This is a genomic window from Allorhizobium paknamense (assembly GCF_030815125.1).
In the GTDB taxonomy this organism is placed as follows: Bacteria; Pseudomonadota; Alphaproteobacteria; order Rhizobiales; family Rhizobiaceae; genus Allorhizobium; species Allorhizobium paknamense.
In genome coordinates this window covers 56,922-114,592 of the sequence record NZ_JAUSWH010000002.1, presented here as the reverse complement: position 1 = coordinate 114,592, position 57,671 = coordinate 56,922, and the positions used below count along the sequence as shown (strand labels likewise).

The 57,671-nt window shown below is 60.4% G+C and carries 48 protein-coding genes (1 of these 48 only partly in view); 28 read left to right on the top strand and 20 right to left on the bottom strand.

Annotated elements, in window-relative coordinates:
- The 3 genes from QO005_RS04005 to QO005_RS03995 form a co-directional block, all read left to right on the top strand.
- Window positions 1-2,791 carry the 3' portion of a DUF4159 domain-containing protein gene (locus QO005_RS04005; protein WP_307156697.1) on the top strand. Its footprint begins 11 nt before the window's first position, so the window shows 2,791 of its 2,802 coding nt (coding positions 12-2,802); the start codon falls outside the window, past its left edge; its stop codon occupies window positions 2,789-2,791.
- A complete protein-coding gene (locus QO005_RS04000) occupies window positions 2,788-4,863 on the top strand; it encodes a hypothetical protein (protein ID WP_307156696.1) in 2,076 nt (691 codons plus the stop codon). The genes QO005_RS04005 and QO005_RS04000 overlap by 4 nt, the downstream gene beginning before the upstream one ends.
- Before the next feature lie 86 nt (window positions 4,864-4,949).
- The gene (locus QO005_RS03995; protein WP_307156695.1) at window positions 4,950-5,816 is read left to right on the top strand and encodes an MBL fold metallo-hydrolase; all 867 of its coding nucleotides are present in this window, start codon (window positions 4,950-4,952) and stop codon (window positions 5,814-5,816) included.
- Window positions 5,817-5,855: 39 nt separating this feature from the next.
- Here QO005_RS03995 and QO005_RS03990 read toward each other — a convergent pair whose 3' ends face one another.
- Complete coding sequence (locus QO005_RS03990) at window positions 5,856-6,431, bottom strand: GNAT family N-acetyltransferase (protein ID WP_307156694.1); 576 nt, start codon at window positions 6,429-6,431, stop codon at window positions 5,856-5,858.
- Between the two features lie 392 nt (window positions 6,432-6,823).
- Here QO005_RS03990 and QO005_RS03985 point away from each other — a divergent pair, with 392 nt between their 5' ends.
- Window positions 6,824-7,801, top strand: a complete 978-nt coding sequence (locus QO005_RS03985) for a glutathione S-transferase family protein (RefSeq protein WP_307156693.1) — start codon at window positions 6,824-6,826, stop codon at window positions 7,799-7,801.
- On the opposite strand, the gene QO005_RS03980 is transcribed toward QO005_RS03985, so the two are convergent.
- The gene (locus QO005_RS03980) at window positions 7,802-8,290 is read right to left on the bottom strand and encodes an NUDIX domain-containing protein (protein WP_307156692.1); all 489 of its coding nucleotides are present in this window, start codon (window positions 8,288-8,290) and stop codon (window positions 7,802-7,804) included.
- Between the two features lie 273 nt (window positions 8,291-8,563).
- Here QO005_RS03980 and QO005_RS03975 point away from each other — a divergent pair, with 273 nt between their 5' ends.
- Entirely contained in the window at window positions 8,564-9,472 is a 909-nt protein-coding gene (locus tag QO005_RS03975; RefSeq protein WP_307156691.1) for a metallophosphoesterase family protein, read from the top strand.
- Window positions 9,473-9,478: 6 nt separating this feature from the next.
- Here the strand turns inward: QO005_RS03975 and QO005_RS03970 are convergent, their stop codons facing one another.
- Both QO005_RS03970 and leuA read right to left on the bottom strand, forming a co-directional pair.
- Window positions 9,479-9,934: a hypothetical protein gene (locus QO005_RS03970; RefSeq protein ID WP_307156690.1), complete on the bottom strand. Its 456-nt coding sequence runs from the start codon at window positions 9,932-9,934 to the stop codon at window positions 9,479-9,481.
- Window positions 9,935-10,002: 68 nt separating this feature from the next.
- The gene (leuA, locus tag QO005_RS03965) at window positions 10,003-11,742 is read right to left on the bottom strand and encodes a 2-isopropylmalate synthase (RefSeq protein WP_307156689.1); all 1,740 of its coding nucleotides are present in this window, start codon (window positions 11,740-11,742) and stop codon (window positions 10,003-10,005) included.
- 464 nt (window positions 11,743-12,206) lie between these two features.
- Here leuA and QO005_RS03960 point away from each other — a divergent pair, with 464 nt between their 5' ends.
- Window positions 12,207-13,124, top strand: coding sequence for a DMT family transporter (locus QO005_RS03960; RefSeq protein WP_307156688.1), 918 nt, complete (start codon window positions 12,207-12,209; stop codon window positions 13,122-13,124).
- Between the two features lie 67 nt (window positions 13,125-13,191).
- On the opposite strand, the gene QO005_RS03955 is transcribed toward QO005_RS03960, so the two are convergent.
- Window positions 13,192-13,773: an ATP-dependent Clp protease proteolytic subunit gene (locus QO005_RS03955; RefSeq protein ID WP_307156687.1), complete on the bottom strand. Its 582-nt coding sequence runs from the start codon at window positions 13,771-13,773 to the stop codon at window positions 13,192-13,194.
- 424 nt (window positions 13,774-14,197) lie between these two features.
- Between QO005_RS03955 and QO005_RS03950 the strand changes: the two genes are divergently transcribed.
- Window positions 14,198-15,562 (top strand): HD-GYP domain-containing protein, encoded by a 1,365-nt coding sequence (locus QO005_RS03950; RefSeq protein WP_307156686.1) that lies wholly within the window; start codon window positions 14,198-14,200, stop codon window positions 15,560-15,562.
- Here the strand turns inward: QO005_RS03950 and QO005_RS03945 are convergent.
- Window positions 15,529-18,090 (bottom strand): GcvT family protein, encoded by a 2,562-nt coding sequence (locus QO005_RS03945; protein WP_307156685.1) that lies wholly within the window; start codon window positions 18,088-18,090, stop codon window positions 15,529-15,531. The two genes, QO005_RS03950 and QO005_RS03945, sit on opposite strands and share 34 nt — an antisense overlap.
- Window positions 18,091-18,211: 121 nt before the next feature.
- Window positions 18,212-19,699, bottom strand: coding sequence for a protein adenylyltransferase SelO (locus QO005_RS03940; RefSeq protein WP_370878005.1), 1,488 nt, complete (start codon window positions 19,697-19,699; stop codon window positions 18,212-18,214).
- 154 nt (window positions 19,700-19,853) lie between these two features.
- Here QO005_RS03940 and QO005_RS03935 point away from each other — a divergent pair, with 154 nt between their 5' ends.
- Together QO005_RS03935 and QO005_RS03930 are read left to right on the top strand one after the other, a co-directional pair.
- On the top strand, window positions 19,854-20,426 hold the full coding sequence (locus QO005_RS03935) for a HupE/UreJ family protein (RefSeq protein ID WP_307156683.1): 573 nt from the start codon (window positions 19,854-19,856) through the stop codon (window positions 20,424-20,426).
- Window positions 20,427-20,559: 133 nt separating this feature from the next.
- On the top strand, window positions 20,560-21,375 hold the full coding sequence (locus tag QO005_RS03930; RefSeq protein WP_307156682.1) for a DUF2076 domain-containing protein: 816 nt from the start codon (window positions 20,560-20,562) through the stop codon (window positions 21,373-21,375).
- Between the two features lie 59 nt (window positions 21,376-21,434).
- On the opposite strand, the gene queF is transcribed toward QO005_RS03930, so the two are convergent.
- The 4 genes from queF to QO005_RS03910 form a co-directional block, all read right to left on the bottom strand.
- Entirely contained in the window at window positions 21,435-21,899 is a 465-nt protein-coding gene (queF, locus tag QO005_RS03925; protein ID WP_027488768.1) for a preQ(1) synthase, read from the bottom strand.
- Window positions 21,900-21,903: 4 nt separating this feature from the next.
- A complete protein-coding gene (locus QO005_RS03920) occupies window positions 21,904-22,809 on the bottom strand; it encodes a cation diffusion facilitator family transporter (protein ID WP_307156681.1) in 906 nt (301 codons plus the stop codon).
- Window positions 22,810-23,008: 199 nt separating this feature from the next.
- Window positions 23,009-23,368 carry a hypothetical protein gene (locus tag QO005_RS03915; RefSeq protein ID WP_307156680.1) on the bottom strand — a complete coding sequence of 120 codons (360 nt, stop codon included), beginning with the start codon at window positions 23,366-23,368 and terminating at the stop codon, window positions 23,009-23,011.
- A complete protein-coding gene (locus QO005_RS03910; RefSeq protein ID WP_307156679.1) occupies window positions 23,365-25,554 on the bottom strand; it encodes an anthranilate synthase in 2,190 nt (729 codons plus the stop codon). The genes QO005_RS03915 and QO005_RS03910 overlap by 4 nt, the downstream gene beginning before the upstream one ends.
- A gap of 369 nt (window positions 25,555-25,923) precedes the next feature.
- On the opposite strand from QO005_RS03910, the gene QO005_RS03905 reads away from it, so the two are divergent.
- From QO005_RS03905 to QO005_RS03895, 3 genes are all read left to right on the top strand, one after another.
- Entirely contained in the window at window positions 25,924-26,808 is an 885-nt protein-coding gene (locus QO005_RS03905; protein WP_307156678.1) for an extensin-like domain-containing protein, read from the top strand.
- A 430-nt stretch (window positions 26,809-27,238) separates the two neighbouring features.
- The gene (locus QO005_RS03900; protein WP_307156677.1) at window positions 27,239-27,964 is read left to right on the top strand and encodes a helix-turn-helix transcriptional regulator; all 726 of its coding nucleotides are present in this window, start codon (window positions 27,239-27,241) and stop codon (window positions 27,962-27,964) included.
- Window positions 27,965-28,006: 42 nt separating this feature from the next.
- Window positions 28,007-28,489 (top strand): PAS domain-containing protein, encoded by a 483-nt coding sequence (locus QO005_RS03895; RefSeq protein WP_307156676.1) that lies wholly within the window; start codon window positions 28,007-28,009, stop codon window positions 28,487-28,489.
- A 139-nt stretch (window positions 28,490-28,628) separates the two neighbouring features.
- Here QO005_RS03895 and QO005_RS03890 read toward each other — a convergent pair whose 3' ends face one another.
- A complete protein-coding gene (locus QO005_RS03890; protein WP_307156675.1) occupies window positions 28,629-29,735 on the bottom strand; it encodes a DUF2333 family protein in 1,107 nt (368 codons plus the stop codon).
- 147 nt (window positions 29,736-29,882) lie between these two features.
- Window positions 29,883-30,488, bottom strand: a complete 606-nt coding sequence (locus tag QO005_RS03885; protein WP_307156674.1) for a thymidine kinase — start codon at window positions 30,486-30,488, stop codon at window positions 29,883-29,885.
- A 250-nt stretch (window positions 30,489-30,738) separates the two neighbouring features.
- On the opposite strand from QO005_RS03885, the gene QO005_RS03880 reads away from it, so the two are divergent.
- The 13 genes from QO005_RS03880 to QO005_RS03820 all read left to right on the top strand — a co-directional run bounded on the left by QO005_RS03880 (window position 30,739) and on the right by QO005_RS03820 (window position 43,864).
- Window positions 30,739-31,695: a choline ABC transporter substrate-binding protein gene (locus QO005_RS03880; RefSeq protein ID WP_370878000.1), complete on the top strand. Its 957-nt coding sequence runs from the start codon at window positions 30,739-30,741 to the stop codon at window positions 31,693-31,695.
- A 381-nt stretch (window positions 31,696-32,076) separates the two neighbouring features.
- A complete protein-coding gene (gene choW, locus QO005_RS03875; RefSeq protein ID WP_307156673.1) occupies window positions 32,077-32,922 on the top strand; it encodes a choline ABC transporter permease subunit in 846 nt (281 codons plus the stop codon).
- Window positions 32,919-33,971, top strand: a complete 1,053-nt coding sequence (choV, locus tag QO005_RS03870) for a choline ABC transporter ATP-binding protein (protein WP_307156672.1) — start codon at window positions 32,919-32,921, stop codon at window positions 33,969-33,971. The genes choW and choV overlap by 4 nt, the downstream gene beginning before the upstream one ends.
- A 182-nt stretch (window positions 33,972-34,153) precedes the next feature.
- Complete coding sequence (locus QO005_RS03865) at window positions 34,154-34,885, top strand: HugZ family pyridoxamine 5'-phosphate oxidase (RefSeq protein ID WP_307156671.1); 732 nt, start codon at window positions 34,154-34,156, stop codon at window positions 34,883-34,885.
- A gap of 123 nt (window positions 34,886-35,008) precedes the next feature.
- Window positions 35,009-35,326: an ArsR/SmtB family transcription factor gene (locus tag QO005_RS03860; RefSeq protein ID WP_307156670.1), complete on the top strand. Its 318-nt coding sequence runs from the start codon at window positions 35,009-35,011 to the stop codon at window positions 35,324-35,326.
- 703 nt (window positions 35,327-36,029) lie between these two features.
- Window positions 36,030-37,355, top strand: coding sequence for an omega-aminotransferase AptA (aptA, locus tag QO005_RS03855; RefSeq protein ID WP_307156669.1), 1,326 nt, complete (start codon window positions 36,030-36,032; stop codon window positions 37,353-37,355).
- A 348-nt stretch (window positions 37,356-37,703) separates the two neighbouring features.
- Complete coding sequence (locus QO005_RS03850) at window positions 37,704-38,807, top strand: ABC transporter substrate-binding protein (RefSeq protein ID WP_307156668.1); 1,104 nt, start codon at window positions 37,704-37,706, stop codon at window positions 38,805-38,807.
- A gap of 158 nt (window positions 38,808-38,965) precedes the next feature.
- Window positions 38,966-39,610 carry a DUF47 domain-containing protein gene (locus QO005_RS03845; RefSeq protein WP_307156667.1) on the top strand — a complete coding sequence of 215 codons (645 nt, stop codon included), beginning with the start codon at window positions 38,966-38,968 and terminating at the stop codon, window positions 39,608-39,610.
- On the top strand, window positions 39,610-40,611 hold the full coding sequence (locus QO005_RS03840; RefSeq protein ID WP_307156666.1) for an inorganic phosphate transporter: 1,002 nt from the start codon (window positions 39,610-39,612) through the stop codon (window positions 40,609-40,611). The genes QO005_RS03845 and QO005_RS03840 overlap by 1 nt, the downstream gene beginning before the upstream one ends.
- Window positions 40,612-40,661: 50 nt before the next feature.
- The gene (locus QO005_RS03835) at window positions 40,662-41,531 is read left to right on the top strand and encodes an aldose 1-epimerase family protein (protein ID WP_307156665.1); all 870 of its coding nucleotides are present in this window, start codon (window positions 40,662-40,664) and stop codon (window positions 41,529-41,531) included.
- Between the two features lie 40 nt (window positions 41,532-41,571).
- Entirely contained in the window at window positions 41,572-43,266 is a 1,695-nt protein-coding gene (gene ade / locus QO005_RS03830; RefSeq protein WP_307156664.1) for an adenine deaminase, read from the top strand.
- 64 nt (window positions 43,267-43,330) lie between these two features.
- Entirely contained in the window at window positions 43,331-43,594 is a 264-nt protein-coding gene (locus QO005_RS03825; RefSeq protein WP_307156663.1) for a type II toxin-antitoxin system Phd/YefM family antitoxin, read from the top strand.
- Window positions 43,595-43,597: 3 nt separating this feature from the next.
- Complete coding sequence (locus tag QO005_RS03820) at window positions 43,598-43,864, top strand: Txe/YoeB family addiction module toxin (protein WP_307156662.1); 267 nt, start codon at window positions 43,598-43,600, stop codon at window positions 43,862-43,864.
- Between the two features lie 27 nt (window positions 43,865-43,891).
- On the opposite strand, the gene QO005_RS03815 is transcribed toward QO005_RS03820, so the two are convergent.
- Entirely contained in the window at window positions 43,892-45,724 is a 1,833-nt protein-coding gene (locus QO005_RS03815; RefSeq protein ID WP_307156661.1) for a M23 family metallopeptidase, read from the bottom strand.
- A 169-nt stretch (window positions 45,725-45,893) separates the two neighbouring features.
- Window positions 45,894-47,561: a beta-galactosidase BglA gene (gene bglA / locus QO005_RS03810; RefSeq protein ID WP_307156660.1), complete on the bottom strand. Its 1,668-nt coding sequence runs from the start codon at window positions 47,559-47,561 to the stop codon at window positions 45,894-45,896.
- 306 nt (window positions 47,562-47,867) lie between these two features.
- On the opposite strand from bglA, the gene QO005_RS03805 reads away from it, so the two are divergent.
- Both QO005_RS03805 and QO005_RS03800 read left to right on the top strand, forming a co-directional pair.
- The gene (locus QO005_RS03805; protein ID WP_370877999.1) at window positions 47,868-48,929 is read left to right on the top strand and encodes a glycosyltransferase family 4 protein; all 1,062 of its coding nucleotides are present in this window, start codon (window positions 47,868-47,870) and stop codon (window positions 48,927-48,929) included.
- A gap of 372 nt (window positions 48,930-49,301) precedes the next feature.
- Window positions 49,302-50,549, top strand: a complete 1,248-nt coding sequence (locus QO005_RS03800; protein ID WP_307156659.1) for an APC family permease — start codon at window positions 49,302-49,304, stop codon at window positions 50,547-50,549.
- 88 nt (window positions 50,550-50,637) lie between these two features.
- Here QO005_RS03800 and der read toward each other — a convergent pair whose 3' ends face one another.
- The 3 genes from der to QO005_RS03785 all read right to left on the bottom strand — a co-directional run bounded on the left by der (window position 50,638) and on the right by QO005_RS03785 (window position 53,514).
- Window positions 50,638-52,056, bottom strand: coding sequence for a ribosome biogenesis GTPase Der (gene der / locus QO005_RS03795; protein ID WP_307156658.1), 1,419 nt, complete (start codon window positions 52,054-52,056; stop codon window positions 50,638-50,640).
- Window positions 52,057-52,146: 90 nt separating this feature from the next.
- Entirely contained in the window at window positions 52,147-52,824 is a 678-nt protein-coding gene (locus QO005_RS03790; protein WP_307156657.1) for a tetratricopeptide repeat protein, read from the bottom strand.
- 111 nt (window positions 52,825-52,935) lie between these two features.
- A complete protein-coding gene (locus QO005_RS03785) occupies window positions 52,936-53,514 on the bottom strand; it encodes an NnrU family protein (RefSeq protein WP_307156656.1) in 579 nt (192 codons plus the stop codon).
- Window positions 53,515-53,635: 121 nt separating this feature from the next.
- On the opposite strand from QO005_RS03785, the gene QO005_RS03780 reads away from it, so the two are divergent.
- Window positions 53,636-54,676, top strand: coding sequence for a polysaccharide deacetylase family protein (locus QO005_RS03780; RefSeq protein ID WP_307156655.1), 1,041 nt, complete (start codon window positions 53,636-53,638; stop codon window positions 54,674-54,676).
- Between the two features lie 159 nt (window positions 54,677-54,835).
- On the opposite strand, the gene sbmA is transcribed toward QO005_RS03780, so the two are convergent.
- The gene (sbmA, locus tag QO005_RS03775) at window positions 54,836-56,104 is read right to left on the bottom strand and encodes a peptide antibiotic transporter SbmA (RefSeq protein ID WP_307156654.1); all 1,269 of its coding nucleotides are present in this window, start codon (window positions 56,102-56,104) and stop codon (window positions 54,836-54,838) included.
- A gap of 215 nt (window positions 56,105-56,319) precedes the next feature.
- Window positions 56,320-57,504, bottom strand: a complete 1,185-nt coding sequence (locus tag QO005_RS03770; RefSeq protein ID WP_307156653.1) for a YbfB/YjiJ family MFS transporter — start codon at window positions 57,502-57,504, stop codon at window positions 56,320-56,322.
- Between the last annotated feature and the right edge of the window lie 167 nt (window positions 57,505-57,671).

The following is a 57,671-nucleotide window of genomic DNA, read 5'->3' as shown; positions in this document are numbered from 1 at the left end:
CGCCTTTGCCAGCCCCGCCATTCTCGGCGCGCTCGTTCTGCTTCCAGCCATCTGGTGGCTGCTGAAACTTACGCCGCCGCGCCCGCAGCAGGAGGTTTTCCCGCCGCTGAAAATTCTGGCGCGGGTGATCAAGCGGGAGGAAACGCCCGCCAAAAGCCCGTGGTGGCTGACGCTGTTGCGCATGCTGATGGCGACGCTGGTGATCCTGGCGCTGGCCGAGCCGGTGCTCAATCCGCGCACCACCACCATTACCGCAGGCGGGCCGCTGGCCATCGTCATGGACAATGGCTGGGCCAGCGCCAATGACTGGCCGAACCGCAAGACCATGGCCGAGACGCTGATCGACGAGGCCGAAAAGCAGAATGTGCCGGTCTCGCTCATCTTCACCGCCGAGCAGCAGCAGGATGCCGTGCCGGGCGCAGCCGCCAGCGCACGGGAAAAGCTGGAAGCAGCCAATCCGCGTCCGCTGACACCGGACCGCGACCGCGCTCTTGTGGCGCTCCAGGCCGCGCTTCAAGGCGTGCGACCGGGCACCATCGCTTTCATCAGCGACGGCATTGCCGCCCGCGAGGATGAACGGATCATGGCGCGTTTTTCGGAGCTGTCGCCACAGGATATCCGGCTGATTGCCGAGGATGGCAGCAAGGTGCTGGCGCTGACGGGAGCGGACAACAAGGCCGACAGCCTGAGCGTCAAGGTCTCCCGCCTTGCGGCAGGAGCGCCGCAGCAGGTGACGGTTGACGCACAGGACCAGCAGGGACGGCCGCTGGCCTCCGGCGTGGCAAGCTTTGCGCCCGAGGCCACCACGGCGACGGCGGACATTGCCGCCCCCTTCGAACTGCGCAATGATTTTGCCCGTCTCAGCATTCCGGGCCTTGCCAATGCCGGCACCGTGCATCTGCTGGATGACGGTTTCCGCCGCCGCCGCGTGGCGCTGTTGAGCGGTGACGCCAGCGATGAATTCCAGCCCCTGCTCTCGCCGCTCTATTATATCGAGCGCGCGCTTCAACCCTATGCGGATATCATCAAGCCGCAGGAAAAGGATCTGGCCGTTTCCCTGCCGGAGCTTTTGCAGCAGAACCCCTCCGCCATCATCATGGCCGATATCGGCCGCCTGCCGCAGGATATGTATGAGCCCATGCAGCAATGGCTGAACAAGGGCGGCATGCTGATCCGTTTCGCAGGCCCGCGCCTTGCCGCAGCACCTGCGGGCGATCCGCTGGTGCCGGTGACGCTGAGGCAGGGCGAGCGGGAACTGGGCGGAGCGCTCTCCTGGGCCGAGCCGCAGCCGCTGGCGGATTTTCCGGCCAATGGCCCCTTTGCCGGGCTCTCTGCACCGAAGGATGTGCTGGTCAAGCGGCAGGTTCTGGCCGAGCCGACGCCGGATCTGGCCGAGCGCACCTGGGCAAGCCTGGCCGATGGCACGCCGCTGGTGACGGAAAAGAATACCGGCGCAGGGCGCATCGTACTCTTCCATGTCAGTGCCGAGGCCACCTGGTCCAACCTGCCGATCACCGGCGAATTCGTGGAAATGCTGCGCCGGGTGGTGCAGCTTGCCAATGCCGGTGGCGCGGTGGCTGAGAATAATGGTGTCAGCGCTCCCAGCCTGCCGCCCTACCGGCTCCTGACCGCCAATGGGGCACTGACGGCGGAAACCGCCATGGCCCGGCCCATGGAGCTTGGCCCCCGCCGGCCGCAGGCCGCAAGCTTCGACAATCCCCCCGGTCTCTACGGCTCGGAAGACGGCTATTCCGCCCTGAACCTCTTGCCGCGCAATGCCGAACTCAAGCCGCTCAATACCGAGGGCGGCACTGCACCTTTGGTGCGTGAGGCGCTTTCCGGCCAGAATGCCGTGGCGCTGAAGCCGCCGCTTTTGACCATCGCGCTGGCGCTCTTCCTGCTGGACAGCCTGATCGTGCTGATCATGGGCGGCGCCTTTGCCCGCATCGACAGGCGAGGCGCAACAGCGGCGCTGATCGGCCTGGGGCTGATACTGGCGACGCCTGCCGATCACGCCCGCGCCAACGACGCCAGACCCGGCGACGAGCAGCTTCTGACGCGGCTGGACACCACCCATCTTGCCTATGTGAAGACGGGGGAAGCCGATGTCGATCAATTATCGGAACGCGGCCTGCAAGGGCTGACGGAATTTCTGACCTATCGCACGACGCTGGAGCCCGGCGCACCGGTGGGCGTGGACATTTCCCGCGACGAGCTTTCGCTCTACCCGATCATCTTCTGGCCGATTTCCGCCAGCGCCCCGATGCCGAGTGCTGCCGCCATCAGCCGGATCGATGCCTATATGCGCGCGGGCGGCACGGTGCTGTTCGATACGCGCGACCAGTTGCAGGGCTTTGGTGGTGATGGCGGGGTGAGCGCCAATGGCGAGCGGCTGCGGCAGATCCTTGCCAATATCGATATTCCGCCGCTGGAGCCGGTGCCGAAGGATCATGTGCTGACGCGCTCCTTCTATCTGCTCACCAGCTTTCCGGGCCGCTACAGCGGCAGTCCGCTCTGGGTGGAATCGCGCCAGGAGGCCCGCAGCAGCAAAAGCGGCGTTTCCTCCTCCGGCGACGGTGTGACGCCGATCATGATCACCGGCAACGATCTGCTGGCCGCCTGGGCGGTGGACGGCAACGGCCTGCCGGTCATGCCCACCGTGCCGCCGGATGAAACCCAGCGGGAAATGTCCTACCGCGCCGGCGTGAATATCATGATGTATATGCTCACCGGCAACTACAAGGCCGATCAGGTGCATGTGCCCGCCCTCCTGGAAAGGCTTGGCCAATGACCCTGTCCTTTTCCCCTTTCCTGACTTGGTGGGCACTGGCCGTGCTGGCCGTGCTGGCGCTTGCCATCGCCTTCATCGGCTTTTCGCGCGGCGTGCGCGGCGCGGCCATTCGCCTTGCCGCCTTTGCGGCGTTGATTGCAGCGCTGGCCAATCCGCAGTTTCTGATGGAAGATCGCGATGCGCTCTCCACCATCGTCCCGGTGGTGGTGGACCGCAGCCAGAGCCAGGAGGATGTGGCGGGCCGCACCGCCATGACGGATGCGGCGCTGGCCGGTATCCGCGACCGGCTTTCCAGATTTCCCGGCATAGAGCCGCGCATCGTCGAGGCGAAGACGCCGGAAGACAGCGACACGCCTTCGACACGCCTGTTCGAGGCGCTGTCCTCTGCCATTTCCGATGTGCCGCCCGCCCGCATCGGCGGGGCAATCTTCATTACCGACGGGCAGGTGCATGATGTGCCGGGCAATGTGAACACGCTGGGCTTCAACGCCCCCGTCCATACGCTGCTGACCGGCAAGGCGGGCGAAGTGGACCGCCGGATCGAGGTGGTGCGCGGGCCGCGCTTCGGCATTGTCGGACAGGACCAGCAGGTGACGCTCAGGGTGATCGATGAGGGCCAGACGGGCTCCACCCAGCCCGCCACCATTCAGGTGCGGATCAATGGCGAGGAGGATGGCACGGTTCAGGCGGTCCCCGGACGCGATGTGCCCTACACCTTCACCGTGCCGCGCGGCGGCAACAATATTCTCGAATTCACCGTCTCTGCCTTGGCCGGCGAGATCACCGAGGTCAACAACAAGGCCATTCACCAGATCGACGGCATTCGCCAGAACCTGCGCGTGCTGCTGGTTTCCGGCGAGCCGCATGCCGGGGAACGCGCCTGGCGCAATCTCTTGAAATCCGATGCCTCGGTGGATCTGGTGCATTTCACCATTTTGCGCCCGCCGGAAAAGCAGGATGGCACGCCGATCAACGAATTGTCGCTGATTGCCTTTCCCACCCGCGAACTCTTCGTGGAAAAGATCAATGATTTCGACCTGATCATTTTCGACCGCTACCAGCATCGCGGCGTGCTGCCCATTCTCTATTACGATTACATCTCGGAATATGTGAAAAACGGCGGCGCGTTGCTGATTGCCGCCGGTCCCGAACATGCGGGCGAGGATTCGATTGCGCTGACCCCGCTGGAACAGGTGCTTCCCGCCGCCCCCACCGGCAATATGGTGGAAGGCGCCTTCTATCCGCGCCTGTCGGAGATCGGCAAGAAACACCCCGTGACCCGCGACCTCGACGGCTCCGGCAGCGAACCGCCACATTGGGGCCGCTGGTTCCGCAGCGTCGACGTGGAACAGCCGCAGGGCGAAACAGTCATGAATGCCGCCGATGGCCATCCGCTTCTGATCCTGAACCGGGTGGAAAAGGGCCGCGTCGCCATGCTGCTGTCCGATCAGGGCTGGCTGTGGGCGCGCGGCTTCGAAGGCGGCGGTCCGCATGTGGCGCTTTACCGCCGCATTGCCCATTGGCTGATGAAGGAGCCGGAGCTGGAGGAAGAAGCGCTGACGGCGCGCGCCTCAGGCCGTAACCTCATCATCACCCGCCAGACGATCGGCGACAATCCCGGCCCCGCCACCGTCACCGCCCCTTCCGGCAAGCGTGAGGAGATCGCGCTGACCCAGAGTGAGCCCGGCCGCTTTACGGCGGAACGGCGGATGAGCGAAACCGGCCTTTTCACCATCACCAATGGTGAATTTTCCACCCTCGTCCATATCGGCACGATCAATGCGCCGGAATTCAAGGGCATGATTTCGACAGCGGACAAAATGAAGCCGGTGGCCGATGCCACCCATGGCATGATCACCCGGCTGGACAATGGCAGCGGCGGCATTCGCCTGCCCGACATCCTGCCCGTGCGCGGAGAGGTGCGCAGCACCGACAATGAGCGCCTGACCATTCGCCTGACCAATGAAAGCGTGCTGAAGGGCATTGAAACCCTGCCACTATTTGCGGGCTTTGGTGGCCTTGCCATTCTGCTCTTCGCCGTTTCCGCCATGTGGTGGCGCGAGGGCAGGTAAAGAAATTTATAAGAATGCGGCGACGATTTTCACTTCTGCCGCAGACCATTCCCGATCAACGATGTGATGAACGCTTGAGTATCGCCATGGACCAGCCCCGTTCGAACCCGACTGCCTTTCATCTCACCTTCGGCACCGCCGAGATCCATGCCTTTCAGGATGGCGTTCTCCATACGGAGGTTGGCAAGCTTTACCGGCATCTGGGCGAGGCTCTGGCGGCACCGCCCGCTGAGTCACCCGGTTCTCTTTCCGTCAATTGCTTCCTCATCAGGGATGGCAAACGCCATATTCTGGTTGATACCGGATCGGGGCAATTGTTCGGGCCGGAGCATGGCAAACTGCCGAACGGCTTGGCCGCAATTGGTCTGACGCCCGCCGATATCGATCACATCATCCTCACCCATATCCATGCAGATCATACCGGTGGACTGGTGCAGGATGGAAAGCCGGTGTTCCCAAAGGCAATCGTCCATGCGGGAAAAACCGAGGCGGGCTTCTGGCTCGCCCCCGGCGCTGCGGAGCGGCAGGGGGTGAGCGAGCGGGTAAAGGGCCAGATCGGGCGCGCTCATCTCTGCCTCGACCCTTACGAGGCGGAAGGCCGGCTGGCGATCTTTGAGGATGAGGGCGAGGTGCTTCCCGGCTTCACCGCGACCTTGAGGGCCGGACATACACCGGGCCATCTGGTCATTCGCACTGAAAACGCCGGAAAGACACTGCTCTTCGTCGGCGATATCGTCCATGGTGACAGCGTCCAGTTTCGCCAACCGGAAATCACCATCGATTTCGATTATGATCAGGTGAGTGCAGCCCAGGCACGGGCGCTGGTGTTCGAGGAGGCCGCACAGCAGCAGGCGCTGATCGCTGCCGCCCATCTGCCCTATCCGGGCATAGGTTTCGTAAAACGGGACGGTGAAGCTTTCCGGTTCGATGCCGCTTACCGCACAATTCCTTAAATCGATTCCGATTTAAGGAATTGTGCGGTAAAACAACAATCACCCATTAGCCACAAGCAGCAGCGGCTCGTAATCCTCGTCCTCGTCAACGGCGTCGAAGGCGGACACATCGGCGGGATCACGCCAGCCGATGACGCCGTGGATGCGGGCATGGACATCTGGCGCCAAGGGGTAAACGAGTATCCGGCCGGGATCGGTCGGCCCGGGAAAGGCAAGCGCCTTCCAGGCCACCTTTTCGAAGCCGAGCTGCATGTAATAGGGCGGATCGCCCACCAGGATCACGGCTTCAGAGCCCGCACGCCGCGCAGCCTCGACGGCGATACGCACCAGTTCCCGGCCAATGCCCTTGTTCTTGTGCGAGGGCCGCACCGCCAGCGGACCGAGCAGATGGCCTTTGACGGAACCGGCCAGAATCGGGGTCATCCGGACAGAGGCGATGGTTTCGCCATCATCGGCGCAGATGAAGGAGAGCGACCGGTCATGCGGCCCCTGCTCGCGGATGCGGGCGGAGGAGCGGGTAAAACGGCCCGGGCCAAAAGCTTCTTCGTTGATGAGTTCGATAATGGCGTCGTGCGACGCATCCTCGGTGAGGTAGACCAGGTCGTGCTTGTTCATGGAAACCAGAACCCTATGCGAAATGAGCGAGCGTGAACGGCCACGGAAAAGTGGCTTGGCAGCATCAGCGTCGTCGCAGGGTCCGGATGATCATGGCGAAATGAGCCTCAAAATCGATTGGCGATTTGCTTAGCAACAAATTTTTCCGGCGTCTATCGGAAAAACGCAGTGTTCAGAAAATCCGCCCTCGCCTTTTGCACCATTGATCGTATGTAAATTGAAGCAGTTCCAGGAATGAAGCATGTCGCGCAAAAGTGTGCAGCGGTTTTGCGAGAACGACATGCGTTAAAACAAGAATGTAAAGCACGTTGCATGAGGCTGATGAGCCGCAACGGGCTTTAGAAGCCGGCTTTCTGTCCGGAAATGCGTAAAAAAAGCGAAAGGATCAGACGATGGGCATGCTGGTGGATGGCGTCTGGAAAGATGTCTGGTACGACACCAAGGCGAGCAAGGGGCATTTCCAACGCTCCGCCTCGCAATTCCGCAACTGGCTGACGGCGGATGGCAGTGCTGGTCCGAGCGGCAAGGCAGGGTTCAAGGCGGAGGCTGACCGTTACCATCTTTATGTCTCGCTCGCCTGTCCCTGGGCGCATCGCACGCTGATCTTTCGCAAGCTGAAAAAGCTGGAAAACCTCATTTCCGTTTCCGTCGTGCATCCGCTGATGCTGGAACATGGCTGGAGCTTTGGCAGTTTCGAGGGAGCAACCGGCGACAGCCTGTTCGGTCTCGACTATCTCTGGCAGATTTATACGAAGGCCGATCCGCACTATTCAGGCCGCGTCACCGTGCCCGTTCTCTGGGACAAGGCGCAGGGCACCATCGTCTCGAATGAATCGGCGGAGATCATCCGCATGTTCAACAGCGCCTTTGACGGGCTGACCGGCTCCGGGGACGATTTCTACCCCGAGCCCCTGCGCGACGAAATCGATGCACTGAATGCCAGAATCTACGATGCCGTGAACAACGGCGTCTACAAGGCCGGCTTCGCCACCACGCAGGAAGCCTATGAAAGCGCCGTGACCCCGCTCTTTGCCATGCTGGATGAGTTGGAGACGCGGCTTTCCACCCGCCGCTATCTGTTCGGCGCAACACTGACGGAGGCGGATTGGCGGCTCTTCACCACGCTCATTCGCTTCGATGCCGTCTATGTCGGCCATTTCAAATGCAATATCCGCCGCATTGCCGATTATCCGGCGCTCGCCGCCTATCTCCGGGATCTCTATCAGCATGAGGGCGTGGCGGAGACGGTGAACTTCACCCATATCAAGACGCATTATTATGGCAGCCACAAAACCATCAACCCCACCGGGGTCATTCCCGTTGGTCCCGCCCTCGATCTGGAAAGTCCGCATGGGCGCGAGACGCTGTAATCACCAGATTTCCGCATAAGGCCCGCCCGCGGCAAGCTCCGCCAGCCGCCGCCGGGTGGCGGGCGTCACCCCGTCCGGCAGGGCGTCGAGGGGAAAGAAGCCGCTTTCGGCGATCTCGCGATCGGGACGTTTCGGCTCCGTCTGGCGCACCTCGACCCGGTAGAAAGCGACATGATCGCGGTTGCTGGCGCTGGTGTTGAGGTAGAGATTGAGAAGCCGGGGCGTGCCTTCCATGACGAGATTGCCCTCTTCCCGCAATTCCTTGGAGAGCGCCTGAAGCAGCGTTTCGCCGCGCTCGACCCCGCCGCCCGGCAGATACCAGCCGGGAAGATAGGTGTGCCGCACCAGAAAAATCCGGCCCTTTGCATCGAAACAGGCTGCCCGCACACCCAACGTCATGCCGCGTGAGAGCGCAAAATAGGCATGCAGCAGCCGAATCACGCGCTTTTTGAAGGAACCGATGGGTTCATCTTTGAATTGTGACTGCATCCGGCTTGCTGGCCTCATGAGTGTTGTTTTCAGAGCATCATGCGAGTGATCCTGCTTTCACTTGGATCACTTTATGCCAAGGCATCGACGATGCTAACGCATCCTCGCCTTGAAAGAATTTCGAATATCTCAAATGCATCAGGGGCTTGAGATATTCGAAAAGGGAATACGAAGTGTCATTTTCAATGACTTTTCGTATTATGCTCTATATCCACTCTTGAACGCCCGCCAGACGATCCGCTTCAAAATCATAACTCCAAGGCAAAAGGCCGAATGTTCACACTTGCGCATATTTCCGACATTCATCTCGGTCCCCTGCCCTCGCTGACCTTTCGTGAGCTCGCCTCCAAGCGCATCACCGGCTATGTGAACTGGCACCGCAATCGCCGCAAGCACATGGTCTCCAACACGCTGGACATGCTGGTAGCGGATATGAAGGCCAAGACACCGGATCACACGGCGGTCACCGGCGATCTCGTCAATCTCGCCTCAGGGCTGGAAATCAAGAAGGCCGCTGAATGGCTGCGCGACCTGGGCGACCCGCTGCATACTTCGGTGGTGCCGGGCAATCATGATGCCTATGTGCCGGGGGCGCATGAAAAGGCCATGCAGGCCTGGTATGATTATGTGCGGGGCGATGACGATCCTGCCGAATGGCGCAAGGATTTCAAGCTATGGCCGACCTTTCGCCGCCGTGGTCAGGTGGCGCTGATCGGCTGCTCCACCTCGCTTGCCACGCCGCCCTTTTCGGCTGGCGGCTTTTTCAGCGCCCGTCAGGCGCGCGAAACCGCGCAACTGCTGAAAAAAGCCGGAGAAGATGGGCTTTTCCGCGTGGTCATGATCCACCACCCGCCCATTCGCGGCGCCGCCGCGCAGCACAAGCGGATGATCGGCATCCGACGCTTTGCCGCCGCCATTTCACTGGGCGGTGCAGAACTCGTGCTGCACGGCCACACCCATCTCAACACACTGAACTGGATTGAAAAAGGCGGCAGGCGCGTACCGGTGATCGGCATTGCCTCGGCCAGCCAGGGCGCGGGCGGCAAGAAGCCGATTGCGGCCTATAATCTCTTCCATATTTCCGGCAGTCAGGGCGATTGGAGCCTGGATTGGGAGCGCCACGCGCTTTCTCGGGAAGGCACCGCCGTGACGATCAGCCACAAGCAGGCGCTGCTGGGATAAAACGCGTCACGCGCTTTGGAAGACGAGACGGCCGTTTTCGACGGAAAGCCAATCGGCGTTTTCCCGCCCCCTGCGATTGTTGAAAATCGTCCATTCAGGCTGCCCCTGCGCCGTGCAAAAGGAGTGCAGCCTCAACCCGTCATCCAGTGTCACAGCCAGTTCCGGCAGGCGGCCCGAAAGCTCCACCTCGGAAATCGCACGACCGACGAAGCCTTTCACTGTCTGAAGCCAAAGCTTTTCGTCATCTCCGCTGCCGCAAATGATGGACGTCTGATCCTCGACGCGCCAGTCCCCCTGGATCATCACGGTCACGCTGCCATGCGGCTCGCCCGGCTCGCCATTGCGCCGCTTGCTCGCCACCAACGTCCCGATTTCCAGAAAAATGGCTGAACCATAACCGCGCCAGACATGGGAAATACCCTGACCGAGCAAGGCTGCACGGAAATCCTCAAAGCTCTTCAACACATGGCTCCCAGAAACAATCCCGGGCGGCAAATCGCCGCCCGGGACGCTTTTACATCCGTCAGGCTTTACTTGACCTTGCGCTCTTCAAGAACCCGGTTCGCAGCAGAGACAATGGCCTCCAGCGATGCCGTAACGATGTTCTTGTTGATGCCAGCGCCAAACAGCGTGCCGCCCGGATAATCGAGCTGGACATAGGCAATAGCCGCGGCGTTGGAGCCATGCTGCAGCGAGTGTTCGGAATAATCGCGCACCGACACTTCGAAGCCGAGATAGGCCGAGAGGGCATCCACGAAACCGTCGATCGGGCCAGTGCCCTTGCCTTCGATGCGCTTCACCTCACCCTTGTCGGTGATTTCGGCGGCGACGATGCGCTGCCCCTTCACCGCCGTATCGGGATAAGTGTGGTGGTCCACGAACTTCAGCGGCGCATTCGGCTGATCGATATAGCGCTCGATAAAGCGCTCATAGATGCGCCTGGACGGGAGTTCCACGCCCTCTTCGTCGGTGATGCGCTGGATATCCTCGCGGAACTCCACCTGCAACGGGCGCGGCAGGTTCAGGCCGTAATCCTGCTGCAGGACATAGGCGATACCACCCTTGCCGGACTGCGAATTGATGCGGATGATCGCCTCGTAGGAACGGCCCACATCCTGCGGGTCGATGGGCAGATAAGGCACTTCCCAGACCGGGGAATTGGCCTTCTTGATCGCCTTCATGCCCTTGTTGATCGCGTCCTGGTGCGAGCCGGAGAAGGCCGTGTAGACCAGTTCGCCGACATAGGGGTGACGCTCGGGGATCGCCATTTCATTGGCGTATTCGTAGACTTCCTTGATCCGCTCGATGTTCGAGCAGTCCAGCTCAGGGTCCAGGCCCTGGGTATACATGTTGAGCGCCAGCGTCACCACATCGACATTGCCGGTGCGCTCGCCATTGCCGAACAGCGTGCCTTCCACGCGATCCGCGCCGGCCATCAGGCCGAGTTCGGTGGCGGCGATGCCGGTGCCGCGGTCATTATGCGGATGCAGCGAAATGATCACGTTTTCGCGGTTATCGATATTGCGGCACATCCATTCGATCTGGTCGGCATAGATATTGGGCGTTGCCATTTCCACGGTGGACGGCAGGTTGAGGATCAACTTGTTGTCCGCCGTCGGCTTCACTTCGGCAATCACGGCATTGCAGATGTCCAGCGCCACCTCAAGCTCCGTGCCGGTAAAGCTTTCCGGCGAATATTCGAAACGGTAGCCGCCGCCAGCCTTGGCGGCCATATCGGTAATCATTTTCGCAGCATCGACGGCGATCTGCCGGATGCCCGCCACATCCTTGCCGAACACGACGCGGCGCTGCAATTCGGACGTGGAATTGTAGAAATGGATGATCGGCTGATGCGCGCCTTCCAGCGCCTCGAAGGTGCGGGTGATCAGTTCGGGACGGCACTGCACCAGAACCTGCAAGGAGACATCGTCCGGCACATTGCCCTGCTCTACGCACCAGCGGGCAAAATCGAAATCCGTCTGCGAGGCGGAGGGAAAGCCGATCTCGATTTCCTTGAAACCCATTTCCAGCAGGAGCTGGAACATGCGGGCCTTGCGGTCATGGCCCATGGGATTGACCAGCGACTGGTTGCCGTCACGCAGGTCGACCGAGCACCAGATGGGGGCCTTGGTGATGGCCTTCGAAGGCCAGGTGCGGTCGGGAATATCGACCTGCGGATAGGGGCGGTATTTCACCGAGGCGTCAGCCATGCCCTTTGCGCTCGTCTGGCTGCTGGCGGCGGATTTGGCGGCGGCGGAGTGAGTGCTCATCTTGCGTCTCTTCTCGTGCTGAATTCGTCCGGCTTATAGCCGATGCAACGCGCGTTGCGATAGACGAATCTGCCCTTTTCGGGCGTATTTCAGGATTTACGGGTGGCTTTCGAGGAGCATTTCCGCCTGACGGCAAACCGGCCGCCGGGCGCCCCTCAACGGACCCGGCAACCGCCAGTAAGGCCGAGAAGAAGAAGCGAGGAAAGAGCAACGGCATCACGGCCCGCCGAGATCGGCAGGTGCTGATGGAAACCAGCAAAGGATGCGCTCAAAGTCTTCATGATCAAAGCCTATAGCCGCGCGAATGGACGGTTGCAAGCGGGAAAAGCGGCAGTTTCCCATAAAGCCGTGCATTTCCTGCCTACGAGGTCTGCAAGATTGGCGGACGAAACCCTGCCAATTTCAGCTATGAGTGATGTTCTGCATCACGACCAGCAGCGATCCCCCAAGCCCCGATTGATCTTATGCCGCCCGTACTTTCCCTTATGCCGAAAACCGCCCAGAAAAAGGGCGATCTCCTGATGTTTGCCGCCGCCTTCCTGGCGGGCACCGGCTGGCTCTTTTCCGCCAAGGCGGTGCTCAGCCTGCCGCCCATTCTGTTCATTTCGCTGCGTTTTCTATCGGCAGGGCTTTTGCTGGGCATTTTCGGCGGCATTCATCCGTCGCGGCAGGTTATGCAGGCCGCGCTCAAGCTCATGCCAGCGGCCCTTGCCCTGTCGCTGTCGATGATGGCCTGGATCACCGGCCTGCAGCATACGCATAATGCAGGGGTCGGCGCCTTCATCACCGCCTGCGGCAATCTGCTGGCGCCTGTCTTCGGGCTGATCATCTACCGCTGGCCCGTCACCTCCAGCATGTGGGGCTCGATTGCGCTGGCCATGTTCGGGCTGGGCTTTCTGTTTCTCAACCCCGATTCGCATGTCGATCCCGGCCATATCTGGTTTGCCATTGCCGCCTGCTGCTGGGCGATCAGCGTCACGCTGGGACGCCGCCATTCCGCCAATTATGGCGCCCTGGCTGTCAGCGCCATCCAGTTGACCATGACGGGCCTGATCTGCCTGCCGGTGGCGCTGGCGCTCGATCCCCTGCCCCACACGATGATCCCGCTCTCCAGCCTGCTGTGGGTTGCCGGCAGCGTGGTGTTTGCCACATGCCTGCGCTTTCTGGCGCAGCTCAGGGGAAATGTGCTGGTGGGAACCGCAAGAGCGGGCGTCATCATGTGCCTGGAGCCGGTCTGGGCCATGCTGTTTGCCATGACATTTCTGGGCGCCAGCCTCACCTTCATGCAAGGCATTGGCTGCGCTATTATCATGAGCGCCATTCTGTTTCAGGTTGCCCTGCCGGTGGTCACGGCCAAGCTCAGGCCTGTTGGCAGAGTATGAATCAAGAAGGGCGGCCTCCCATAGCGTTTTAGGCAGGCCGCCCTTCTTCATTGCTATCACCCGGCAATCAGATGTCCGACTGCGTTTCGACGATGCGGCTGACGAGGCCGTATTCCTTGGCTTCCTCGGCGGAAAGCCAGTAATCGCGGTCGATGTCCTTGGCGATCTTGTCTTCCGACTGGCCGGTGGCCTTGGAGAAGATCTTGATCAGCCGCTTGTTCATCTTGATGATTTCCTTGGCCTGGATTTCGATATCCGAAGCCATGCCGCGCGTGCCGCCAGACGGTTGGTGCAGCAGGAAGCGGGTGTTTGGCAGGCAGATACGGCGTTCCTTCGGCACCGATACATAGATCAGCGCACCGGCGGAGGCGACCCAGCCCGTGCCGATGATCCAGACCTTCGGCTTGATGAACTTGATCATGTCATGGATGGAATCACCCGATTCCACATGGCCGCCCGGCGAGTTCACATAGACGCGGATATCCTCATCCGATGCAGCCGCCAGCGCCACGAGCTGGGTGCAGACCTTCTGCGCCAGTTCCATGGTGATGCCGCCATAGATGAAGATCGAACGCGACTTGAAAAGATTCGCTTCCGTTTCCTTGCCGAGGGGCAGTTCCTTGCTCTTGTCGTCGTCTTCTTCGTTCATCCGGCAATTCCTCGCTTGCGTTTCTCTCACCCGCACATAGTGCGTCTCAAGGTCTAAAACAATGACAGAAAAAGACAAGCACGGAAGCGGTGAACAGGAGGTTGACCGCACAGGTAGAAAACCCACCCACAGGAAATCGATAGTAACTTATTTAGCAATCTCTGCTATATCTATGTTTGACGGGTGCAACGCAGACTTTTTTGGGGCCTTCCCCCGCAAACCACCGCAGAAAGGCAATGCACCTGCCCTTGCCGTCTTGCCGCCTTTTCCTGATCGGGCATAAAACGGCAAATACCCCTATGATTTTAGGGTTTTTTATCAAGCTTGCTGTAGGGAAGCCGTATCGGTCCGCCGTCAGCCTGCTCAGGATCGGGAAAAGCGGAGCCTTCTGCTTCCAGGAAGGCTTGTCTGACATGGAGTGTTCATGCCGCATCGCGTGCGTCTTGCCGAAATCATAAAGGCCCTCAGCCGCGCGCTCGACATGACGGAGGGCCAGCCACCGGGCCATTGCATCGGCTGCTGCCATATCGGCACGGCGATCGGGCACAGCCTCGGGCTTGGCGAAACTGAACTGCGCGACCTCTATTACACGCTGATGCTGAAGGATCTGGGCTGTACCAGCAATGCGGCCCGCATCTGCCAGATCTATGAAACGGATGACATTCGCTTCAAGCGCAATTTCAAGCTGGTGGATGGCAGCCTGGCGGAGGTGCTGCGTTTTCTGGTCCGTAACACAGCCGCCGAGGCCGGTCCTGTTCGCAGGGCTAAACGCCTGCTGCAAGCGATGAAGAATGGCGCTGAAAACACGGTGGAACTGATCCGCACCCGCTGCGAAAACGGTGCTGACATTGCGCGGCAGATGCGTTTTTCCGATGACGTGGCTGCAGGGATTCGCGATCTCGATGAGCATTTCGATGGCTCCGGCCATCCGCTCGGCAAGGTGGGAGAGACCATCCATCTCTTTGCCCGGATCGCCCTTCTGGCCCAGGTGGTCGAGGTGTTCTTCCACGAGCATGGTCCGCAGGCCGCAGTGGACGAAATCGGCAGGCGTCGCGGCACCTGGTTCGATCCGCAGGTGGTGGATGCCTTCATGAAAGTGGCGGCAAACACCCGCTTCTGGCAGGATCTCGCCTCGCCGGAACTTGAAGAGATCGTGCTGGGCAGTGAGCCGGGCCATCAGGCCATCATGGCGGATGAGGATTATCTGGACGATATCGCGCTCGGCTTTGCCCGGGTCATCGACGCCAAGAGCCCCTATACCTCCGGCCACAGCAGCCGGGTGGCGGCCTTTACCGATCTCATTGCCGAACAGATGGGGCTGACCGAGGCCCGCCGCCGCCGCCTGAAGCGCGCTGCCCTGCTGCATGATATCGGCAAGCTCGGCGTCAGCAACAGCGTGCTGGACAAGCCCGGCCCGCTGAACCAGGACGAATGGCAGGCCATGCGCCGCCATGCGGAGTTTTCCGAGGAGATCCTGTCGCATATCGCGGCCTTCGCCGATATCGCCGCCATGGGCGGCGCCCATCACGAAAGGCTGGATGGCAAGGGCTATCCGCGCGGGCTGAAAGGCGCAGAGATCAATCTCGACACCCGCATCCTCTCAACGGCGGATGTTTTCGATGCGCTGACCGCCGACCGCCCCTACCGCGCTGCCCTGCCCGTAACGGAAGCGCTGACGCTGCTGTGGCGGGATGCCGGGCTTGCGCTGGATCCCGCCTGCATTTCCGCGCTGGAGCGAGGCCTACAACAGCAGGATCAGCTTCGCGGCTTCACGTTTTCCGGGTCGTAGAGCGGCTTGTAGCCGACGGCAACGACTTCCACCGGATAGGTCTCGGTGAAATATTCCACATTCAGCTTCCGGCCCACCTCACAATAGTCCTGCGGCAGATAGGCAAGCGCGATATTCTTGCCGATCGTCGGGCCGTAAGCGACAGAAGTGGTGTAGGAGCGCCGGCCCAGGCTATCCACCAGCACCTCGCCGGTTGCCGGATCGACCACCGGCATGGAGCCGACCGGATAACGCTTCACACCATGGGAATCGGTGTTTTCCGTCATCACCAGCGTGCAGAGCATGGCAGGCTGCCGGTCCCGCGCCTTATATTCCAGATGCTTGGCCTTGCCGCGGAAATCCGCCTCCTTGACCTTCGGGCGGGCAAGGTCGGCTTCCAGCAGGTTATACTGGGTGAGAAGATCGGCATTCTGCAAACGCAGCGATTTTTCCATGCGCCGCGAATTGGCATAGGTTTCCACGCCCACGGCAATAGCGCCAGTGGAGCGCAGCGCATCCCAGACGGCAAGGCCGTCCTCATATTTCATATGCAGTTCCCAGCCCTGCTCGCCCACATAGGAAATGCGGAAGGCGGTGACGGATTTGCCGGCAATCTCGATGGGCTTGATGGCGGCAAAGGCGAAGTTTTCAGGATCGAGCCCTGCCGGATCGGCCACGATGGTCTTCAGCTTCTCGCGGGCATTCGGACCCCAGATGCCGATGGTCACGTATTTTTCCGAGACATCGGTGACGGTGACGTCGAAGCCCTTATCCTCGGCCACGCGCTTCACATAATGAAAGTCACGCGGACCGGCATCGGCGCCGTCGATGATGCGGCAGCGGTCGGCCATGCGGATCACGGTGAGGTCGGCGCGCACCATGCCCTCGTCATCGAGGAAATGGGTGTAGATGCCCTTGCCGATATTGGCATCGCCGCCGATCTTGGCGGCGCAGAGCCATTCCATCAGTTCCACATGGTCCGGGCCTTCGACGTCGAAAATGTAGAAGTGGCTGAGATTGATGATGCCGCAATCTTCCGACAGCGCCAGATGCTCGGCATTGGAGACCCGCCAGAAATGGCGGCTGTCCCACTCGTTCTCGCGCACCGGCACGCGGTCAGCGTATTTTTCCAGAAGATGCTCATTGGCCTTGTAGCCATGGGCACGCTCCCAGCCGCCAAGCTCCATGAAATAGCCGCCCAGTTCCACTTCCCGCTCATAGAAAGGCGAACGCTTGGCATTGCGGCCAGAGGCATAGGGCTCCCGCGGATGCACCGCCGGAAAATAGATCTTCTGCGCCGCTTCATAGCAGCGGCCTTGAATAAACTTTTCTTCCAGCTGATGTGGGTAGAAGCGGGAATAATCGATGGAGGCGTGGTCGATTTCCGTGCGGCCATCGGTCAGCCAGTCGGCAATCAGCTTGCCATAGCCGGGACCGTCCTTCACCCAGATGGCGACGCAATACCACAGCCCGCGCACCTTCTGGCTTTCGCCGACGGAAGGGCCACCGGCAGCAGAGACCTGCAACAGGCCGTTGAAACTATGGCCCTCATTATAGCCCAGCTCGCCAAGGATCGGCGTAAGTTCGATGGCCTTTTCCAGCGGGCCGATGATCTGGTCCATTTCCAGGTCGCGCTGCGAAGGCGAGAGGCGTGCCTCGTGCTTCTCCAGAAGCTCGCGCGGATGACACAGGCGCGGATTGTCGGTTTCGTAATAGCCCCACTCGATCTGGCCGCCCTCGGTGGTCTTCGGATCGCCGGTGTCGCGCATATAGGCGGAGTTGCCCTGGTCGCGCAGCAGCGGATAGCCGATTTCCTTGCCCGTGCCTTCAAACTCGTTATAGGGGCCGAAGAAGGTCAGCGGGTGATCGACCGGCATGACGGGCAGATCCTCGCCAACCATTTCGGCGATCAGACGGCCCCAGAGACCGGCGCAGACGATGACATGATCCGCCTCGATGGTGCCGCGATGGGTGACGACACCCTTGATGCGGCCGCCCTCGACGATCAGCGACTTGGCGGGCGTATTGGCGAAGACCTTGAGCTTGCCGGATTTTTCGCCCGCATCCACCAGCTTGCCCGCCACCGTCTGCGAGCGCGGAATGACAAGACCCGCATCGGGATCGAACATGCCGCCCATGACCTGATCCTGCTCGATCAGCGGGAACTTCGCCTTGATCTCTTCCGGCGTCACCAGATGGGCGCGGGTGCCGAAGGCGCGCGCCGATGTGACCTTGCGGCGGATTTCCTCCATCCAGGTTTCATCGCCGGTGCGGGCCACTTCCAGCCCGCCGATCCGGGCGTAATGGCCCATCTTCTCGAAGAAATCGATGGAATATTGCGTCGTCCAGACCGACAGATAGTCGTGGCTGGTGGTGTAACAGAAGTCCGACGCATGCGCCGTGGAGCCGATATCGGTGGGAATGCCCGACTTGTCGATCCCGACAATATCGTCCCAGCCGCGCTCGATCAGATGATGGGCGATGGAGGCGCCGACAATGCCCCCCAGACCGATGATGACGACCTTTGCCTTTGTCGGAAACTCTGCCATGGCCTTTGAAAATCCTGCTCGATGGAAATGAAAGCTGCCGGGAGTTTAGGACGTGGCGCGCGCCGGGAACAGCCTGGATGCGACATTTGTCAAATGCTACACGACCAAACCGCAGAAGCCTTTACGTCCCGCAGAAGGTGCGCAGCACCCGTTCATCCGGCTTGGGCGGCAGCGCCAGATCGGCGTGATCGGGATTATCCTCGTAAGGCCTCGCCAGCGCATCGACCAAGCGGTGGAAGAAGGAAAAATCATCATAGATCGCCGCCGCAATCGCTTCCTCGATGCGGTGATTGCGGGGGATCAATGCCGGGTTGACGGCTTCCATCGCCTTTTGCCGTTCGGCCCCGGTGTGATCCTGGTACAGCCTGCCGCGCCAGCGGGTGATCCAGTCCGACAGCCCTGCGGGATTGCTGAAGAGCGCAATCAGGGTCTGCACATCGGCACCGCCCGCGAGCTTGGAGAGCGCCCGGAAGGTGAGCGTGAAATCCGCCTCGCCCTGATGCATCAGCGACAGGAAATCGTTGATCAGCGCAGGATCATCCGCCTCCTCCCCCTGCAGGCCCAGCTTGGCGCGGAAATTCGTGAGCCAATGGCTTTGGAATGTCTCTCCAAAAGCCTTTAGCGCGGCATTGGCGTCCTCCACCGCCTGCTCCTCGCCGCCTTCGAACAGCGGCAGCAGGCATTCCACCAGCCGCGCCAGGTTCCACTGGCCGATGCCCGGCTGGTTGGCATAGGCATAGCGCCCCTGCCGGTCGATGGAGGAAAACACCTTGCGCGGATCATATTCATCCAGAAAGGCGCAGGGGCCGAAATCGATGGTTTCACCGGACACGGTCATATTGTCGGTATTCATCACGCCATGGATGAAGCCCAGCGACAGCCAGCGGGCAATCAGCGCCGCCTGCCGCGCCGAGATGGCCTTGAACAGGGCAAGAGCCCGGTTTTCCACCGTCTTCAGGTCCGGATAATGCCGCTCGATAACGTGATCGGACAGCAGCCACAGTCCTTCCTCATCGCCCCGGGCCGCAAAGAACTGGAAGGTGCCGACCCGGATATGGCTGGAGGCCACGCGGGCAAACACCGCGCCCGGCAGCACGGTTTCGCGGATCACCGGCTCGCCGCTCGCAACCGCCGCCAGCGCCCGGGTGGTGGGCACGCCCAGCGCATACATGGCTTCGGACACGATATATTCCCTGAGCACTGGTCCCAGCGCCGCGCGGCCATCGCCATTGCGGGAAAAGGGCGTCGGCCCTGCCCCCTTCAACTGGATATCGCGGCGCTGGCCATGGCGATCCACCACCTCGCCCAGAAGCAGCGCCCGGCCATCGCCCAGCTGCGGCACGAAATTGCCGAACTGGTGACCGGCATAGGCCATGGCAAGCGGCTCGGCCCCTTCGGGCAGGCGGTTGCCGGAAAAGATCTCGGCAAGCCGCCCCTGATCAGCGGGATCGAGATCCAGCCCCAGTTCTTCGGCAAGACGCCCGTTATAGCGGATCAGCCTTGGCGCCTTGACGGGCGTGGGCAGCAGGGAGGCATGGAAACGGTCCGGCAGGCGGGCGTAATGATTGTCGAATGCCATGGTGGTCTCCCTTTTTATTCCTGATGATATGGGACATGGGCAGGCTTATGGACAAGCCTTGCTGCGCTGCAAATTTCCATGGACAGGAAAAAACCTCTTACGATAATCTCACCAATGACATAAACAGACGGCGGCGGGACCGAACCCGGACGCCACAGTTGACCAAACAGAGGGACTCTCACTTATGTTCAAACGCCTTTCGCTTGCCGCCCTTGCCTTTGCAAGCGCTGCTGCCCCGGCCTTCGCCCATCTCGATCCGCTGGCCCATGGCTCCGTCATGGCAGGATTGTCGCATCCGCTGACCGGCGCTGACCATATCCTTGCCATGGTGGCTGTCGGCCTCTGGGCCTCGCAGCAGGGCGGCAAGGCGCTGATCGCCGTGCCCGCCGCCTTTGTCGGCACCATGGCCGTCGGCTTCCTGCTGGCGCTGGCGGGTGTGCACCTGCCCTTCGTCGAGCCTGCCATTCTCGCCTCGGTCATGGGTCTGGGCCTGCTGGTCGCCACTGCCGTGCGGCTGCCGGTCATTGGCGCTGCTGCCGTTGTCGGCCTGTTTGCCCTCTTCCACGGCCATGCCCATGGCACGGAACTGGCAGGCGCCGGGGCGCTTGAATTCGGCGTGGGCTTCCTGATCGCCACTGCTTTCCTGCATGCGGCAGGCATCGGCCTTGGCCTCGCGCTCAACCGTTTCGGCCCCTCCGTCACCCGCGCGCTTGGCCTTGCCACAGCCGTTGGCGGCGCGGCGCTGATGTTCGGTTGATCAGGTCCATCGGCAAATGAATGAAGGGCGGGCGCAAACCCGCCCTTTTTGTTACGCATTTGTAATTTGGCTGACCTCGAAACGCCACGATCTGCTTCCTAAGTCGAATGTAGAATTTCGACAGGAGAGGCTCATGTCGCCCGAAGAACGCCAGTTACTGACCCAGCTTTTCGACCGCCTGCGTCAGGCAGGCAATGGCCCGCGAGACCGCGAGGCCGAAGATCTGATTGCCGCTGAAATGCAGCGGCAACCGCATGCGCCCTATGTGATGGCGCAGGCTGTCATCATTCAGGAAAAGGGACTTGAAGCCGCCACAGCGCGCATTCGCGAACTGGAGGAAAGGGTCCGCGAGCTCGAGGAACGCGCCCAGCCCGCCCCACAACAGCAGGGCGGCAGCTTCCTTGGCGGCCTCAGTTCCATTTTTGGCGGCGGCAATGCGGGCCAGCCTCCTGCACCGGCCCGGCAATCCGGCCCATGGGGCCAGCCCGGCAATTCCAGCGGCAGGCTTTATGATGATTATGCCCGCAATGCCCCCGCCCCGCAGATGGCTTCCCAGCAGTCCGGTCCCTGGGGTGGGCCGGCCACGCAGGCAGGCTGGGCGCAACCGGCCGCAGCGCCCGCAGGCGGCGGCTTCCTGCGTGGCGCGCTGACCACAGCGGCTGGCGTTGCCGGCGGCGTGCTGGTGGCAGATGCCGTGCGCGACCTCTTTACCACCCACAATCCCGGTTTCGGCAACATGCTGGGCGCAGGTGGACAGGTAGCGCAGCCGGTGGAGGAAACCATCGTCAACAACAATACCTATTACATCAACGATAACGGCAGTAATGATGATCGCAACACCGCCGGAAATGACGATAACGGCTTTCAGCAGGCCGATTACGACAACAGCGCCGATGATGGCTATGATGACAGCGATTTCGGCAGCGGCGACGACTCAAGCTTCGCCTGACAGACCATAAAAGCGCCGGGAAACCGGCGCTCTGGAAAAGGCACGACAGAGGTTGCGGATCAGCCGCGCCCGCGATAGGTCGGCACGCCCTGATCCGGCAGCCACACACCCTTCGGCGCCTCACCCGTCTGCCAGAAGACATCGATGGGAATGCCACCGCGCGGATACCAGTAGGCCCCTATGCGCAACCATTTCGGGGCGAGCAGGTCCACCAGACGCTTGGCGATATAAACGGAGCAATCCTCGTGGAAGGCGCCGTGATTGCGGAAAGAGGTGAGAAACAGCTTCAGCGCCTTGGATTCCACCAGCCAGTCACCGGGAATGTAATCGATGACGATATGGGCGAAATCCGGCTGGCCGGTCATGGGGCACAACGAGGTGAATTCCGGCGCGGTAAAGCGCACCACATAATCGGTTCCGGCATTGCTGTTCGGCACTTTTTCCAGCACCGCCGTTTCGGGGCTCGTCGGGGCTTCCACCTGGCTTCCCAGCATGGACAGGCCGGATACATCGGTCTTGCTCATGGTCTTATCCTTCAACCTTCACGCCCACGCCATGGGCCTTTTCGCTCTCGGGCTCCACATGGATGGTCACCCGCGCGCCGGGCTGGGCCTTCTTTATCGCAGCCTCCAGCCGGTCGCAAATCTCATGCGCCGCGCCGACCGGCATGGCGGAGGGCACGACGAGATCAAAGCCGACAAAGGTGGCGGCACCGGCGCGGCGGGTGCGCAGATAATGCACGCCGATGGAGCCCGTGGCGTTTTCGGAAATCGCCTGCTTGATCGCCTCTTCCTCCTCCGGCTCCACCGCCTTGTCCATCAGGCCCGCAACGGAATGGGAAATCACCTTCCAGCCCTGATAGATGATGTTGCACGCCACGAGAATGGCCAGCAGCGGATCGAGAATGGCGTAGCCCGTCAGCACCACCAGCACTAGCCCCACCAGAACGCCGATGGAGGTGACGACATCCGACAGGATGTGCTGTCCATCCGCCGTCAGCGCCGGAGACCGATGCTTGCGACCCTCCCGGATCAAAAGCTGCGCCCAGACGAGATTGACGACACCAGCGGCGAAATTGATGGCAAGGCCCAGCACCGGCGCTTCAAGCGGCTGCGGACTTTCCAGCGCCGGAACCGCCTCCTTGATGATCAACAGCGCTGCGATCACGATCAGCACGCCTTCGAGCACGGCGGAAATATATTCGGCCTTGTGATGGCCATAGGGATGATCCTCATCCGCCGGCTTCTGCGCATAGCGAATGACGAAATAGGCAATGAAGGCCGCCACGACATTGACGGTCGATTCCAGCCCGTCCGACAACAGCGCCACCGAGCCCGTCACCCACCAGGCCAGCAGCTTCAGCCCTAAAACGCCGAAAGACAGCGGAATGCCCCAAAAGGCGAGTTTCTTGACAATCGGATCCTGGTCGGACATCGGCCACTCCTGCTCTTGCGAACCACTTGCAGAATTTTCGCCGTAAAAACGGCAAAACCGCCCGGCCCCCAGCGGGGTTCGGACGGTTCATGCGGTCCATATGCTGAAAAATGGCCGCCCTGTCAAACCGCAAAAACGGTTCGTTCAGAGCTTACAGAAAGAATATTAGCACTTCATTGCATTTCCAGCCAAGCACGCCTCACCGGAAATCCAAAGGCTGAATTTGCCCATCGACCACCAGCAGCCGGCCATCCTGGCTTCCCCACCAAAGTCGCCCGCGGCCCGCCTGCACAGCAATCGGGCAATAGGCGGCGAGAACGATACGGCGTCTGTGCTCCATGGCAGTCTTGTCCCAGCCGCGGACATACACATGCAAAATACCCTCATCCTTCTGAGGATATTCGACGTATCCGACAACGCCTTGCGCATGCCACACCTCAAGCAGGATCATCTCGTCGCGGCAGGCAATGTCCGGAGGTGTGCTGGTCAGGTCGTCTGCATCCACGGACGAGGCGGCGGACGCCACGAGGAGCGCCGCCACCGTGAAACGCGTTTTCACGCCGCCTTTTCCTTCACCTTGCGGGAAAGCTTCGAGACGACGTTTTCGATCATTCGCATGCCCGCATCCTGACCGAGCGTCATGATGGATTCCGGGTGGAACTGCACGGCAGCCACCGGCTCCCTGGCGTGTTCGATGCCCATGATCGTACCATCCTCGCTTTCGGCGGTTATGATGAAATCGCGCGGCAGGGTGGAGGGATCGGCGAAGATCGAGTGATAGCGACCGACCGTCACCTCCTTGGCCAGGCCGGAAAACACCACGCCCGGTTCCAGCACGCGAATGCGGGAAGGCTTGCCATGCATCGGCACGGCCAGTTGCCGCAATTGCCCGCCATAGGCCTCCGCCAGCGCCTGAAGACCGAGGCAGACGCCGAAGATCGGCAGCTTGCGGTCCCGTGCCTTCTTGATCGTCGCCTTGCAATCGAAATCGGAGGGCGAGCCCGGTCCGGGCGAGAGCACGACGAGGTCGGGATTGAGCCGGTCGAACACCTCTTCCGGCACCGGCGTGCGCACCGTGCTGACAGTTGCGCCCGTCTGGCGGAAATAGTTGGCGAGCGTGTGGACGAAGCTGTCTTCGTGATCCACCAGCAGGATATTGACGCCCTGCCCCACCTGATTGACCCCTGCCTTGCCCACCTTGCTCTCCCCACTTTTCGCATTGCGGATGGCGGCAATCATGGCCGAAGCCTTCAGTTCGGTTTCGGCCTCTTCCTCATGCGGGTCGCTGTCGTTCAGAAGCGTTGCCCCGGCCCGCACTTCGGCGATGCCATCCTTGATGCGCACGGTTCTGAGCGTCAGCCCGGTATTCATGTCGCCGTTGAAGCCCACCATGCCGACGGCGCCGCCATACCAGGCGCGTGGGCTCTTTTCATGGGATTCGATGAAACGCATGGCCCAGAGCTTCGGCGCGCCGGTGACGGTGACCGCCCAGGCATGGGACAGGAAGCCGTCAAAGGCGTCCATGTCGTCGCGCAGACGGCCTTCGATATGGTCAACCGTGTGAATGAGGCGCGAATACATCTCGATCTGACGGCGGCCGATGACCTTCACCGAGCCCGGCTCGCAGACACGGCTCTTGTCGTTGCGGTCGACATCGGAGCACATGGTCAGTTCCGACTCGTCCTTCTTGGAGTTCAGGAGCTTCAGGATCTGCTCGCTGTCGGCGATCGGATCGTCACCACGCTTGATGGTGCCGGAAATCGGGCAGGTTTCGATGCGCCGCCCGGAGACGCGCACGAACATTTCCGGCGAAGCGCCCACCAGATATTCCTGGTTTCCAAGGTTGATGAAGAAGGAATAGGGCGAAGGGTTGATTTCCTTCAGCCGCTTCGAAATGTCGGAAGGCTTGCTTTCGCAGCGCTCCATGAATTTCTGGCCGGGAACCACCTCGAAAAGGTCGCCGCGCCGGAAGCTTTCCTTGGCTTTCACCACCAGTTCGGCATATTCGCCAGGGCGATGATCGCCGCGCGGCGGAATGGCATCGGTATGGCGGAAGGGTTCCGGCGCAATCTCGCCAGCCTTGTCCGCCGTGGTCAGGCCGCCCTTTTCGAAATCATAGCGGTCGATCCAGGCTTTTGCGGAATAGTGGTCCACCACCAGGATTTCATCCGGCAGGAACAGCACCATGTCACGCTGGTCATCCGGCCGCTTCAGCTTGAGATCGATGGCATCGAACTGGAAGGCGAGATCATAGCCGAAGGCACCGAACAGGCCGATGCTGCTATCGGCCTTGGAATAGAAGAGATCGGTGATGGCGCGCAGCACGGTGAACACCGTGGGCGCCTTGGAGCGCTCTTCCTCGGTAAAGACGCGCTCAGGCTGATTGACCGTCAGATCGAGCCGCGTGGGCGTACGATCGCCCAACGTCAGATCAGCCACCGTCTTGAGCTTCTCGGAGATGAAGGAGAGCAGCACTTCGCCGCGGGGATTATAGGCCTCGATCCAGACCTTGCGGCCAAAGCAGGAAATGCCGAGCGGCGGATCGACAATGGCCGTATCCCAACGGGTATAGCGGCCCGGATATTCGTAATTGGAGGAGAAGACCGCCCCGCGCCGCTCGTCGAGTTTTTCGACATAGCTGGAAACGGCATCCTGATAGGGCGTTGCGCGACGCTGCCGCGAAACCGTGATCCCGCCCCGGGTTTCGTAGATCTCGCTGTCGTCGTCTTTGACTATCGTTACCATGTCGTCTCTCCTCCAAGGGCTGTATTAGAGTATTTCCCTGAAATACTCTAAATCTTTGTTTTTTCGCATTTCCGGACGGAAAACCGGTTCCCACTTCTCCTGGAAATGCTTTTGGCAGGCCCTGAACACAAAAAAGCCGCCTCAGGATTTCCGGGCGGCTTTGGGGTCAATCACTCTTTGGACATGACTGGTCAAGGCCGCGTTAGCGAGCCCACCACCAAGCAATCATGTTCAGAGCGATTTTCATGGCGCTATGCATAACCCGGCGGGCGAAAACGCGCAAGCGGCATTTTGAGGCGCGCAAGGACGGCTCGAAACCATTTCGGCGCTCACGCGTTGCCCGTTGCGGCGTAGATTGAGGATGACGGCATGGAACGGACTGGCTTTCTGATGGTTTTGGGAGGTTTTTTCCTGCTGGGGGCAGCGCTGCCACCGGTAGGCCCCATGCCGGAACAGCGGCCCGGTGAAAAATCCGGGCAGGAAAGCAACCGCGCCCCTCAAACCCCGGAGGCCCCACAAGCGGCTGAGGAAAAAGTCGCCCCACCGGCAAACCCGCCCGTGCCGGAGCCGAAACCGGCAACGCCCCCTTCTGCTGTAGAGGAAGGCAAGCCCGCTGAGCCCGCTGAGCAGGGGGAAGATGCCAAGCCCGAGGCCCCACCGCCGCCGCCACCAATCATGACGGAAGATCCCGCCGCCTATCAGCAATGCCTGACGGATCTGAAAGCCGAGGGTGCCGTATTCGAACCGAAGCCACGCATCGATGATGGCAATGGCTGCGGCATCGACAAGCCGGTGGAGGTCACCCGCATTCTGCCTGAGGTTACGCTGGAGCCAAAGGCGACACTGCGCTGCGAGGCCGCGCTGGAGCTTTCCCGCTGGCTGAAAACCGTCGCCATCCCCGCCGCCGATCAGGCCTTGCCGGACAAGGGACGCCTGAAGACGGTGCATCAGGCCTCCTCCTATATCTGCCGCAACCGCAACAGTCAGGCGACGGGCAAGATGTCCGAACACGCCCGCGGCAATGCCATAGACATCGCCGGCTTCACCTTCGAAGGCGGCGAGGTGCCGATGAAGATCGTGCCGGACAGCGACCCCACCCTTCCCGGCGCTTTCCAGCGCACGCTGAATGCGTCTGCCTGCCTCTATTTCACCACGGTGCTGGCGCCCGGAAGCGACGAGACCCATAAGGATCATCTTCATCTCGACCTGATCAAGCGGCGCAATGAATATCGCGTCTGTCAGGACGCCGATTAGCAGACAAAAAACACAACCAAAAATGAGTATATGGAAAGCCAGGCTTTTGAAGCATCCTCATCTGCAAGAACGTAAAACATGACTGATTTTGTATGTTTTCTTGCGCAATATGGACAGAAACCGCGGAAAACGGACAGCCTGACGTTGAACTTTAGACGACACCCCTCCCCTTTATCGGGAGAAATTGCTATTCTGTTTTCACTGCCCTTGGCGAAAGGGAGTGCAGCCATTAAAAGCTGGCTTATAAGTTTAAGCTTCTATCAAAACAACAGCGCTAACGGTGGATCCAGGCACTCATACGCAAGGAATTTAAGTTTACCATAATATACGGAAGAATTTTTATTACCTACAATAATGGGGGGTCAAACCCTTTGCAGAAGCAGGCGAATTTGCTACCCCTACCTTATCACGATCGGCAGCGTCACCTTCCATGACAACCATGTATTGGCCATCATCGACCAGCACCACTCTGACGGCTGCGAAGACGCGGGCCGACTGCATGGCCATGCTGCGCGAGGTGGCTGACAGCTTCGGTCTTCAGCATGCCTCGATCACGCTGACGCCTGGCCCGGCGGATGTCTATCTGGGGCCGCTGGTGCTGGAAAGCACGTTGCCTGCCGATTTTGCCCGCGAATTCGACCGGCATCAATTCGTGCGGCAATGTCCGATCATTCCCAAGCTGGCCGCTTCCATCGTACCCTATATCTGGTGTCTTCACGATACGGAGGAATCCGGGCTTGCGGAAAACTGGCCAGCGGACATGAAGGCGCTGATGATGCGCTACAGGCTGGTGACCGGCGCGCTCTTTCCCTTTACCTCGCTCGATACGCGCCGTTATCTGGTGCGGCTGGATGGTGATCGCGAGCGGTTGACCCAGCGGGAGGTCAACGATCTTAGCATGCTGTCGCTGGCGATTTTCGACCAGTACGACCGGTTGCGCCGCACCGAGCTTGCCCACGCCGAAACGCTTTCCGCGCGAGAACTTGAGGTTGCACGCTGGACAGCCCAGGGCAAGACCTCCGTGGAGATCGGCCAGATCCTGTCTTTGTCCGATCATACCGTAAATGCCTATTTAACGAGCGCCATGAAGAAGCTGGATTGCGTAAACCGCACACAATTGGTAGCAAAAGCCATTCGGCTGAAGTTGATCGATTGAACGTGCCCCCGCTTCAGCCACCGTCAACAGCGGAGGCAGGCCTTGAGCTTCATCATCCAGGAGATTAACCATAGGTTGCCGGAAGCGTGCGACACGATGGGCCTGACGGAAAAGGACGTGATGGATCTCGTCCAGACCTTCCAGCTCTGCGGCTTCTGGAGGATCGACATCGATCGCGGGCATTTTTTCGCGACCGAGAATTTCTATCGTCTGTTCGAGGTCGAACCGCAATCCGGCCCGCTCAACATCAAGGCGCTGGCCGAACGCATCCATCCCGATGACCGGGACATGCTGCTGGAAACCTATCAGCGCGCCTGCAGCACCGGTGAGACCTACCAGAATATCCACCGGCTCATCACCCGCTGCGGCTGCACGAAATTCATCCGGGTGATCGGACGCTTTCGCGCCACCGGGCAGGGTTCAGGAGAACTCCAGGGCATTATCCATGAAATCCTGCCGCAAGTCCCCACCGCCACCTTTCTCAGGAAAGCTGACGGAGAGCCTTCAGACGCCGTTCGGGCCTGAGACGCCTTATACGAAGAATCATTGAAAATGACTCTTCGTATTCCTTTTTCGAATATCTCAAGCCTCTGACGCAATTGAGATATTCGAAATTCCTTCAAGGCGAGGATGCGTGAGCATCTTCGAGCCTTGGTATTAAACGTCAACGCTCCAGCACCGAGCGCAGTTCCACCATGTTCGAGCGGACCCTAAGGATATAGAAGCCCATGGTCGAGAGGTGGTTGGGCATGATGATGCCATCCTCGCTGCCGTTGGAGATGATGGCCGGCTGAATACGCAGGGCCGCTTCCATCTGCTTTTCCATCTCGGTCCAGATGGCCGTCAGGTTACGCTCGCGGATGACATCGCCGAAATCGGCGCGGGCAGCCTGGAAAAGTGCGTATTGGGCGTAAAGCTGACCATAGGCAAACCAGAAGCGGTCATCCGCCCGGGTATCGAACCAACCGGCATTGTGGTCTTCGGAGCGGCGGCGCAGGATATCGGAGGTATTGCCGAGATCGTTGGCGGCGCGGTCCATCAATTGCACGAGGTTGTCGGCGCGGGCATCGAAGACGGCCTTGCAGGTTTCCAGATCCGAATTGAACCGGCGCCAGCTGCGGATGGCGGCACGGTAATAGCTCGGCGTCGGCGTTTTGAAGCCAAAGGGATTGGCGCCGAAATACCAGGTAAATTCATCGAACTGAATGTTGCCGCGCGCATCCTGAAGATCGCTGTTGATGCCTGAGGTGCCACGCACGCGGCCAAGATTATCGGCGAGCTCGATGGCCACGCGGCGCGCCACCTGGTTCACCCCGCGCTGGAAGGAGGCCTTGTTGTCGAAGAAGGGCGTATCGTCCCAATCCAGCCCGAAAAAGCCGAGCTTGTAGAGGAGCGTCGAGGAAACCCAGATGTTCTGGTTGACATTCATGTCGGTGAGGTCGGCCACCGTTGTGACGATGGCGGAGTTCTGGCAACTGCCGGGCTTGTCGGCAATCTGCTGTCCAGCGGCCACCTTGCGATCGGCGAAGCCATAGGATTTGGCAAATTCCGGGTCGAAGCCGTACCAGACCTGGGTGCGCCAGAGAAACTGGCCGTAAGCCGCAATCAGCACCAGAACGACAGCGGAGACGGCCAGACGGAAGATCAGGCTTTTCTTGCCAGCTTCGCTGTGCCGCGCCCGGAAAGGCCAGGAGACCGCGATATAGGCCAGTTCCGCAGAGCGGCGCAGTGCGGCCACAAGCCGCCTGAAAAACGCTGACAGCCAGTTCATCCTCGCATTTCTCCTCTTTCATCGTCACAGCGCGGCAATCGTTGCAGGTCGCACATTGTTCCACTCAGAGATATGACCGCACCGGTGACAAGACAATAACAGCCCGGAACAAAAGCGCAGGCTGCCGCCAATCGCGCCGACGCCACCCTATGGTGCAGGCGCGAGACCCTCCGGCGGCCCGTTGAAAAGTTCGTCCCAATGGCGGCGGCAGAGCGACAGATATTTTTCATTGCCGCCAACATCGATCTGCGCACCTTCCCGCACGATATTTCCCTCGGCAGTGAAGCGGCCGTTCATGATGGCCTTGCGCCCGCAATGGCAGATGGTGCGGATTTCCCGCAATTCATCGGCCAGCCCCAAAAGCAGTTGCGAAGCGGGAAAGAGCTTGCCCTGAAAATCGGTTCTCAGCCCATAGGTCATCACGGGAATGTCCAGCCAGTCGACGAGGCGAGTCAGTTGCCAGACATGGTCTTCGGTCAGGAATTGCGCCTCGTCGATGAAGACGCAGGCGAGCGGCGCCTCGGCCTGCATGGCGCGGATGGTCTCGAACAGATCGGTCCCGTCCTCGAAGACCTGCGCCGGGCTGGAGAGCCCGATGCGGGATGCCACCTTGCCCTCGCCTGCCCGGTGATCGAAGGCAGCCGTAAAGATCACCGTGCGCATGCCGCGCTCCTGATAGTTATAGGAGGCCTGCAGCAGCATGGTGGACTTGCCGGCATTCATCGCTGCATAATTGAAATAGAGCTTGGCCATGTCTTTCTCTGGGGCGCGGGGGAAAAGAGTTTCTATGGCCGCCTCTTGGCGCAAAATCGCGGCCTTGGCCAGAGATTTGACTCTCCGTCCTCAAGCTTTTATGTGCGACATGCACTTTCCCAAAAACGTCACAACCTGTGTCGTTACGTCGCAAACGGGGGTCGGAAAGCGCCGCAAACGCACGCGGCACGCTTGAAAATCTCCGTTATAGGTGTTGACTTGGGAACTTAAAAAAACGGGAGTGCCTTTTATGAAATTTTTCAGCTACCGCAAGACCTTTTTCGCGTCGCTGATGGCGGCAACCGCTTTTGCCGCCCTGCCGGCACATGCGGCAGAACCGGCAAGCTGTTCGCCGGTGCGCTTCTCGGATGTGGGCTGGACGGACATCACCTCCACCACGGCCACGGCCTCCGTCATCCTCAAGGCGCTGGGCTATGACACGACCACCACGGTTCTGTCGCTGCCGGTCACCTATACCTCGATGAAGAACAAGGACATCGATGTATTCCTCGGCAACTGGATGCCGAGCCAGAGCAACGACATCAAGCCCTACACCACCGACAAGTCAGTGGAATCCTACGGACCGAACCTCACCGGCGCCAAGTACACCATGGCCACCAATGCCAAGGGTACGGCCCTCGGCATCAAGGACTTCAAGGATATTGCCGCCCACAAGAAGGAACTGGACGGCAAGATCTACGGTATCGAGCCCGGCAATGACGGCAACCGCCTCGTCATGGAAATGATCGAGAAGAACACCTTCGGCCTCAAGGGCTTCGAGCTGGTGGAATCCTCCGAACAGGGCATGCTGGCGCAGGTTTCCCGCGCCGACAAGGAAGGCTCTCCCGTTGTCTTCCTCGGCTGGGAACCGCACCCGATGAACGTCAATTACAAGATGAGCTACCTGACGGGCGGCGACGACGTCTTCGGTCCGAATTTCGGCGGCGCGCAGGTCTTCACCAATCTCCGGGCGGGCTATACCAGCGAGTGCCCGAATGTCGGCAAGTTCATCACCAATCTCAAATTCAGCCTGACCATGGAAAACGAGGTGATGGGCAAGATCCTCAACGACGGCAAGGAGCCCGATGCCGCCGCCAAGGAATGGCTGAAGGCCAACCCCACCACCATCGAGCCCTGGCTGGCCGGCGTGACCACCAAGGACGGCAAGGACGCCCTGCCGGCGGTGAAGGCCGCCCTTGGCCTGTAAGATCTGAAGCCCACACCAAGGCGAAGATGCGTGAGCCTCCTCGCCTTGAAGGGATTTCGAATATCTCCACTGCGACAGTGGCTTGAGATATTCGAAAAGGAATACCAGGAGTCATTTTCAATGACGCTTGGTATCAGGCGTTCCGGACCTGCCGGGACGCCACCTCCGCCTGGCTCGAAGCGAAAGAGCGAACCGGCCCTATCCAATGGCGCAAGTCACCAGGGACTGGCCGCATGCTCTGCACTTCCAGCCTTTGCTTTGATACATGCCTTTTTTGCAGCCCTTTTTCCTTGCACGGCATGATCTTGTTTTCACGCAATTCCCGCCGCAAAACCGCGGTACACTTTGCTGGAATTGCTCTAGACATTCGGATGGCGCGACGTGGAGTGGCTTACAGACTATAAAATTCCCATCGGCCCCTGGGCCAAGGTCTCCGTGGACTGGCTGACCATGAATGGCCAATGGTTTTTCAACCAGCTGTCCTTCCTTCTCTCGAAATCCATTGCAGGCATTCTTTTCATCTTGCAGACCCCGCCGCCGCTCGTGGTGGTGCTGGCCATCACGGCCCTGGCCTTTCTGCTGCGGCGTTCCGTTGCGGTTGCGGCGCTCACCTTTATCGGCCTGCTGCTGATCATCAATCAGGGCTACTTCAAGGAAACGACGGAAACACTGGCGCTGGTGCTGGCTTCCACCGGCGTGTGCATGGTGATCGGCGTGCCGCTCGGCATTGCAGCGGCCAGACGGCCCTGGATCTATGCCATCATGCGGCCCGTGCTCGACCTGATGCAGACCATTCCCACCTTTGTCTATCTCATTCCGGCCCTCATTCTCTTCGGCCTCGGCATGGTGCCCGGCCTGATCGCCACGGTCATCTTCGCCATTCCCGCGCCGGTACGGCTCACCCGGCTCGGCATCATCTCCACCCCGCCCGCCCTGGTCGAGGCAGCCATCGCCTTCGGCGCCACGCCCACCCAGGTGCTGCGCAAGGTGGAACTGCCCTTCGCCCTGCCGCAGATCATGGCGGGCCTCACCCAGACGATCATGCTGTCCCTGTCCATGGTGGTCATTGCCGCGCTGGTCGGCGCCAGCGGCCTTGGCGTGCCGGTGGTCAGGGCGCTGAACACGGTCAACATCGCCAAGGGCTTCGAGGCAGGTCTCTGCATCGTCATCCTGGCGATCATTCTCGACCGGATGTTCAGGATTTCCTCAGCGGGAGATGATGCATGAGCGACGCAGTGATCTTTGGAAATGTCGACATCGTCTTCGGCAACCAGCCGGAAATCGCCCTGCCGATGATCGATGCCGGCAAGAGCCGGGACGAGATCGGCAAGGAAACCGGCCTTGTGCTGGGCGTTGCCAATGCCTCGCTCTCCGTCAAGGAAGGCGAAATCCTGGTGCTGATGGGGCTTTCCGGCTCCGGCAAGTCCACGCTGCTGCGCGCCGTCAACGGGCTGGCCCCGGTGGTGCGCGGCAATGTCTCGGTGAAGACCAAGGCCGGGGCGGTCGATCCCTATCGCGCCAGTCCCCGGGCCTTGCGCGATCTGCGCATGCACACGGTCTCCATGGTTTTCCAGCAGTTCGGGCTGCTGCCCTGGCGCAGCGTCGCCGAAAATGTCGGCTTCGGACTGGAGCTTGCCGGCGTGCCGGAAAAGGAGCGGCGCCAGGTGGTGGCCGAGCAGCTGGAGCTGGTGAACCTGACGCAATGGGCCAACCGCAAGGTCAATGAGCTGTCGGGCGGCATGCAGCAACGTGTCGGCCTTGCCCGCGCCTTTGCCACCGGCGCGCCGATCCTGCTGATGGACGAGCCCTTCTCCGCCCTCGACCCGCTGATCCGCACGCGGCTTCAGGATGAATTGCTGGAATTCCAGCGGCGGCTGAAAAAGACCATTCTCTTTGTCAGCCACGATCTGGATGAGGCCTTCCGCATCGGCAACCGCATTGCCATCATGGAAGGCGGACGCATCATCCAGTGCGGTACGCCGCAGCAGATCGTCCAGAAACCGGCGGATCAATATGTCGCCGATTTCGTGCGCAACATGAACCCGATCGCCATGCTGACGGCGCGGGACGTCATGCGCGCCGATCTCGCCACCATCCCCGCCAACGGCATCACCGCCACCGCCAGCCCGGAAACGCCGCTGGTGGATGTGCTGGACGCCATGGCCCGACAGCCCGGCGTCATTGGCGTGGTCGATCAGGGGTCGGTGATCGGCGGCATCGACGCCCAGGACGTGGTGGCGGCGCTGACCCGCCACCGTCAGGCCAGCCTGGCCTGATCTCCTCCCCGTCAGGCACCGCATAGCCTGACGGGACGCATGCCTGAAGACGGCAAACGGGCTTCAACCTTGCGGTTGAAGTTGTGAGTTATAATATGCGCACATAATACATTATATTAACATTTATCAGCCAAGATAAAGTTGTATTATAAAACTGATTCGGTTCACCGGTTTACAAAAGCATGAACGACAGATCCGCCCTTTTGAGACCCACGGATGAGGATGCGCGCAGACTGGCGCGCACCCTGCTGCGCGGGGCTCGGCATGTGGCGCTGGCGGTTCTTGATCCACTGACCGGCGGACCTTTCGTCAGCCGTGTTCTGCTCGGCACGCAGCCCGATGGTTCGCTCAGCATTCTGGCATCCCGGCTTTCCACCCATACCAAGGCGCTTCTCGCCGATCCCCGGCTGTCGATCCTGGCGGGAGAGCCCGGCAAGGGCGATCCGCTTGCCCATCCGCGATTGACCGTCCAGGGTCTCGCCGAGCCGGTCGAGCGTGACAGCGCTATCCATGAAGCGATGCGCACCCGGTTTCTGGCGCGGCATCCGAAGTCGAAACTCTACATCGACTTTCCCGATTTTCTGTTTTTCCGGATTATACCAGAGGCTGCAAGCCTGAATGGCGGCTTCGGAAAAGCCTTCCTGCTGGAAGGCGAGGATTTCCGGATTTCACAAAACCTGCGATTGCCGGAAGGCATGAGCGAGGCCGAGGCCATACAAGATTTAGGGTATCGGGGGGGTACGCTTCCGCCACACCTGCACATTTTTGGGGGTAACCGCCAAAGACGCGAAATGCGGATTTTCGCCCTTGATGCCGCCGGAATCGACCTTTTCTGGGGAAATTCGGCCCTTCGCTGGGAATTTTCCGCACCTGCAACCACTCTTGAGGAGGTCCAACAGCGCCTGTCAATTTAAGGATAACCGATACCTTAAATTTAGGCATATACAATCATGCTCATATGGGTAGACTTTATGTGTAGGGTTCGTGTGGGATTGCAACGAAGAGCCTTCGAGGCTCAATCGCTAAGGAAGACTGAGATGAAAGCCAACGACTTATCCGATCATTCGAATGCCGCCGCCGGCCTGCTCACGGCCATGGCAAACCCGAAGCGCCTGATGATCCTGTGCAGTCTCGTGCAGGGTGAAGTCCCGGTAGGCGTACTGGCCTCCCAGGTAGGCCTCAGCCAGTCAGCGCTGTCACAGCACCTGTCCAAGCTGCGCGCGCAGAAGCTGGTGAAGACGCGTCGCGATGCACAGACCATCTATTATTCCAGCACGTCCGACGCCGTCATCAAGGTGCTCGGCACGCTGGAAGACATTTTCTGCCAGCACGAAGCGGCTCGCAACGCTGCCTGATGATAACGCTCACATGGAAGGGCCTAGTCTCAGGCCCGAGCGCCCTTCCATAGAGCTCGCTTTATTCATTTTAATTACTAGATGATAATATAGGGAATTCAACGGCAAACTCCGGCTCTGCGGCGTAGGGACACCACCATTTTGGGGAGAATCATCACCGCACGCCTCTCGCATGAACTCCTGAATCTGGTCGCGCAAAAGTGTGCAGCGGTTTTGCGATCACGACATGCGTTAAAACAAGAACTTGAAGCACATTGCAGCTTATCAGCCTCATGCAAGGTGTTTTAACGGGATCACACAGCGTGGGACAGTGACGGCGTCCCGAATGGTGCTGGTTCAAAGAACAAGACCCCGCTCAACGGACGTTGAGCGGGGTCTTGTTTTGCCGAACTGCGACCGGATTGCGGATCGAACTGCCCTTCGACCATGCGCATCTGATCATGATGGCATATATGGCGGCGCTGACTTGCGTAAAACTTGTCCTCCCATAATCGGCAGCCATAAAGCGAAACACACGCTTTCAATGCCATCCCGCCTTCTTCTCTCTCGCTACGCCTGTCAGGCACCCGTCGACGAACGGAAATTACACCGGTTTTCGTCGCAAACCCACTTTCCTCCCCGCGATGGCATGCTGTAGTTTCGCGTCACGTCAAACCTGCCGGGTATGGCCCCCGCATTTCACTTCAGGCCATGGGAGATCATCATGTCCAACCGCACCACCATTCCCAACGACATGCGCGCCTTCTGGATGCCGTTTACCGCCAACCGGCAGTTCAAGAAGGAACCGCGCCTTTTCGTGGGCGCCAAGGACATGCACTACACCACCCATGACGGGCGGCAGGTGCTGGACGGTACCGCGGGCCTGTGGTGCGTCAATGCCGGTCACTGCCGCCCGCAGATCACCGAGGCCATTCGCGAACAGGCAGGCGAGCTGGATTACGCGCCCGCCTTCCAGCTTGGCCACCCCAAGGCTTTCGAACTGGCCAACCGGCTGATCGATATTGCGCCGGAAGGAATGAGCCATGTGCTCTACACCAATTCCGGCTCTGAATCGGTGGAAACCGCGCTGAAGGTGGCGCTGGCCTATCACCGCGCCAAGGGCAATGGCTCGCGCTTCCGTCTGATCGGCCGTGAGCGCGGCTATCATGGCGTCAATTTCGGCGGTATTTCGGTGGGCGGCATCGTCTCCAACCGCAAGATGTTCGGCACGCTGCTGACGGGCGTGGATCACCTGCCCCATACCCACCTGCCGGAAAAGAACGCCTTCACCAAGGGCATGCCGGAGCATGGCGGCGATCTCGCCGCCGAGCTGGAGCGCATCGTCACGCTCCATGACGCCTCCACCGTGGCCGCCGTGATCGTCGAACCCGTGGCAGGCTCCACCGGCGTGCTCATTCCGCCGAAGGGCTATCTGCAAAAGCTGCGCGAAATCTGCACCAAGCACGGCATTCTGCTGATTTTCGATGAGGTCATCACCGGCTATGGCCGCCTTGGCGCGCCCTTCGCGGCGCAATATTTCGATGTCACCCCGGATATCATCACCACCGCCAAGGGCCTGACCAACGGCGTCATCCCCATGGGCGCGGTGTTCGTGACCTCGGAAATCCACGATGCCTTCATGAACGGCCCGGACCATCTGATCGAGTTCTTCCACGGCTATACCTATTCCGGCAATCCGATCGCCTCCGCCGCGGCCCTGGGCACGCTCGACACCTATCGCGACGAAGGCCTGCTGACCCGCGCTGCCGAGCTTGCCCCCTATTGGGAAGAACAACTGCACTCGCTCCGCGACTGCCCGAACGTCATCGATATCCGCAATATCGGCCTGATCGGCGCCATCGAACTGAAGCCGCTGGACGGCGAGCCGACCAAGCGCGCCTTCAACGCCTTCCTCAAGGCCTATGAGGATGGCCTGCTGATCCGCACCACCGGCGATATTATCGCACTTTCGCCGCCGCTGATCATCACCAAGGCCCAGATTGACGAGTTGTTCGATAAGCTGCGCAAGGTGCTGATGAACAATATCTGAGGTGGCTGCGGCGCTATCCTGATCCCAGGCGGCAGGTCTTCTGCCGCCTTTTTTTCTTGCGCATTATGTCCTGCGGACAAGCTGAAGCTCGGTCCGCATCCCCCCTGATCAGGCAGCCCTCTTCCAAAAATTGCGCGAAGCCCCTGGGGCATGATGATAAATAGACAAGCTCCAAGCAAAAACATTGCAAAAATGACCCGGCTGCCGCACTCCGCAGCCTTTTTCTTGCGACGCAATTTGGATAGAGAACGGCAAACAAAAAAGCCCCGGAGGGGGTTGGAGGACACACAAGATCAAGACGGGCCTGCGGCAAATGGCTTTGCCGCCTGCCCATCCAAGGAGAGACCCATGAAGATCAAGCTTCTCGCCGGTGCGGCCCTTGCCGCCCTCATTGCAGCCTCGCCCGCGCGCGCCGATATTACCATCGGCCTCGTTGCCCCGATGACCGGGCCGCTGGCCGCCATTGGTGCGCAGGTGAAGAACGGCGCGCAAACGGCCATCGAAGCCATCAACGCCAAGGGTGGCGTCAATGGTGAAAAGCTGGTGCTGAAGACCGCCGACGATGCCGGCGAGCCGAAGCAGGGCGTATCCGTGGCCAATCAGCTGGTGGGCGAGAGCGTTCGTTACGTTGTCGGCCCCATCACCTCCGGCGTTGCGGTTCCGGCCTCTGACGTGTTTGCGGAAAACGGCGTGCTGATGGTAACCCCGACGGCCACCGCGCCCGACCTGACCAAGCGCGGCCTTGCCACCGTGTTCCGCACCTGCGGCCGCGATGACCAGCAGGCCGAAGTGGCGGCGAAATACGTGCTTGCCCATTACAAGGACAAGAAGATCGCCATTCTCAACGACAAGGGCCAGTATGGCAAAGGGCTGGCGGATGCCTTCAAGGCCGCTCTGAATGCCGGTGGCGTCAAGGAAGTGTTCAACGACGCGCTGACGCCGGGCGAGAAGGATTTCAGCGCGCTGGTCACGCGTCTCAAAGCCGCAGGGGTCGAGGTCATTTATTTCGGTGGTTATCATCCGGAGGCCGGTCTTCTGGCCCGGCAGATGAAGGATGCCGCGCTGAACGCCCAGATCTTCGGCGGTGACGGCCTTTCGAACAGCGAATACACCAATGTCGGCGGTGCAGCGGCCAATGGCACGCTCTACACCAATGCCTCGGACGCCACGAAGAACCCGCTGTCGAAAAATGCCGCCGATCTTCTCGCCGCCAAGAACATTCCGGCGGAAGCCTTCACGCTAAACGCCTTTGCCGCCGTGGAAGTCATTGCCGCCGGGATCGCCAAGGCCGGCAGCGCCGAAGACACCGAAGCCGTGGCCCAGGCGCTGAAGTCGGGCGCGCCGATCAGCACCGCCATCGGCGAAGTCACCTACGGCCAGACCGGCGACCTGACCTCGCAGAGCTTCTCCGTCTTCAAGTGGCAGGACGGTAAGACGGTCGCTGCCGAGTAATAACAGGGTCGTTTTCAAAAACCCTTGTGATAATCCACCGAATCCATCCCGCAATCCGAGCCGCCCGGACCTTTTCCAAGGTTCGGGCGGTTTCCTTTGCGTTTCATGTCATTTATATGACAGCCGAAAATAACCATTTCCGGATGTGGACGACACGAATGCTCACCCTGTTTCGCAAGATGCTCCCCCGCGAGGACCGGTTCTTCGACATGTTCGAGGCCCATGCAAAAACGGTGGTGGGCGCAGCCGAAGCGCTGAACGACCTTCTCTCCGGCAAGGATATCGAAGGCAATTGCGCCCGCATCGTCGCTCTCGAAAACGAGGCTGACAACATCACCCGCGACGTGCTGCTCGCCGTTCGGCGCAGCTTCATCACCCCCTTCGACCGCGGCGATATCAAGGATCTCATCCAGTCCATGGATGATGCCATCGACATGATGCACAAGACGGTGAAGACCATCCGGCTGTTCGAGCAGCAGAGCTTCGAGCCCGGCATGCAGGAGATGGGCCGCGCCGTCGTCGAGGCCGCGCATCTGATCGCCGAGGCCATTCCGCTCCTGGACAAGCTGGGCGCCAATGCCCATCGCCTCAGCAGCATTGCCGAGGAGGTAACCCGCGTCGAGGGCCGGTCTGACGACCTGCACGACCAGGGGCTGAAGGATCTCTATCGCCGTCATGGCGCCAGCGGCAATGCCATGGCCTATATGATCGGCAGCGAAATCTATGGCGAACTGGAAAAGGTGGTGGACCGGTTCGAGGATGTTGCCAATGAAATCAGCGGCATTCTGATCGAGAATGTCTGATGGACGCCTCGCTTGCCTTTCCCCTGCTCGTGGCGCTGATCGGCGTCGCCCTGTTCTTCGATTTTCTGAACGGGCTGCATGATGCGGCCAATTCCATTGCCACCATCGTCTCCACCCGGGTGTTGAAGCCGCATTATGCGGTGGCCTGGGCTGCCTTTTTCAACTTCATCGCCTTCATGTTCTTCGGCCTGCATGTGGCGCAGACGCTGGGCACCGGCATCATCGATCCGCATATCGTCTCGCCCGCCATCATCTTTGCCGCATTGGTTGGGGCGATCAGCTGGAACATCATCACCTGGATTTTCGGCATCCCATCCTCCTCCTCGCATGCGCTCGTCGGCGGGCTGGTGGGGGCGGGCTTTGCCAAGGCCGGCATGGGGGCTGTGGTCTGGAGCGGACTTCTGCCCACCATCGGCGCCATTTTCCTGTCACCGATGATCGGCTTTCTGCTGGCGCTGCTGCTCATTCTGGTCGTTTCTTGGATCTGCGTGCGCCAGACACCCTTTGCCGTCGACCGCAGCTTCCGCCTGCTGCAATTCGTATCCGCCTCGCTCTATTCGCTGGGACATGGCGGCAATGATGCGCAGAAAACCATGGGCATCATTGCCATTCTGCTGTTTTCCCAGGGTTATCTCGGCAGCGATTTTCATGTGCCGCTCTGGGTGGTGCTGACCTGCCAGTCGGCCATGGCTCTGGGCACTCTGTTCGGCGGCTGGCGCATCGTCCATACCATGGGGTCGAAGATCACCAAGCTCAACCCGATGCAGGGTTTTTGCGCCGAAACCGGCGGGGCGCTGACGCTGTTCGGTGCAACATGGCTCGGCATTCCCGTCTCCACCACCCATACCATTACCGGCGCGATTGTCGGCGTGGGCGCGGCCAAGCGCGCCAGTGCCGTGCGCTGGGGGCTGGCGGGCAATATCGTCATTGCCTGGGTAGTGACACTACCTGCGGCGGCAATCATCTCGACCCTCACCTATTTTGTGGTCCAAGCCTTCTAAATCTGCTTTAACCGGGCTGTATTTTGATCGTTCAGGAGCCAGCCCACCCCATGCCCAGCATTGTCCGGATTGAAAACAGCAAGCTCAGTGCCGAGATTTCCAGCCTGGGCGCCGAGCTGCAATCTCTCGTGACAAAGGATGGTGCATCCCTGCTGTGGAATGGCGACAGTGAATGGTGGACGGGGCGCTCGCCCATCCTCTTCCCCATTGTCGGCAAGGCGCCGAACGACCGGCTGACGATCAATGGCGAGACCTATGCCATGGCCCAGCACGGGCTGGCCCGGCGGCGGGAATTCACGCTGGTGGAGCAGACGGCGCAAAGCTGCCGCCATGAACTGCTGGCCGATGATACGACCCGTGCCGTCTATCCCTTCGATTTTCGCCTGCAACTGGAACACAGCCTGCGCGACGACTGCCTGACCGTGACCGCCACCGTCACCAATAGCGGCAAGGGCGCCATGCCCTATGGCATTGGCTTTCACCCGGCCTTTCTCTGGCCGCTGCCGGGGGCGGAGGGCCGCCCGCACCGCATCATGCTGAAGAATGGCGCGGAGCCGGAGCTTGTGCGGCTGGAAGGCGGTCTGCTGGGCGAAACCCGCCATCCCTCCCCCTTCAAGGCGGGAGAGCTGGTGCTGGATTTCAGCCAGTTTGCCGAGGACGCGATGATCTTTCCCGAAGGCGCAGGCTCTGCCCTCACCTATAGCGCTCCCGGTGCGCCGAAGCTGCATTTCAGCTTCGAAAACCTGCCCAATCTCGCTATCTGGCAAAAGCCGGGCGCACCCTTCATCTGCATCGAGCCCTGGCACGGCATGGCGGCGGAACAGGGCGGCAGCGATGCACTGGCCTCGCGCCCCTATACCAGCACGCTGGAAACCCATCAAAGCGCCCGCTACAGCTTTTCGGTGAGCATCGAGGCATGATGCAGTAAACTTACTGGAAGCAACGAATCGGAGCAGACGCATGAGCAGACTGGAAGACCGCATCGATCAGGGCGTGGGGCGGGAAGCCGCCGATCTGGTTCTGAAAGGCGGGCGGTTTTTCGATCTGGTCACCGGCGAGCTGGTGGAAGGCGATATCGCCCTGTGCGGCGACACCATTATCGGCACCTGCGGGACCTATGAGGGCAAGGAGACCGTCGATATTTCCGGCCGCATCGTCGTGCCGGGTTTCATCGACACGCATCTGCACATCGAAAGCTCCCTGGTTACCCCGCATGAATTCGACCGCTGCGTCCTGCCCTATGGCGTGACGACGGTGATCTGCGACCCGCATGAAATCGCCAATGTGCTGGGAGAGGAAGGCATCCGCTTCTTCCTCGATAGCGCCCTTGAAACCATCATGGACATCCGGGTGCAGCTTTCGTCCTGCGTGCCCGCCACCCATCTGGAAACGGCGGGCGCCGATCTGCCGGTCGAAAAGCTCCTGCCCTTCCGCCACCATCCCAAGGTGATCGGCCTTGCCGAATTCATGAATTTTCCCGGCGTGATCCACAAGGACCCCACCTGCATGGCCAAGCTCGAGGCCTTTCAGGGCGGCCATATCGACGGTCACGCGCCGTTGCTTCTCGGCAAGGATCTGAACGGCTATCTCGCCGCCGGTATCCGCACCGAGCATGAATGCACCACGGCGGAAGAGGCGCTGGAAAAAATCCGCAAGGGCATGCATATTCTCGTGCGCGAGGGTTCTGTTTCCAAGGATCTGCACGCGCTGATGCCGATCCTCACCGAACGGCTTTCGCCCTTCCTGGCGCTCTGCACCGATGACCGCAACCCGCTGGACATCGCCGAACAGGGCCATCTCGATTATATGATTAGAACGGCCATCGCCCATGGCGTGGAGCCGCTTGCGGTCTACCGTGCCGCCTCGATTTCCGCTGCCCGCGCCTTCGGCCTCAGCGACCGTGGCCTTATCGCGCCCGGCTGGCGCGCCGATCTGGTGGTGGTGGACAGTCTCAAAAACTGCAAGGCGGACATGGTTTTTGCCGCCGGTCGCCGCGTGACGGCTGCGCTTTTCGCCACCCGCAAGCCCGTGGCCCCGGTGGGTCTGGACAGTGTGAAGGCGCGGATCGTCAAGGCCGCCGATTTCGGCGTGCCGGTCAGCGAAGGCGAAGTGCCGGTAATCGGCGTGCTGCCGGGCAAGATCATCACTGAGCACCGCCGTTACCGCCTGCCCTCTTCCGGCAACCAGACCAGCGTCGATCTCGACCGCGACATCATCAAGGTCGCCGTGATCGAGCGCCACGGCAAGAATGGCAACCACGCCAATGGCTTCGTGCAGGGCTTCGGGTTGAAAAAGGGCGCGATTGCCTCCACCGTCGGCCATGACAGCCACAATATCTGCGTGGTGGGCGTGAGCGAGGAGGATATGGCGATCGCCGCCAACCGCCTCTCCGACATCAAGGGCGGTTTTGTGGTGGTGGAAGATGGCAAGGTGACGGGTGAAATTCCGCTGCCCGTGGCGGGCCTGATGAGCCTTGAGCCCTATGAAGTGGTGCGCGACACGCTGCACCATCTGCGCAAGGCGGCCTATGCGCTGGGCACGACGCTGGAAGAACCTTTCCTGCAAGTGGCCTTCCTGCCACTACCGGTCATCCCGCATCTGAAGATTTCCGACAAGGGCATGGTGGATGTCGACAAATTCGCGCTGATCGGGTGACGGATTGAAAAATGCTATAACTTGTACTAGATTCTGTACAAGTCAACAAGCCGAGGCATAAGCGATGGACACGGTGTTTTTCTCCAAGGCCCGGGCCGAACTGGCCGGCCTGCTGGACAAGGTGAATGAGGATGCCTCGGCGGTGGAGATCGTGCGTCGGGACAAGCCCTCTGCGGTGCTGATGAGCAAGGAGGAATATGAGAGCATGGTGGAAACACTGCATCTCCTTTCCTCCCCCGCCAATGCCAGCCGGTTGCTGAAGGCCAGGCAGGCCATTGAGGCAGGCAATTTTCAGCCGCGCAATCTCCCCGATCTGGACGATGCCTGATCCATGCTGATCGCCTTTACCGACGAAGGCTGGGAAGATTACTGCTTCTGGCAGGAGACCGATCCGAAAACTGTCTTACGGATCAACGCGCTGCTCAAGGATGCCAAACGCCACCCATTCTCAGGCATCGGCAAGCCTGAACCCCTGAAAGGTCAGTTGAAGGGCTTCTGGTCGCGCCGGATCAGCCAGGAGCATCGGCTGGTCTACACGGTCAAGGGTAATGACGCCGATCAGGTTCTGATCGTAGCGCAGTGCCGTTATCACTATTGAGGAAACGAAATCGGGCAGGAAACAGCCCTACCCCCCATTCGCGGGTCGCACCACGACATTGCCGATGCCGTCGCCCACCGCCGTTGCAACGGATTTCGCCTCGTCCACCACGGATCGGGCGATATCGTTGACCCGCTCCATATCCTTGTGAAAGGCCGAGAGCGCATCGCCCTGCAAGACCGTGCCAGCGGCGACCCTGGTCTTGGTGGGATCGGCATATTTGTCGCCCATCCGCAATTCGTAATAGAGATGCGGGCCGGTCGAAAGGCCGGTCGAGCCGATATAGGCGATCACTTGCCCCTGGGTGACGCGGTCTCCCACTTTCAGACCTTTGGCCGTGCCGGAGATATGCGCGTAAGTGGTGGTGTAGCTGAAATCATGCTTCACCCGCACATATTTACCATAGCCGGGCTCCGAGGAAATCTTGATCACCACGCCATCGCCCGCCGCCAGAATGGGCGCACCCATGGGCGCATCGTAATCGACACCATTGTGGAATTCCGGGCGGTGCAGGATGGGATGCATGCGCCAGCCGAAGCCGTCATTGCTGCGGCCGCCCGGCACCGGATTGCTGAGCAGCGGTTTCGAGGCCGAGCGGCCGCTTTCGTCCAGGAATTCGGCCTTATGTCCATCGTGATCGCGGTAGCGGTAAAAGCGCTTTTCCTCCCCATGGTCATCGACGCTGAGGAAGACCAGTTCGACGGCACCGGATTCCGTCTTGCGAAACACCACATGCAGGCTGGAGAGGCTGCCATTGTCGTCCGACACATGAAGATCGTTGATCTTCAGCAGATCGACCACCTGCAGGGCCACCGCCTGCGGCACGCCCTGTTGCTTCATCCGCGCCATCACCTGCGGATAATCCGCCTTGGCCCGGGCAAGAGCTGCGGCCTTGACCGGCTCGGCGTCATCCTCGATCACCGCTTCATCGTCATGGCGGGCCAGAGCTTCCGCCACCAGCCGGTCATACAGGGCGCGGTTGCGGATTTCCTGGCATTGCCCGTTGCTTTGGCGGGCGATCAGGCGCTCCTGCCCGGCCTTGTCCACGTAGCGCGCCAGCAGGATATGCGAGCCGGCCTCGCCGCCATTGCCGTCGGTATAGATGATTTCCAGCCGCTCGCCCGCCTGAAGGTGATCGGTGCCGAGCTGATGGCCAAGCGCATCCCAGTCCGCATCCGAAATCGACAGCGTGCCTTCGATATCGTTGAGGTTCTGCTGTTTTCGCGGCATCGCCACCAGCCGCTTCACCGCAGGCGCCGGGCTTTCGGCGGCAATACTGACATTGATCGGCACGCCGCGCGCGCCCGTGCTTTTCTGACCGGGTCTTGCCGGAGGCTGATCCTTGCTACCCAGAATCAGCGTGAAGGGATCGGGCCGGATCGGCGCGGCATTGCCGTAGCCGGCAGCCAGCCCCGGCATCTCAGAGGTCATCCCAGAAATCATGTTCCCAGCCTTGTCCGAGGCCTTGTCCCCAACCTTGGGAGCGGCATCGTCCGACAGATCGATCGAGGCCGAGAAATAGGTATTGCTGGTGACCGAGCCATCCATCCGGTCTTCGATCATCTCCAGCTTTGCGGTTTTCTGCAGGGCCACCGGCACCCGCAATCGCGGCTGCTTGCGGGCCATCTGCCGGCCCCGCTTGGCCAGAACGACCGTTGCCGGACGTGCCGGGACGCTGACGGGCTTGCCATCCATGCCCTTGATCAGCAGACAGGCGGGCGCAACGCTGAGCGCCGCCAGCACCGCCATCAGACGCCAGTGATTGCCGAGGGAAAAGCGGTGAACCGTATGGCTGTAGGGAATGGTGCCGAAACTGCCGGCAACGGTCCCCCCAGACCGCAACGATTCAAAAACCACCATAGACACATGTCTCCTTCACGAATACGTGCCGACATGTGCCCGTGGACATGGCAAAAATGGGACCGGATCGTGGCAAGCAGGCCGATGACACGGAGAAGCGCCATGGCGTTCACGCCGATGTGAGCTGTTGTCCACACCCCCCTATATCAAGGGTCGCAGGGCGGCGGGCTTACACCCGTCCGCAAAATCCATCCAGCGACTCAAGCCTGACCCTGTCACCCTCCAACTGGCCGCGCATGCCCGGCATGGGCAAAACCTGCTTCACCGTCAGGTGCTCCGGCAATGCCACCTCCTGCGGGCCGTGGCGCATGTTGAAGAGGAAGACGAGCTTTTCGCCGTTTTCCTCGCGCAGGAAGGCCAGCACATCCTCCTGAACCTCCAGGAAATGCATGGCCCCGTCGATCAGGGCGGGATGCTCCCTGCGGAAGGCAAGCGTTGCGCGGTAATGGGCCAGCACCGAGGCCTTGTCCTTTTCCTGCGCATCGACGGCCAGCGGCAAATGCTCTTCCGGCACCGGCAGCCAGGGCCTGGTGGTGGAAAAGCCGCCATGCTTCTTGCCCTTCTCCCAGGGCATGGGCGTGCGGCAACCATCACGGCCCTTGAAGGAGGGCCAGAAGCGGATGCCATAGGGATCGCGCAGGTCTTCAAAGGCGAGATCCGCCTCCGGCAAGCCCAGTTCCTCGCCCTGATAAAGGCAGATGGACCCACGCAGGCTGGCCAGAATGCTGATGGCGAGCTTTGCCACCGGTGCATGATGCTCCTTCCCTTGCGCAAAGCGGCTGACATGACGGTTGACGTCATGGTTGGAAAAGGCCCAGCAGATCCAGCCATCCTTGACGCTCCTGGCAAAGGCCGTCACGCAATCGCGAATATGGCGGGGGGTAAATTCCGGCCCCAGCAGGTCGAAGGTATAGCACATGTGCAGCTTATCGCCGCCGGTGGTATAGGCGGCAACCGTCTTGAGGGAGCGCGCGCCGTCTCCCACCTCGCCAACGGTGGTGCGGCCTTCATATTGATCGAGCAGAGCGCGCAGCTTTTGCAGAAAGCCGATATTTTCCGGCTGGGTCTTGTCGTGCAGATGTTCCTGCATGCCGTAAGGGTTTACATCCGGCGCATCGAGGCCCGCACCATCGCCATCATGCAGCCGGTGCGGCGGATTGTTGCGCAATTCCTTGTCGTGGAAATAGTAGTTGACGGTATCGAGCCGGAAACCGTCCACCCCACGCTCCAGCCAGAACCGCACGGCCTTAAGCAGCGCTTCCTGCACATGCGGATTGTGGAAATTGAGATCCGGCTGCGAGGCCAGGAAATTGTGCATGTAATATTGCTTGCGCACGCCATCCCATTCCCAGGCCGGACCGCCGAAGACCGAAAGCCAGTTGTTGGGCGCGGTGCCATCCGGCTTGGGATCGGCCCAGACATACCAGTCCGCCTTGGGATTGGTGCGGCTGGTGCGGCTTTCGATAAACCAGGGATGCTGGTCGGAGGAGTGGGACAGAACCTGATCGATAATCACCTTCAGCCCCAGCCGGTGCGCCTCCGCCACCAGCGCATCGAAATCGGCCAGCGTGCCGAACATCGGGTCGACATCGCAGTAATCGGCAACGTCATAGCCCATATCGGCCTGCGGCGAGGTGAAGAAGGGCGAGAGCCAGATGGCATCCACGCCAAGCGATGCTACATAGGGCAGATGTTTGGTAATGCCCTTCAGATCGCCGATGCCATCGCCATCGACATCCTGAAAGGAACGCGGATAGATCTGGTAGATCGCGGCCCCCCGCCACCAATCGGTTTTGCCAGAAGAAGGGCGCTGTGGAACGATCTTCGTCTTTTCCATGTTTGATCCTGACCTTTATGGCTATTCGAGAAAAGGATTAGGCGGTTAGATTCTGCGGATGCAATTGAGCTCATCGCGGGGCGCTTGAACAGCGCTTTTCTCCGGCAAATACAGCGTCAACGTTCATCGCCCTGTTACGTTCCTGTCGCATAAGCCCCCTAAAGCATGCCGCAGTGAATGAGATTCACCGCGATATGCTTTACCTCTTAGTTTGTCGCATGTGCGTTATCGTTTAATTGAGGGCAATTAAACGCGACATGCTGTGGGCAAGCGTCGGGATTAGCCTTCCAACATCGGGGTTACGCCATGAGACTGACCATCATTACCGATGCATGGCATCCGCAGGTCAATGGCGTGGTGCGCTCCATTGAAAACACCAATGCGGAACTTGAACGCATGGGCGTGGAGATCACCATGATCACGCCGGAGGCCTTTCGCAGCATTCCCATGCCGACCTATCCGGAAATCCGCCTGTCGCTGACAACGCCCCGGGCCATCGGCAAGGCGCTCGCCGCCAGCAACCCGGAACTCATCCACATTGCCACCGAAGGCCCGCTGGGGCTTCTGGCCCGCCGCTGGTGCGTGAGGAACGGCATGGCCTTTTCCACCAGCTATCACACCCGCTTTCCCGAATATGTGGCGGCGCGCGCACCCATTCCCCTCTCCTGGCTTTATGCCTATGTGCGCTGGTTTCACCGCGCCGGCGGGGCCTGCATGGTGGCAACCGAGAGCCTGAAGGCGGAGCTGGAAGGCCGGGGGCTTCGCAATCTTCGCCTCTGGAGCCGGGGCATCGACACAGAACTGTTCCACCCGCGCCCGCTGAGCGAAACGCCCTTCGGTCTGCCGCGCCCGATCTTCATGACCGTGGGCCGCGTGGCGGTGGAAAAGAACCTGCCCGCCTTTCTCGATCTCGATCTGCCGGGCTCCAAGGTGGTGGTGGGCGATGGCCCTGCCCGCGCCGACCTTCAGGCACGCTATCCGGACGTGCTGTTTACCGGAGTGAAATTCGGAGCCGAACTGGCGCAGGCCTATGCCGAGGCCGATGTCTTCGTCTTCCCCTCCCGCACCGATACCTTCGGCAACACCATTCTGGAGGCGCTGGCTTCCGGCGTGCCGGTGGCGGCCTATCCGGTCACAGGGCCGAAGGATATTCTGAAGGACCGGCCCGAGGCGGGCGCGCTGAACGAGAATTTGCGCATCGCCTGCCTTGAAGCGCTTTCCGCTTCGCGCCAGCAAGCCCGGCAGGTGGCGGAAGGCTTTTCCTGGGCGGCGGCCAGTCGTCAGTTTCTCGACAATGTCATCGAGGCCAAGACGCAAGGACGGCGACGCCTGCTGCGCCTGCGGCGTCTGCAAAGAAAGCCTGCCTGAACTGGAGCATGTCCGGTGAACACAGATTTACCGGACATGCTCCAAGCTTTTGTTTCGCAAAGGATTTTACCGAAAACCGGCTCCCACTTTTCGGACCGATGCTTTACTTTCTGTTTTCGCATCGGATTTTACCGAAAACCGGCTCCCACTTTTCGGTCCGATGCTCTATCCTCCCATCAAAATCCGAGATTTCAAAAACAATAGTTTTGATAGGGCCATTTCTTCTCTGGCACGTTTCGGTTGTTCTGGTATCGCTTCTTAAAGTGTTTCCAGGAAAAGTGGATCCCGGTTTTCCGTCCGGAAACACGCAAACACGATAAGAGAGAAGCTTTTCTCTCTGTTGAAGACTCTCTATTTTCCGGACATTAATCCATGGCGCTGTCAAAATCGCTCACAACGCTGCGTGGCGCGGCGGTGATGCTCAATATCGTCGTCGGGGCGGGCCTGCTGGCGCTGCCGGGGCTGGTGGTGAAGGAGGCGGGCAATCAGGCGCTCTGGGCCTGGGGCGTGGCGGCGCTGGCCGCTCTGCCGCTGCTTCTGGTGTTTTTGCTGATGGGCCAGCGCTTTCCCGATGCCGGGGGCATTGCCCATTTTGCGCGGACCGCCTTCGGGCCGCGTGCCTATGCCATCGCCTCGCTGATCTTTCTCGGCGCGGTCGTCTTCGGCCTGCCGGGCATTGCACTCACCGGCGGCCATTACATCGCCGAAGCCATCGGCGGGCGGCCCGCGCTTTACGCCATTCTGCTGGTGGCTCTGGCGGCGCTCTCACATCTCACCTCCACCGAAATGGCCGGACGCATCTCCTCGGCCATCGCCTCCATCATCCTGTTTTGCCTGCTGGGGCTGGTGGGGCTCGGCTTTTCGGTCATCGACTGGTCCGGCGCGGCTGATACGATCGCCTCCCCCGCCGAACTTTCGCTGCAGACCCTCTTTCATCCCTTCATGATGATCTTCTTCGCCTTTACCGGCTGGGAAGTGGCAGCAGGGCTTTCCGAGGAATTCAAAAATCCCCGGCGGGATTTTCCCCGTGCCATGGCGCTTTCCTTTGTGGCGGCCTGCCTGCTTTATTTCGCCATGGCCTTTACCATTCAGGCCGTGCCGATCACCGGCTCCTATGAAGCCTCTTTCGCCTCGCTGCTGGCGCTTGCCTTTGGCGAAATGGGACGCCTGCTGATGGCCTGTCTCGCGGCGCTGATCATTCTCGCCAATCTCATGGGCGCGATCTGGGGTGTCTCCCGGCTGGTATTTTCGCTCAGCCGCGAAGGGCTGCTGCCGCTGAGACTGAAGACCAATGCGCAGGGAACGCCGTTCAGCGCCGTGCTCATCACCAGCCTCGTGTTGTTCATCGGGCTGACGCTCGATGCGTTCGGCCTGTTGAACATCAACGCCATGCTGGCGCTGGCGGGACAGAACTTCCTGCTGCTCTACGGCATCACCGCGCTGGCGCTGCTCAGGCTCTCCCCGCGCCATGCGGATCGGCTGGTGGCGCTGATAACCCTTGCCGTGGTGGCGGGCCTGATGGTCTTCCAGTCGGCTTCGCTGCTTTATCCGGCCCTTTTGACCCTTGCCGGATGGGTGATCGGCGGTCTGCAGCATTTTCAGGAAAAGTCTACTGCATAATTCGACCGGAGTGAAAACAAGGGGTAAGACGAAAAAGGGAAATCCCGGCGTGAAAGAAGGCGGGATGATTTCCATCCCGCCTCGATCATTACCGCTTCTTTTTCTTGTGTTCGAACGGGTTTTCCGTTGCCCTGAGATGAATGCGGATCGGCACGCCCGGCATGTCGAAATCCAGGCGCAAACCATTGGTGAGGTAGCGCAGGTAATGTTCCGGTACGGCATCCGGCCGGGTGCAGGAAATCATGAAGGCAGGCGGGCGGGCCTTGACCTGCGTCATATATTTCAGCTTCAGGCGGCGACCGGACACCGCCGGTGGCGGATGCTGCACCTGCACCCCTTCCAGCCAGCGATTGAGCCGGGCGGTGGAGATGCGCTTGTTCCACACCCGGTCAGTGTCGATGATGTTCTGCATCAGCTTCTCTAGACCGTAGCCGGTCTGGCCGGAGATCGGCACGGCGCGAATGCCCCGCGCCTGCGGCAGAAGCCGCTCGTTTTTTTCGCGCAGATCGGCCAGAACCTGCTGCGGTTCTTCCACCAGATCCCACTTGTTGAAGGCCAGCACCGCCGCACGGCCTTCGCGCAGCACCAGATCGACGATCTGCAAATCCTGCTTTTCGAAGGGAATGGTGGCGTCGAAGACGATCACCACCGTTTCGGCAAAGCGGATGGCCCGCAGCGTATCGGCCACGGAGAGCTTTTCCAGCTTCTCCACCACCTTGGCCTTGCGGCGCATGCCCGCCGTATCGAACATCTTGATGGTGCGGCCGCGCCAGTCCCATTCCACCGAGATGGAATCGCGGGTAATGCCCGCCTCAGGCCCGGTCAGCAGGCGGTCTTCTCCGAGAAAGCGGTTGATCAGCGTGGATTTCCCCGCATTGGGGCGGCCAACGATGGCCACCCGCAGCGGTTTGCTGTCGTCATAGGGAAGCTCTTCTTCCTCATCCTCGCCATCGGTGGGGGCCAGAACCACATCGGTTTCCGCCTCGTCCTCCGGCTCGGGAAACGCCTTTTCCTCGCCAATGGCCGCGACGATGGCATCGCGCAGGTCGATCATGCCCTGGCCATGCTCGGCGGAAATCGGGCATGGTTCGCCAAGGCCGAGCGTAAAGGCATCGTAAAAGCCGCCGTCGGAGCCACGGGCTTCGGCCTTGTTGGCCACCAGCACCACGGGCTTGCCCTTCTTGCGCAGCATTTCGGCCAGCATCTGATCCACCGGCGTCAGGCCCATCTTGGCATCGACCACGAAGAGCGAGAGATCGGCCTCCTCGATGGCAAGCTCCGTCTGGGCGCGCATGCGGCCTTCCAGCGTATCGGGCGCGGCCACTTCCAGACCGGCGGTGTCGATGATGCGGAAGCGCAGATCCACCAGCTTGGCATCACCGGGGCGGCGGTCGCGCGTCACGCCGGGCGTGTCGTCCACAAGCGCCAGCTTCTTGCCAACCAGACGGTTGAACAGCGTGGACTTGCCGACATTGGGGCGGCCAACGATGGCGACGGTGAAGGTCATGGTGTCGTTCCGTTTATAACAGCAGAGGCGCAACGCCGCATGCGGCCTTGCGCCCTAAAAATATTGCATCTGAAATTCCCGGCGAGAGGCTCAGGAATTCGGCTTGGTGGTGGCGTTGATATTGTCCAGCATGATCTGGGCGCGATTGGCCACATTGCGCGGCGCATCGGCATCCTCGGTGATCTGCTGGAACCATTCCCGCGCCCGCTCCATCTGCCCGGCCTTGTAGGCGGCAAGGCCCAGCGCCTCGCGGGCCGATTGGCGCAGTGCATAGGCAGGCGCACTCAGGCTTTCCACCTGAGCCGCCACCTGCTCATAGGTGCCATTGTCCACCAGCAGCCAGCCAGCGCGGATATGCGCGACATCGCGAATGACCTGCGGCACGCTCATGTCCTTGCCAATGGCCGTGAAGGCATCGATGGCGCCCTTGGCGTCACCCTTTTCCGCAATCAGGCTTGCCGCTCTCAGCCGCGCCAGCACGGGATAGGCGCCGTAGCCTTCCTTTTCCAGAGCGCCGAGCGCGGAGAGCGCCTCATCGGTCTTGCCATCACGGGCAAGCTTGGTGGCGGCCAGAAACCGGTCGCCGGATTGCGAGGCGCGATCATCCGTCCAGTAATCGTAAAGGCGGTAACCGGCAGTGCCCAGCACGATCAGAACGGCGACAGCGATGATCACCGGGCCGAAACGGCGCCAGGCGCGGCTCATCTGCTCGGAACGGAGTTCCTCGTTCACCTCGCGAATGAAACTGTCGTTGTGCTGTTCTGCCATGATCGGGGTCCGGGCCTGCCTTTATCTTGATCCGAGCCGCCTTCTACCCGATTTTTCAGCTATTGTAAGGGGGAGAGGCAGGATTTGATCCGCCCTCCCCGCAAATACGCCTTACATCGGCAGCGGCGCGACGCCGATCAGCAGTTCATGCAGCTTGAAGATCATCGCCGCCCAGAAGACGATGCCGAGCAGCAGCGCATAGAGATCATAACGGCCAGCGACGAAGGGCCGCAGCACGGGCAGGCCCGCCCGTTCGCGACGCTTCAGCGAAATGCGCATGACCACGCCCCAGGCGAGGAAGCCGACGAAAAGCAGGATGGAGACGAGATCGCCATTCGAGAACAGATGCGCGAAGGCCCAGATCTTCACCGACAGCACCAGCGGATGCTTGGTTTTCACCGCAATATGGCCTGCCGGGATGAGGCTGGCGAACAGACAGATCGAGGCAAAGAGCATCAAGGTGATGGTGAGATGGTTCATGCCCGCGGGCGGGAACCAGACATTGATGACCGGTGCATGCGCATAGCCGAAAATCAGCAGAACGAGGGTGAGCACCGACAGGACGGAATAGATGATCTTGAAGCCCTGCTCGCCGAAACGGCTGACCATTTGCTCGCGATGTGCGGGCGCAAAAATACGAAGGGAATGAAAACCGAGAAAAAGAACAAGTCCGATCAGAAAAAGGATCATGGGATGCCTCCACGGGAACGCTTTTTCATAGAATGATTCAAAGGTTTGGGAAAGCCTTCACGCCGGGCAAAATTGGATCTGCTCAAAGCTTCGCCGCATTTCGATGACAGCAGCAGGGTTCATGATACCTTTCCATGTCCAGATTTTCAGGTGTGATTTGCCCTTCTGCCGTTCTCTCGCAAGCTATGCCCTGGCCTGCCTTACCTTTGCCAGTCCGCTCACCGCGCTGGCCGAAGAGCCGCAGGCAAGCGCGAAACACCCGCAACTGCTGCTGATCTCCTTCGATGGCGCGGCGGATAACCGGCTCTGGGAAAAGAGCCGCGACATTGCCAAAAGGTCGAAGGCGCATTTCACCTATTTCCTCTCCTGCACCATGCTGATGGCGCGCGGCCCGGCCTCGAAGGCCTATCAGGGCCCGCATCAGGCGGCGGGAAAATCCAATGTCGGCTTTGCCCCGACCGAGGCGGATGTCGCCGCACGGCTTTTGAATATCTGGGCGGCACATCTGGAAGGGCATGATATTGCCAGCCATGCCTGCGGCCATTTCGACGGCAAGGACTGGTCGAAGGGCGATTGGCTCCAGGAATTTTCCACCTTCCGGGCGGTAATGAAAAATGCCTGGAAGGAAAACGGGGTTGGCGACAAGGAGCCCGACGGCTGGGCAGATTTTGCCGAAAAGGGGCCGCCCGGCTTCCGCGCGCCCTATCTTTCCGCCAGCGAGACCCTGCCCCAGGCGGAGAAGGAGGCCGGCCTGATCTATGATGCAAGCCTCGTCACCAAGGGGCCGCAGCAGCCGGAAAAGGATGGGGCGCTGACCCGCTTCGGCCTGCCGCTGATCCCGGAAGGCCCGCAAAACCGCAGGGTCATCGGCATGGATTACAACCTCTTCGTCCGCCATTCGGCAGGTTTCGATAACCCTTCCAAATCCGCGGACTACGAGGAACGCACCTATCAGGCCTTCAAGACCGCCTTCGAGGCGGAATATAATGGCCCGCGAAACCCGGTGCAGTTCGGCTTTCATTTCGTGGAAATGAATGCCGGCGCCTATTGGCGCGCCATGGAGCGCCTGGTGACGGATGTGTGCCTGCGCGAGGATGTGGCCTGCGTGAGCTATTCGCAAGCGGTGGAGATGTTGAAGAAACAGGATGCCGGAAAAAGCTGAGGCGGGTCACCCCGCCTCAGCGTCATGTGTCTGTTATACCAAGGCTCGAAGATGCTAACGCATCCTCGCCTTGAAGAAATTTCGAATATCTCAATTGCGTCAGAGGCTTGAGATATTCGAAAAAGGAATACGAAGAGTCATTTTCAATGACTCTTCGTATTACGGCTTGTCCGCCGCGATTTCCCCGTCATGCTCTTCCCGCGCCAGATAACGTTGGTCGATTTCCGGGAGAGGCTGATCGTCAATGGCGGCCTCGAAGGCCTTCAGGCGCTTGTGGATGGAAAGCAGTTCGATAATCGTGGTCCAGGAATTCACCAGGTATTGGAAGGAGTTACTGACCTGTCCAAAGGCCGTGGCGATCTGCTGATAGATACCATAGGTAATCTTGCCAGCAACGATCGTTGGAACCAGCATGGTCAGCAGAAACACGGCATCTGCCTGAATGTAGAAATAGCGGGCGACGTTGAAATAAAGGTAATGGAAATAGAGCCGGAAGTAGTTGATCCGCACGTTGCGAAACAGCTCCTTTACAGTGGTTGGCTGGGCACGGTCAGCGTGATCCTCCCCATAGACAAGCTCCTTGCGATAGGCAGCCTCGACACGCTGGTTGCGAAAATTCAATCCCGGCAGCTTGATACCAACCACTGCAAGCAAGACTGTGCCGAAAGCAGACCAGAAAATCGCAAGCCAGAACAGCGCATGCGGCACTTCGCCAATGACTGGCAATTCCGAGACATAGCTGGACAGTGAGAAAAGAATGGGCAGGAAGACGATCAGCGTCATCACTGAATTGATGAGCGTAATGCCCAGCCCCTCGAGCGTGGAGGAAAATCGCATCGTATCTTCCTGAACGCGCTGCGAAGCCCCCTCGATGTGACGCAGTTTTTCCCATTTGGACATGTAGAAATTGTTCATCGCCGTGCGCCAACGGAAGATGTAATGGCTCGTGAAAAAGTCCGTGAGAATTGAAACGGCCATACTCAGGAAAGCAATCTTCGCGAAGATAATCTGGAGGCTATAGAAGTCCCAGACCGTAATGCCAGGCTTTTGCGATAGGGCATTCTGCAGCAGATCCCCGAAAGGCCGGCGAAAATTATTGATGACCACGGAGACCTGCACACCGAAATAGGTGACGGCGATGATCAGCATGGACCCCCAGATAGACCAGACCTTCCACTCATGATCACGGGCAGCGATGTGCCATACGCACCCGAAGGCCCCAAGGCAGAAAACAAAGTATCCGTAGAACCACAGATTTTCCGGCATGAGGAAATAACTGAGGTCATAGGGTTCCGGCCCTCCGCTGGAAAAGCCGAGGCGTGCGCCTATACCTTCCACCAGAAGATACCACGCAAAGACGGCAACGAAGGCCCAGACAATCGCCGACGTGAAAAACAGCTTGGGCTTTGGGAAGAAAGAATGAAACACGGGCGTTTCCCATGAGATGAGGCCAACAGGTGAGTCGGCAAACTAGGGTAGTTGCCGCGGTGCGGCAATGGCGCTCACAAGACCTTGGAGCGCTTTTCGAGCTGATGAAATCAGGTCGGCGCTTCAAGGTGTAATTGTTCAAGCATGATCTTATCGATCCTCGTTTCACTCCGGTCGGATCAGGCTCTCACGAATTGTCATCGCTGGCCCTGCCCTTACCCTGTCTTTCTCCACAGGCTTGCGGCCAGAATGAGGCTGACCAGCAGGACCGCGCCCGCCACGAGGCTGGGCAGCGCGAAACTGCCGCTGAGGGCAGCAAGCCAGCCTGCCACCAGTGGCCCAACCGTTTGTCCGACGCCGAAACCCGCCGTCATGAAGGAGAGCGCCTTGCGCGGGCTTTGCGGCGCAAGGCTTCTGGAAAGGCGCAGGCCATAGGCGGTGATGGTCATGAAGGTAAAGCCGAGAAGGGCTGCACCCGTGAGCGGCGCTGCCATGCCGGGCAGGCCGACCGAGGCAAAGACACCCAGCGCCTCCAGAAGCAGGGCAAGGCTGTAGGCGCCCGCAAGCCCCAGTTGGCCCAGAACCGGACGCCAGACAAAGAGCGATGCAGCCGCCATCAGGCCCGCCAGAAACCAGGCCAGAAATTCCGCCACAGGTCCGGCATTGGCCATGCGCGCCATGGTGACGACAAAGGTGGCGGTGATGACATAGCCGAAGCCAAAAAGGCTATAGGACGCAAAGAGCAGCAGGAAGGGCCGGCTCCAGACGAGCGGCGGCTCTCTTTCACTGCGCGCCTCGTTTTTACGCACCCCGGGCAGAAGCAGGCTGACGGCCAGAAAAACGGCAAATGTCAGCGCCGCACCGGCCAGCCAATCCAGCCGCCAACCGGCAAGACCAGCGTTTCCGTGCCATTGCGACAGGGCAAAGACCAGAAGGGACGAAGACGCAATTCCAAGGCCAACCCCGCCGAAATGCGTGGATTGCGCATGTTCACTTCCGTGAGCGCTGGCATGCGCCAGCACGATGGAACTGGTAAAAATCATGGCGAAAGCGCTGGCCACACCGGACAGAAAGCGGATGAGCATGAACAGGCCCACATGCTCCGTCAGCGCCATCGCGGCCAGCAGCAGGCTGGTTGCCAGAAGCGACGAGAGGGACAGCAGCCTTTCACGTCCCGCCGCCCAGCCCTGCCCCGCCACAAGCGCTCCGGTCAGATAGCCCAGGAAATTGGCAGCAGCGATCAGACCGGCATCGGCAGGGGACAGATGAAGATCCGTCATCATGCCGGGCAGGATTGGCGTGAAGGAAAAACGGCCAAAGCCCATGGCCGCGGCCATGGCCAGCGCCCCGGCAAAGGCCGTGAAAGACAGATTGACAGGCCGGTAGGATGCGATGGTCATGACCGGCTTATGGCACCGCCAGACTGGCCGAACAAACCAAAAATAATGATCGCAGCCTTCAATACTTTCCCCGTCTCTCACAGTTTTTCAAGCAGAAAGGCCTCCAGCGCGTGCTTGCCGATTTGAATCCTGTCGCCGATGCTGTAGGCAGGCCCCCAACGTTTTTG

Bases quoted from the DNA above. Each gene is read 5' to 3' on its own strand.
- QO005_RS03975 (WP_307156691.1), top strand. From the start codon at position 8,564: ATGTTCACACTTGCGCATATTTCCGACATTCATCTCGGTCCCCTGCCC.
- QO005_RS03905 (WP_307156678.1), top strand. From the start codon at position 25,924: ATGGAACGGACTGGCTTTCTGATGGTTTTGGGAGGTTTTTTCCTGCTG.
- QO005_RS03800 (WP_307156659.1), top strand. From the start codon at position 49,302: ATGGCGCTGTCAAAATCGCTCACAACGCTGCGTGGCGCGGCGGTGATG.
- ade (WP_307156664.1), top strand. From the start codon at position 41,572: ATGAGCAGACTGGAAGACCGCATCGATCAGGGCGTGGGGCGGGAAGCC.
- QO005_RS03885 (WP_307156674.1), bottom strand. From the start codon at position 30,488: ATGGCCAAGCTCTATTTCAATTATGCAGCGATGAATGCCGGCAAGTCC.
- QO005_RS03935 (WP_307156683.1), top strand. From the start codon at position 19,854: ATGTTCAAACGCCTTTCGCTTGCCGCCCTTGCCTTTGCAAGCGCTGCT.
- QO005_RS03910 (WP_307156679.1), bottom strand. From the start codon at position 25,554: ATGGTAACGATAGTCAAAGACGACGACAGCGAGATCTACGAAACCCGG.
- choV (WP_307156672.1), top strand. From the start codon at position 32,919: ATGAGCGACGCAGTGATCTTTGGAAATGTCGACATCGTCTTCGGCAAC.
- QO005_RS03890 (WP_307156675.1), bottom strand. From the start codon at position 29,735: ATGAACTGGCTGTCAGCGTTTTTCAGGCGGCTTGTGGCCGCACTGCGC.
- QO005_RS03770 (WP_307156653.1), bottom strand. From the start codon at position 57,504: ATGACCATCGCATCCTACCGGCCTGTCAATCTGTCTTTCACGGCCTTT.
- QO005_RS03990 (WP_307156694.1), bottom strand. From the start codon at position 6,431: ATGAACAAGCACGACCTGGTCTACCTCACCGAGGATGCGTCGCACGAC.
- bglA (WP_307156660.1), bottom strand. From the start codon at position 47,561: ATGGAAAAGACGAAGATCGTTCCACAGCGCCCTTCTTCTGGCAAAACC.
- QO005_RS03980 (WP_307156692.1), bottom strand. From the start codon at position 8,290: ATGCAGTCACAATTCAAAGATGAACCCATCGGTTCCTTCAAAAAGCGC.
- QO005_RS03790 (WP_307156657.1), bottom strand. From the start codon at position 52,824: ATGGCAGAACAGCACAACGACAGTTTCATTCGCGAGGTGAACGAGGAA.
- QO005_RS03780 (WP_307156655.1), top strand. From the start codon at position 53,636: ATGATACCTTTCCATGTCCAGATTTTCAGGTGTGATTTGCCCTTCTGC.
- QO005_RS03825 (WP_307156663.1), top strand. From the start codon at position 43,331: ATGGACACGGTGTTTTTCTCCAAGGCCCGGGCCGAACTGGCCGGCCTG.
- QO005_RS03900 (WP_307156677.1), top strand. From the start codon at position 27,239: ATGACAACCATGTATTGGCCATCATCGACCAGCACCACTCTGACGGCT.
- QO005_RS03805 (WP_370877999.1), top strand. From the start codon at position 47,868: ATGAGACTGACCATCATTACCGATGCATGGCATCCGCAGGTCAATGGC.
- queF (WP_027488768.1), bottom strand. From the start codon at position 21,899: ATGAGCAAGACCGATGTATCCGGCCTGTCCATGCTGGGAAGCCAGGTG.
- QO005_RS03880 (WP_370878000.1), top strand. From the start codon at position 30,739: ATGAAATTTTTCAGCTACCGCAAGACCTTTTTCGCGTCGCTGATGGCG.
- leuA (WP_307156689.1), bottom strand. From the start codon at position 11,742: ATGAGCACTCACTCCGCCGCCGCCAAATCCGCCGCCAGCAGCCAGACG.
- QO005_RS03950 (WP_307156686.1), top strand. From the start codon at position 14,198: ATGCCGCATCGCGTGCGTCTTGCCGAAATCATAAAGGCCCTCAGCCGC.
- QO005_RS03995 (WP_307156695.1), top strand. From the start codon at position 4,950: ATGGACCAGCCCCGTTCGAACCCGACTGCCTTTCATCTCACCTTCGGC.
- QO005_RS03920 (WP_307156681.1), bottom strand. From the start codon at position 22,809: ATGTCCGACCAGGATCCGATTGTCAAGAAACTCGCCTTTTGGGGCATT.
- QO005_RS03845 (WP_307156667.1), top strand. From the start codon at position 38,966: ATGCTCACCCTGTTTCGCAAGATGCTCCCCCGCGAGGACCGGTTCTTC.
- QO005_RS03985 (WP_307156693.1), top strand. From the start codon at position 6,824: ATGGGCATGCTGGTGGATGGCGTCTGGAAAGATGTCTGGTACGACACC.
- QO005_RS03815 (WP_307156661.1), bottom strand. From the start codon at position 45,724: ATGGTGGTTTTTGAATCGTTGCGGTCTGGGGGGACCGTTGCCGGCAGT.
- QO005_RS03930 (WP_307156682.1), top strand. From the start codon at position 20,560: ATGTCGCCCGAAGAACGCCAGTTACTGACCCAGCTTTTCGACCGCCTG.
- QO005_RS03840 (WP_307156666.1), top strand. From the start codon at position 39,610: ATGGACGCCTCGCTTGCCTTTCCCCTGCTCGTGGCGCTGATCGGCGTC.
- QO005_RS03860 (WP_307156670.1), top strand. From the start codon at position 35,009: ATGAAAGCCAACGACTTATCCGATCATTCGAATGCCGCCGCCGGCCTG.
- QO005_RS03820 (WP_307156662.1), top strand. From the start codon at position 43,598: ATGCTGATCGCCTTTACCGACGAAGGCTGGGAAGATTACTGCTTCTGG.
- QO005_RS03960 (WP_307156688.1), top strand. From the start codon at position 12,207: ATGCCGCCCGTACTTTCCCTTATGCCGAAAACCGCCCAGAAAAAGGGC.
- QO005_RS03835 (WP_307156665.1), top strand. From the start codon at position 40,662: ATGCCCAGCATTGTCCGGATTGAAAACAGCAAGCTCAGTGCCGAGATT.
- QO005_RS03785 (WP_307156656.1), bottom strand. From the start codon at position 53,514: ATGATCCTTTTTCTGATCGGACTTGTTCTTTTTCTCGGTTTTCATTCC.
- QO005_RS04000 (WP_307156696.1), top strand. From the start codon at position 2,788: ATGACCCTGTCCTTTTCCCCTTTCCTGACTTGGTGGGCACTGGCCGTG.
- QO005_RS03850 (WP_307156668.1), top strand. From the start codon at position 37,704: ATGAAGATCAAGCTTCTCGCCGGTGCGGCCCTTGCCGCCCTCATTGCA.
- QO005_RS03945 (WP_307156685.1), bottom strand. From the start codon at position 18,090: ATGGCAGAGTTTCCGACAAAGGCAAAGGTCGTCATCATCGGTCTGGGG.
- QO005_RS03865 (WP_307156671.1), top strand. From the start codon at position 34,154: ATGAACGACAGATCCGCCCTTTTGAGACCCACGGATGAGGATGCGCGC.
- QO005_RS03955 (WP_307156687.1), bottom strand. From the start codon at position 13,773: ATGAACGAAGAAGACGACGACAAGAGCAAGGAACTGCCCCTCGGCAAG.
- der (WP_307156658.1), bottom strand. From the start codon at position 52,056: ATGACCTTCACCGTCGCCATCGTTGGCCGCCCCAATGTCGGCAAGTCC.
- aptA (WP_307156669.1), top strand. From the start codon at position 36,030: ATGTCCAACCGCACCACCATTCCCAACGACATGCGCGCCTTCTGGATG.